This window comes from Pseudomonas sp. VE 267-6A, from assembly GCF_024126555.1.
Lineage (GTDB): Bacteria > Pseudomonadota > Gammaproteobacteria > Pseudomonadales > Pseudomonadaceae > Aquipseudomonas > Aquipseudomonas palmensis.
The window spans coordinates 1-56,820 of sequence record NZ_JAMYBY010000011.1; the positions used below are offsets into that span (position 1 = coordinate 1).

At 66.6% G+C, this 56,820-nt stretch carries 47 protein-coding genes and 1 tRNA gene (1 of these 48 only partly in view); 30 read left to right on the forward strand and 18 right to left on the reverse strand.

What is annotated here, in order from left to right; genetic code table 11:
- Nucleotides 1-181: 181 nt before the first annotated feature.
- From NJH59_RS14385 to NJH59_RS14405, 5 genes are all read right to left on the reverse strand, one after another.
- Nucleotides 182-1,606, reverse strand: coding sequence for an efflux transporter outer membrane subunit (locus NJH59_RS14385; protein ID WP_043864075.1), 1,425 nt, complete (start codon nt 1,604-1,606; stop codon nt 182-184).
- Nucleotides 1,603-4,782 carry an efflux RND transporter permease subunit gene (locus NJH59_RS14390; RefSeq protein WP_054914324.1) on the reverse strand — a complete coding sequence of 1,060 codons (3,180 nt, stop codon included), beginning with the start codon at nt 4,780-4,782 and terminating at the stop codon, nt 1,603-1,605. Before NJH59_RS14390 ends, NJH59_RS14385 begins: the two co-directional genes overlap by 4 nt.
- A 12-nt stretch (nt 4,783-4,794) precedes the next feature.
- A complete protein-coding gene (gene mexE / locus NJH59_RS14395; RefSeq protein ID WP_043864073.1) occupies nt 4,795-6,027 on the reverse strand; it encodes a multidrug efflux RND transporter periplasmic adaptor subunit MexE in 1,233 nt (410 codons plus the stop codon).
- 201 nt (nt 6,028-6,228) lie between these two features.
- Nucleotides 6,229-7,542, reverse strand: coding sequence for an MFS transporter (locus NJH59_RS14400; protein WP_043864072.1), 1,314 nt, complete (start codon nt 7,540-7,542; stop codon nt 6,229-6,231).
- 70 nt (nt 7,543-7,612) lie between these two features.
- The gene (locus NJH59_RS14405) at nt 7,613-8,923 is read right to left on the reverse strand and encodes an L-fuconate dehydratase (RefSeq protein ID WP_043864071.1); all 1,311 of its coding nucleotides are present in this window, start codon (nt 8,921-8,923) and stop codon (nt 7,613-7,615) included.
- A 101-nt stretch (nt 8,924-9,024) separates the two neighbouring features.
- Here NJH59_RS14405 and NJH59_RS14410 point away from each other — a divergent pair, with 101 nt between their 5' ends.
- The 8 genes from NJH59_RS14410 (at nt 9,025) to NJH59_RS14445 (ending at nt 18,562) form a co-directional block, all read left to right on the forward strand.
- Nucleotides 9,025-9,972, forward strand: coding sequence for a LysR substrate-binding domain-containing protein (locus tag NJH59_RS14410; protein WP_054914325.1), 948 nt, complete (start codon nt 9,025-9,027; stop codon nt 9,970-9,972).
- Between the two features lie 38 nt (nt 9,973-10,010).
- Complete coding sequence (locus NJH59_RS14415; RefSeq protein ID WP_043864069.1) at nt 10,011-10,982, forward strand: LysR family transcriptional regulator; 972 nt, start codon at nt 10,011-10,013, stop codon at nt 10,980-10,982.
- A gap of 158 nt (nt 10,983-11,140) precedes the next feature.
- The gene (locus tag NJH59_RS14420) at nt 11,141-12,691 is read left to right on the forward strand and encodes a UxaA family hydrolase (RefSeq protein WP_043864068.1); all 1,551 of its coding nucleotides are present in this window, start codon (nt 11,141-11,143) and stop codon (nt 12,689-12,691) included.
- Nucleotides 12,692-12,727: 36 nt separating this feature from the next.
- Nucleotides 12,728-14,314 (forward strand): aldehyde dehydrogenase (NADP(+)), encoded by a 1,587-nt coding sequence (locus NJH59_RS14425; RefSeq protein WP_253086911.1) that lies wholly within the window; start codon nt 12,728-12,730, stop codon nt 14,312-14,314.
- Nucleotides 14,307-15,365 carry an Ldh family oxidoreductase gene (locus NJH59_RS14430; RefSeq protein ID WP_253086912.1) on the forward strand — a complete coding sequence of 353 codons (1,059 nt, stop codon included), beginning with the start codon at nt 14,307-14,309 and terminating at the stop codon, nt 15,363-15,365. Before NJH59_RS14425 ends, NJH59_RS14430 begins: the two co-directional genes overlap by 8 nt.
- A 26-nt stretch (nt 15,366-15,391) precedes the next feature.
- Nucleotides 15,392-16,609 carry a fumarylacetoacetate hydrolase family protein gene (locus tag NJH59_RS14435; protein WP_123753253.1) on the forward strand — a complete coding sequence of 406 codons (1,218 nt, stop codon included), beginning with the start codon at nt 15,392-15,394 and terminating at the stop codon, nt 16,607-16,609.
- A gap of 86 nt (nt 16,610-16,695) precedes the next feature.
- Nucleotides 16,696-18,009, forward strand: a complete 1,314-nt coding sequence (locus NJH59_RS14440; RefSeq protein ID WP_054914329.1) for an MFS transporter — start codon at nt 16,696-16,698, stop codon at nt 18,007-18,009.
- A 172-nt stretch (nt 18,010-18,181) separates the two neighbouring features.
- A complete protein-coding gene (locus tag NJH59_RS14445; protein WP_043864065.1) occupies nt 18,182-18,562 on the forward strand; it encodes a hypothetical protein in 381 nt (126 codons plus the stop codon).
- Nucleotides 18,563-18,608: 46 nt separating this feature from the next.
- Here NJH59_RS14445 and NJH59_RS14450 read toward each other — a convergent pair whose 3' ends face one another.
- From NJH59_RS14450 to NJH59_RS14475, 6 genes are all read right to left on the reverse strand, one after another.
- Nucleotides 18,609-19,829, reverse strand: a complete 1,221-nt coding sequence (locus NJH59_RS14450) for a zinc-dependent alcohol dehydrogenase (RefSeq protein WP_058540342.1) — start codon at nt 19,827-19,829, stop codon at nt 18,609-18,611.
- Between the two features lie 74 nt (nt 19,830-19,903).
- Entirely contained in the window at nt 19,904-20,698 is a 795-nt protein-coding gene (locus NJH59_RS14455; protein ID WP_253086913.1) for a DUF3618 domain-containing protein, read from the reverse strand.
- Nucleotides 20,695-21,123 (reverse strand): phage holin family protein, encoded by a 429-nt coding sequence (locus NJH59_RS14460; protein WP_080922937.1) that lies wholly within the window; start codon nt 21,121-21,123, stop codon nt 20,695-20,697. Before NJH59_RS14460 ends, NJH59_RS14455 begins: the two co-directional genes overlap by 4 nt.
- On the reverse strand, nt 21,123-21,704 hold the full coding sequence (locus NJH59_RS14465; protein ID WP_253086914.1) for a hypothetical protein: 582 nt from the start codon (nt 21,702-21,704) through the stop codon (nt 21,123-21,125). Before NJH59_RS14465 ends, NJH59_RS14460 begins: the two co-directional genes overlap by 1 nt.
- Nucleotides 21,705-21,889: 185 nt before the next feature.
- A complete protein-coding gene (locus tag NJH59_RS14470) occupies nt 21,890-22,363 on the reverse strand; it encodes a hemerythrin domain-containing protein (protein WP_043864060.1) in 474 nt (157 codons plus the stop codon).
- Nucleotides 22,364-22,588: 225 nt separating this feature from the next.
- Nucleotides 22,589-24,379, reverse strand: coding sequence for a thiamine pyrophosphate-requiring protein (locus NJH59_RS14475; protein WP_054914333.1), 1,791 nt, complete (start codon nt 24,377-24,379; stop codon nt 22,589-22,591).
- 176 nt (nt 24,380-24,555) lie between these two features.
- Here NJH59_RS14475 and NJH59_RS14480 point away from each other — a divergent pair, with 176 nt between their 5' ends.
- Entirely contained in the window at nt 24,556-25,596 is a 1,041-nt protein-coding gene (locus NJH59_RS14480; protein WP_253086961.1) for a GlxA family transcriptional regulator, read from the forward strand.
- Nucleotides 25,597-25,720: 124 nt separating this feature from the next.
- Nucleotides 25,721-25,795 (forward strand) — tRNA-Gln (locus NJH59_RS14485).
- Nucleotides 25,796-25,950: 155 nt separating this feature from the next.
- Here the strand turns inward: NJH59_RS14485 and NJH59_RS14490 are convergent.
- Both NJH59_RS14490 and NJH59_RS14495 read right to left on the reverse strand, forming a co-directional pair.
- Nucleotides 25,951-27,180 (reverse strand): DUF3422 domain-containing protein, encoded by a 1,230-nt coding sequence (locus tag NJH59_RS14490; RefSeq protein ID WP_088514421.1) that lies wholly within the window; start codon nt 27,178-27,180, stop codon nt 25,951-25,953.
- A gap of 5 nt (nt 27,181-27,185) precedes the next feature.
- On the reverse strand, nt 27,186-27,788 hold the full coding sequence (locus tag NJH59_RS14495) for a TetR/AcrR family transcriptional regulator (protein ID WP_253086915.1): 603 nt from the start codon (nt 27,786-27,788) through the stop codon (nt 27,186-27,188).
- Nucleotides 27,789-27,885: 97 nt separating this feature from the next.
- Here NJH59_RS14495 and NJH59_RS14500 point away from each other — a divergent pair, with 97 nt between their 5' ends.
- From NJH59_RS14500 to NJH59_RS14540, 9 genes are all read left to right on the forward strand, one after another.
- Nucleotides 27,886-28,635 (forward strand): SDR family NAD(P)-dependent oxidoreductase, encoded by a 750-nt coding sequence (locus NJH59_RS14500; RefSeq protein ID WP_043864056.1) that lies wholly within the window; start codon nt 27,886-27,888, stop codon nt 28,633-28,635.
- Entirely contained in the window at nt 28,628-29,386 is a 759-nt protein-coding gene (locus tag NJH59_RS14505) for an SDR family oxidoreductase (protein ID WP_253086916.1), read from the forward strand. Before NJH59_RS14500 ends, NJH59_RS14505 begins: the two co-directional genes overlap by 8 nt.
- A gap of 135 nt (nt 29,387-29,521) precedes the next feature.
- A complete protein-coding gene (locus NJH59_RS14510; protein WP_253086917.1) occupies nt 29,522-31,597 on the forward strand; it encodes a hydantoinase/oxoprolinase family protein in 2,076 nt (691 codons plus the stop codon).
- A 40-nt stretch (nt 31,598-31,637) separates the two neighbouring features.
- Nucleotides 31,638-33,290, forward strand: a complete 1,653-nt coding sequence (locus NJH59_RS14515; protein ID WP_236171901.1) for a hydantoinase B/oxoprolinase family protein — start codon at nt 31,638-31,640, stop codon at nt 33,288-33,290.
- Between the two features lie 3 nt (nt 33,291-33,293).
- Nucleotides 33,294-34,496, forward strand: a complete 1,203-nt coding sequence (locus tag NJH59_RS14520; protein WP_043864052.1) for an aminotransferase class I/II-fold pyridoxal phosphate-dependent enzyme — start codon at nt 33,294-33,296, stop codon at nt 34,494-34,496.
- 33 nt (nt 34,497-34,529) lie between these two features.
- Entirely contained in the window at nt 34,530-35,342 is an 813-nt protein-coding gene (locus NJH59_RS14525) for an NAD(P)-dependent oxidoreductase (RefSeq protein WP_104572562.1), read from the forward strand.
- Nucleotides 35,343-35,375: 33 nt separating this feature from the next.
- Nucleotides 35,376-36,572 carry an FAD-binding oxidoreductase gene (locus NJH59_RS14530; protein ID WP_088514425.1) on the forward strand — a complete coding sequence of 399 codons (1,197 nt, stop codon included), beginning with the start codon at nt 35,376-35,378 and terminating at the stop codon, nt 36,570-36,572.
- A 27-nt stretch (nt 36,573-36,599) separates the two neighbouring features.
- Entirely contained in the window at nt 36,600-38,285 is a 1,686-nt protein-coding gene (locus NJH59_RS14535; protein ID WP_102063820.1) for a thiamine pyrophosphate-binding protein, read from the forward strand.
- 65 nt (nt 38,286-38,350) lie between these two features.
- Nucleotides 38,351-39,802 carry an NAD-dependent succinate-semialdehyde dehydrogenase gene (locus NJH59_RS14540; RefSeq protein WP_043864048.1) on the forward strand — a complete coding sequence of 484 codons (1,452 nt, stop codon included), beginning with the start codon at nt 38,351-38,353 and terminating at the stop codon, nt 39,800-39,802.
- Nucleotides 39,803-39,829: 27 nt separating this feature from the next.
- Here the strand turns inward: NJH59_RS14540 and NJH59_RS14545 are convergent, their stop codons facing one another.
- Nucleotides 39,830-40,555: a FadR/GntR family transcriptional regulator gene (locus tag NJH59_RS14545; protein WP_043864047.1), complete on the reverse strand. Its 726-nt coding sequence runs from the start codon at nt 40,553-40,555 to the stop codon at nt 39,830-39,832.
- 363 nt (nt 40,556-40,918) lie between these two features.
- On the opposite strand from NJH59_RS14545, the gene NJH59_RS14550 reads away from it, so the two are divergent.
- The 5 genes from NJH59_RS14550 (at nt 40,919) to NJH59_RS14570 (ending at nt 45,892) form a co-directional block, all read left to right on the forward strand.
- Nucleotides 40,919-42,067, forward strand: a complete 1,149-nt coding sequence (locus NJH59_RS14550) for a branched-chain amino acid ABC transporter substrate-binding protein (RefSeq protein WP_052504315.1) — start codon at nt 40,919-40,921, stop codon at nt 42,065-42,067.
- 143 nt (nt 42,068-42,210) lie between these two features.
- Nucleotides 42,211-43,149, forward strand: coding sequence for a branched-chain amino acid ABC transporter permease (locus tag NJH59_RS14555; protein WP_043864046.1), 939 nt, complete (start codon nt 42,211-42,213; stop codon nt 43,147-43,149).
- Between the two features lie 12 nt (nt 43,150-43,161).
- Nucleotides 43,162-44,403, forward strand: coding sequence for an ABC transporter ATP-binding protein (locus tag NJH59_RS14560; protein WP_043864045.1), 1,242 nt, complete (start codon nt 43,162-43,164; stop codon nt 44,401-44,403).
- Nucleotides 44,400-45,173 (forward strand): ABC transporter ATP-binding protein, encoded by a 774-nt coding sequence (locus tag NJH59_RS14565; protein ID WP_054914344.1) that lies wholly within the window; start codon nt 44,400-44,402, stop codon nt 45,171-45,173. The genes NJH59_RS14560 and NJH59_RS14565 overlap by 4 nt, the downstream gene beginning before the upstream one ends.
- 2 nt (nt 45,174-45,175) lie before the next feature.
- The gene (locus NJH59_RS14570; protein WP_043864043.1) at nt 45,176-45,892 is read left to right on the forward strand and encodes an ABC transporter ATP-binding protein; all 717 of its coding nucleotides are present in this window, start codon (nt 45,176-45,178) and stop codon (nt 45,890-45,892) included.
- A 7-nt stretch (nt 45,893-45,899) separates the two neighbouring features.
- On the opposite strand, the gene NJH59_RS14575 is transcribed toward NJH59_RS14570, so the two are convergent.
- Both NJH59_RS14575 and NJH59_RS14580 read right to left on the reverse strand, forming a co-directional pair.
- Entirely contained in the window at nt 45,900-46,574 is a 675-nt protein-coding gene (locus NJH59_RS14575) for an SOS response-associated peptidase (protein WP_078481144.1), read from the reverse strand.
- 92 nt (nt 46,575-46,666) lie between these two features.
- Nucleotides 46,667-47,851 (reverse strand): acyl-CoA dehydrogenase family protein, encoded by a 1,185-nt coding sequence (locus NJH59_RS14580; RefSeq protein WP_100632636.1) that lies wholly within the window; start codon nt 47,849-47,851, stop codon nt 46,667-46,669.
- A 255-nt stretch (nt 47,852-48,106) separates the two neighbouring features.
- Between NJH59_RS14580 and NJH59_RS14585 the strand changes: the two genes are divergently transcribed.
- Both NJH59_RS14585 and NJH59_RS14590 read left to right on the forward strand, forming a co-directional pair.
- Entirely contained in the window at nt 48,107-49,063 is a 957-nt protein-coding gene (locus NJH59_RS14585) for an ABC transporter substrate-binding protein (RefSeq protein WP_153002448.1), read from the forward strand.
- 14 nt (nt 49,064-49,077) lie between these two features.
- Nucleotides 49,078-50,040: an aliphatic sulfonate ABC transporter substrate-binding protein gene (locus NJH59_RS14590; protein WP_253086918.1), complete on the forward strand. Its 963-nt coding sequence runs from the start codon at nt 49,078-49,080 to the stop codon at nt 50,038-50,040.
- A 189-nt stretch (nt 50,041-50,229) separates the two neighbouring features.
- On the opposite strand, the gene NJH59_RS14595 is transcribed toward NJH59_RS14590, so the two are convergent.
- A complete protein-coding gene (locus NJH59_RS14595) occupies nt 50,230-51,813 on the reverse strand; it encodes a rhodanese-related sulfurtransferase (protein WP_253086919.1) in 1,584 nt (527 codons plus the stop codon).
- A complete protein-coding gene (locus tag NJH59_RS14600; RefSeq protein WP_123753128.1) occupies nt 51,810-52,418 on the reverse strand; it encodes a cysteine dioxygenase in 609 nt (202 codons plus the stop codon). The genes NJH59_RS14595 and NJH59_RS14600 overlap by 4 nt, the downstream gene beginning before the upstream one ends.
- A 253-nt stretch (nt 52,419-52,671) precedes the next feature.
- On the opposite strand from NJH59_RS14600, the gene NJH59_RS14605 reads away from it, so the two are divergent.
- From NJH59_RS14605 to NJH59_RS14620, 4 genes are all read left to right on the forward strand, one after another.
- Complete coding sequence (locus NJH59_RS14605; protein WP_116053709.1) at nt 52,672-53,754, forward strand: LLM class flavin-dependent oxidoreductase; 1,083 nt, start codon at nt 52,672-52,674, stop codon at nt 53,752-53,754.
- Between the two features lie 83 nt (nt 53,755-53,837).
- Nucleotides 53,838-54,338 carry a tripartite tricarboxylate transporter TctB family protein gene (locus NJH59_RS14610; RefSeq protein WP_235384379.1) on the forward strand — a complete coding sequence of 167 codons (501 nt, stop codon included), beginning with the start codon at nt 53,838-53,840 and terminating at the stop codon, nt 54,336-54,338.
- Nucleotides 54,339-54,348: 10 nt separating this feature from the next.
- Nucleotides 54,349-55,851, forward strand: coding sequence for a tripartite tricarboxylate transporter permease (locus NJH59_RS14615; RefSeq protein ID WP_043864035.1), 1,503 nt, complete (start codon nt 54,349-54,351; stop codon nt 55,849-55,851).
- A gap of 36 nt (nt 55,852-55,887) precedes the next feature.
- Nucleotides 55,888-56,820 carry the 5' portion of a tripartite tricarboxylate transporter substrate binding protein gene (locus NJH59_RS14620; protein ID WP_054914351.1) on the forward strand. Its footprint extends 42 nt past the window's final position, so only the first 933 of its 975 coding nucleotides appear in the window; the start codon lies at nt 55,888-55,890; its stop codon lies off the right edge, out of view.

Sequence of the window (56,820 nt, forward strand, 5' to 3'; positions counted from 1 at the left end):
GCCGGCTCCTACAGGTTTACCGTGACCTGTGTAGGAGCCGGCCTTGCCGGCGAAGGGGCCCGCTGCATTTCAAGGGCCAAGAAGGCCGATGTGCCGGCGAAGAGGCCCGCAAGGCCACAAAAAAAGCCCCGCCAATGGCGGGGCAAAGTGGTCGGTGCTAACCAACCAAAGGAGCTCTGAATCAGTTCGCCGCAGCCACGCTGTCGGTTTGCCAGCCACCACCGAGTGCCTTGTAGATCGCCACGATCCCGCGATACAGGTCCACCTCGCCCAACGCCTGCGCGTCCTCGGCAGTAAGCCGTTCACGCTCGGCATCCAGCAGCACCAGGTAATCCACCGTACCCTCGCGGTAACGAATCGACGCCAGGTCCGCGGCCTTGCGGCTCGCCTCGCTCTGGCGCAGCAGCGCCATCAGCCGTTGCTGACGCTTGGCGTAATCGCTGAACGCATTCTCCGACTCTTCCAACGCCAGCAGCACCTGCTGCTCATAGGTCGCCAACGCACCCTCGGCCTCGGCATTCGCGCCGCGCAGACGCGCCCGCACACTGCCCAGGTCGAACGCCGCCCAGGTGATGCTCGGGCCCAGTGCCCACGCCTGCGCCGCACTCGACCCCAACTGCGAACCACGCCCTGCGGTAAAGCCCAGGAAGCCGCTCAGGCTCACCCGCGGGAACAGGTCGGCCGTGGCCACCCCCACATTCGCCGTGGCCGCCGCCAGCTGGCGCTCGGCGCTGCGCACATCCGGGCGACGCTTGAGCAGTTCGCCCGGGTCGCCAATCGGCAGGGCCTTGGCAATCGCCGGCAACTGCGCCGGCGACAGGTCGACACTCAATGCATCCGGCCGCTGCCCCAGCAAGGTGGCGATGCGGTTGCGCGCACGCACCTGCTCGGCCTGCAGCTGCGGCACGCTGGCCTCTACCGCCGCCAGGCGCGCATCGGCGCGCACCACGTCCAGTTCGTTGCCAACCCCCGCATCACGCAGGGTTTCGGTAATGCCGCGCGAATCCTGCTGGGTCTTGAGGTTGGCCAGGGCTATCTTCTCGCGCAACTGCGCACCGCGCAGTTGTCCATAAGCATCAACCAGCTCGGCAATCAGGCTCACCTGCAATTGTTGCAGGTCGGCCTGGGCCGCGGCCTCCTGCGCCTCGCTGGCTTCCAGCTGGCGCTGAATGCGGCCGAACAGGTCAAGCTCCCAGGCCATGTCCAGGCCCAGGTCGTAGCGCTCGCTGTTGACCCGGCGGTCGGTCTGGCCAGGTATCTGACCCTTGCCCAGGTCGCTGCTGGCGCGGCTGGTGACGGTGGGCAGCGCATCGTTGCTCACATCGTCACGGATCGCCCGCGCCGCCTTCAGGCGCGCAAACGCCACGCGCAGCTCGCGGTTGTCGGCCAGCGACTGGCTCACCAGCTGGTTGAGGACCGGGTCGTCGAACTGACGCCACCAGATCGCATCGAAGCGGGTGCGGTCGAAGGCCGCCTTGGCCTCCTGCGCATCGGCCGCCGCCAGGTGCGCGGCGTCGGTGTGCGGGGCCTGGTAGTCCGGGCCGACCGCACAGGCGGCCAGGGCCAGTACCAGCAGGCTCGGTGCCCACAGTTTCAAGTGGTTCATGCCTGGTTCTCCAGCTGCAGCTGGCGGGCCGCCTTGCGGGCCTCGCTGCGCTCTACATAACGACGGATCAACACAAAGAACACCGGGGTCAGCAACAGGCCGAAAATCGTCACCCCGATCATCCCGGAGAACACCGCCACGCCCATGGCATGGCGCATTTCGGCGCCGGCCCCGGAGGAGAACACCAGCGGCACCACACCCATGATGAAGGCGAACGAGGTCATCAGGATCGGGCGCAGCCGCAGCCGGCAGGCTTCCAGCACCGCAGCCAGCGGGTCGAGCCCTTCGGCCTGCTTGTCCTTGGCGAACTCGACGATAAGAATCGCGTTCTTGCACGCCAGCCCCACCAGTACGATCAGGCCGATCTGGGTGAAGATGTTGTTGTCGCCACCGGACAGGATCACCCCGGTAATGGCCGACAGCAGGGTCATCGGCACGATCAGGATCACCGCCAGCGGCAGGCTCCAGCTCTCGTACTGGGCAGCCAGTACCAGGAACGCCAGCAGCACGCACAGCGGGAACACGAACAGCGCGGTGTTGCCGGCCAGGATCTGCTGATAGGTCAGCTCGGTCCATTCGAAGGTCATGCCGTTGGGCAGCTCTTCCTTGAGCAGTTTTGCCATGGCCTGTTCGGCCTGGCCGGAGCTGTAGCCGGGTGCTGCGCCACCGTTGATCTCGGCGGTGATGAAGCCGTTGTAGTGCATCACGCGGTCCGGCCCGGAGGTGTCGCTGACCTTGATGAAGGTCGCCAGCGGGATCATCTCGCCCTGGTTGTTGCGCACCTTGAGCTGGCCGATCTGCTCGGCATCCAAGCGGAACTGCTGCTCGGCCTGCACGTTGACCTGGTAGGTACGGCCAAAGCGGTTGAAGTCGTTGGCGTACAGCGAGCCCAGGTAGATCTGCAGGGTGTCGAAGATATCGTTGATTGCCACACCGTGGGTCTTGGCCTTCTCACGGTCGATGGCGGCATCCACCTGCGGCACATTCACCTGGTAGCTGGTGAACAGCCCGGCCAGCTCCGGCACGTTGTGGCTCTTGGCGATGATGTTCTGGGTTTCCTTGTACAGCGCCTCGTAGCCCAGGTTGCCACGGTCTTCGATCTGCAGGCGGAAACCGCCGATGGTACCCAGCCCCTGAACCGGCGGTGGCGGGAAGATCGCGATGTAGGCTTCCTGGATGTCGGCGTACTGCGCGTTCAACGTGGCGGCAATCGCCGCGGCCGACTGGCTGGGGTCCTTGCGCTGGTCGAACGACTTGAGTGCGACGAACACGATGCCGCTGTTGGGGCTGTTGGTGAACCCGTTGATCGACAGGCCCGGGAAGGCGATGGAGTCGGCCACACCCGGTTGCTTGAGGGCGAACTCGCTCATCTTCTTGATGACCGATTCGGTGCGGTCAAGGCTGGCCGCATCCGGCAGTTGCGCGAAGGCCACCAGGTACTGCTTGTCCTGGGCGGGCACGAAACCGGTCGGGGTGGCGGCAAAGCCCATCCAGGTCAGCACCATCAGCCCGGCGTACACGAACAGGGCGATGCCGCTGCTGCGGATCACGCGGCCCACGGTGCCCACGTAGCCATGGCTGGCACGCTCGAAGAAGCGGTTGAACGGCTTGAACAGCCAGCCGCCGAGCAGGCGGTCGAGCAGTTTCGAGAAGCGGTCCTTGGGGGCGTGATGGCCCTTGAGCAACACCGCAGCCAGCGCCGGCGACAGGGTCAGCGAGTTGAACGCCGAGATCACCGTGGAAATCGCGATGGTCAAGGCGAACTGCTTGTAGAACTGCCCGGTCAGGCCGGAGATGAACGCCGCCGGGATGAACACCGCGCACAGCACCAGCGCGGTGGCGATGATCGGCCCGGTCACTTCGCTCATGGCGCGCTTGGTCGCCTCCAGCGGGTTGAGCCCCAGCTCGATGTTGCGCTCCACGTTCTCCACCACCACGATGGCGTCGTCCACCACGATACCGATGGCCAGCACCAGCCCGAACAGCGACAGCGCGTTGAGCGAGAAGCCGAACAGGTGCATCACCGCAAAGGTGCCGATCAGCGAGACCGGTACCGCCACCAGCGGGATGATCGAGGCGCGCCAGGTCTGCAGGAACAGGATCACCACCAGCACCACCAGGATCAGCGCCTCGAACAGGGTGTGCACCACCGCTTCGATCGAGCCGCGCACGAACACGGTGGGGTCATAGACGATGCTGTAGTCCATGCCCTCGGGGAAGTCCTTCTTCAGCTCGGCCATCTTGGCGCGTACTTCGTCGGAGATCTCGATGGCGTTGGAGCCAGGGCGCTGGAAGATCGGGATTGCCACCGCCGGCTGATTGTTGAGCAGCGAACGCAGGGCGTACTGGCTGGAGCCCAGCTCCACCCGGGCGATGTCCTTGAGGCGGGTGATTTCACCGTCGGCGCCGGAGCGGATGATGATGTTCTCGAATTCCTCTTCGCTCACCAGGCGGCCCTGGGTGTTGACCGACAGCTGGAAGCTGGTGGCCCCGGGGGCGGGCGGCGAACCGAGCTGGCCGGCGGCCACCTGGCGGTTCTGCTCGCGAATGGCAGCCACCACGTCGCTGGCAGTCAGGTTGCGCGAGGCGGTCTTGTTCGGGTCCAGCCACACGCGCAGCGAGTAGTCGCCCATGCCGAACAGCTGCACGTCACCCACGCCACCCAGGCGAGCCAGCTCGTCCTTGATGTTGAGGATCGCGTAGTTGGACAGGTAGAGCATGTCGTAGCGGTTGTCCGGCGAGGTCAGGTGCACCACCATGGTCAGGTCGGGCGAGGCCTTGTCGACGGTGATACCGATACGCGTGACTTCCTCGGGCAGCTTGGGCTGGGTGCGGGTCACACGGTTCTGCACCTGCACCTGCGCGTTGTCCAGGTCGGTGCCCAGGGCGAAGGTGATGGTCAGGGTGATCTTGCCGTCGGCGGTGGACTGCGAGGACATGTACAGCATGTTCTCGACACCGGTGATGGCCTGCTCGAGCGGCGCCGCCACGGTTTCGCCGATCACCTTGGGGTTGGCACCGGGGAAGTTGGCGCGCACCACCACGGTGGGCGGTACCACCTCGGGGTATTCGCTGATCGGCAGCTGGAACAGCGAGATGCTGCCGGCGATCAGGATCAGCAGCGACAGCACGGCGGCGAAGATCGGCCGGGTAATGAAGAACTGGGAAAAATTCATCGGTCTGGTCCCTTAACCGCGTGGTGCCGCGGCACTGGCGAGCTTGACCGTGACCGGCTTGCTCGGGGTGCTGGCTTCCAGGGCCTGGCGTTGCTGGGCGAGGGCGGCGAGGGTGGTGTCGCTGGCCATCGGGGTTTCTTCAGGGCTGACCGGCGAGCCAGGGCGTACACGCTGCAGGCCCTTGACCACGATGCGGTCTTCCTTGCTCAGGCCGCTGCGCACGATACGCAGGCCTTCGAGTTTGGGGCCCAGCTCCACGGCGCGGTAATCGGCCTTGTTGTCCTTGTCCATCACCAGCACGAACTTCTTGCCCAGGTCGGTGCCCACGGCCTCGTCGTTGATCAGCACGGCCGAATAGGTGGCGCTGCCGACCAGTTTCAGGCGCGCGTACAGCCCGGGGGTGAACTGGCCGTCGCTGTTGTCGAACACCGCGCGACCGCGAATGGTGCCGGTCTTGGGGTTGACCTGGTTGTCGACGAAGTTCATCTGGCCCAGGTGCGGGTTGCCGGTTTCGTTGGACAGGCCCAGGTACACCGGGGTGCTCTGGCCGCGCTGGCCGTCGCGGGCCAGCTGGGTGTACTTGAGGTACACGCGCTCGTCGGCGTCGAAGTAGGCGTAGACCTTGTCGGTGGACACCACGCTGGTGAGCGCGGTGACATCGGCGGTGACGATGTTGCCGGCGGTGAACTCGGCGCGGCTGACACGCCCGCTGATGGGCGCGGTAACGCGGGTGAAGCTCAGGTTCAGCCTGGCCAGGTCCAGTTGCGCCTGGATCGCGGCCACCCCGGCGCGGGCTTCGGCGGCGGCACTGGTGCGCGACTCGGCGAGTTCGGCGGAAATCGCATTGCTGCTGCGCAGGCGCTCGCCGCGCTGGGCTTCGGTCTGGCTGCGGGTGGCGGTGGCGCGGGCTTGTTGCAGTTGGGCTTCAAGTTGGCGTACCTGAGCCTGGAACGGGCGCGGATCGATCTGGAACAGCAGGTCGCCTTTCTTGACCTGGGCACCTTCGGTGAAGGCTACCTGGTCGATCTGGCCGGACACGCGCGGGCGTACTTCGACGGTTTCGGGGGCTTCGAGGCGGCCGGTGAACTCGTCCCATTCGTTGATGGGCTGCTCCAGCACCTTGGCCACCGTGACTTTCGGCGCACCGGGCGCTTGCGGGGCCTCCGGGGTACGACCACAGGCACTCATCACCACCAGTGCCAGGGCAGCAAGGGGATAGCGCAAGGGTTTGAGTGAGTGTTCCATGGATAGATCCGCCAATGTATTGAGAGTGGGCGGATTCTGCGATTTGTAACTATTAACAACGAATCGAATGGGGCGAAGGTAACTATCATTCGGAATGATATGAACACCATCGCGGGTCAAGCCCGCTCCTACACGGACCGCGATGATCCTTGTGGGAGCGGGCTTGACCCGCGATGCAGGCAGCGCCGATTCGAGATGGGCTCAGGCCTGAGCCTTCTCCTCCTGCCCCTGACGCAACCGCGTGCTGATCAGCGCCGCCAGCACCAGCAGGCCGGCGATCACCCACAGCCCGTTGCGCGTGCTGCCGGTGGTCTGCTCGATCAACCCCATCACCGACGGCCCGACGAACCCGCCGAACAGCCCGCACATGGTCACGAACGCCAGCCCCGCCGCCAGTGCACTGCCGCTCAGGCGGCTGGACGGGAACACGAAGATGATCGATTGCACCACGAACAGCATCAGCGCCGTCAGCGAAAAGCCCACCAGCCCGATGAACGAGTTGGAGAACGAGGCAATCACCAGCCCCGCCGCCATGGTCAGCAAGCCGAAGAACATGATCATCCGGCAGCGGGTGGGGGTGGTGGCCAGGCGCGGGAAGGTCGCGGCGCCAATGGCGGCGGCAATCCACGGTACCGAGGTCAGCAGGCCGATCTGGAACGGCGACAGGTTGCCGTAGGTGCCGATGATGCCCGGCAGAAAGAAGATCACCGTGTAGATGGTTATCTGGTGCACGAAGTACACCGCGATCGCCAGCCAGATCTGCTTGTCGCGAAACATCTGGCTCAGGCGGGTCTGTGGCGGCGCGGCGGCTTTTTCGGCGCTCAGGCGCTGCTCGATATCGCGCTTGTCGGCCTCCGACAGCCATTTGGCCGAGGCCGGCCCGTCAGGCAGTTTCTTCCACACCACATACGCCAGCGCCACCGCCGGCAGGCCTTCGATCACGAACAGCCACTGCCAGCCATGCCAGCCCAGCAAGCCGTCCATCTGCAGCAACGCACCGCCCAGCGGCCCGCTGAGGATGTTGGCCAGGCACACGCCCAGCAGAAAGTAACCGGTGGCGCGTGCCCGCTGTTCGCGGTCGAACCAGTAGGTCAGGTACAGCATCACCCCCGGGAACAGCCCGGCCTCGGCCACGCCCAGCAGCAGGCGCATGATGTAGAACGAGGTCTCGCCCTGCACGAACGCCATGCCCGCCGACAGCAGGCCCCAGGTGATCATGATGCGGGTGATCCAGAAACGTGCGCCCACCCGGTGCATGATCAGGTTGCTTGGCACCTCGGCCAGCGCGTAGGTCAGAAAGAACAGCCCGGCACCCAGGCCGTAGGCAGCGGCCGACAGCCCAAGGTCGATGCCCATGCTGGCCTTGGCCAGGGCAATGTTGGTGCGGTCCAGAAAGCTCATCACGTAGACGATGACCAGCAGCGGCAGCAGTTTGCGCAGCAGCAGGCTGTTCAGGCGTTGTTCGGCAGGCACGGCGGGCGCGGCCGCCGCTGTCGCGGTATTGAGGATTGTCATTATTGTTAACCCCGGTATTGATGGTGCGGCCCGCCGACGCGCAGGGCGCGGCGGCGGGCTTGGGTGTCGATCAGGTGCGGGCGATGTCCAGCCACACCGGGCCGTTCGGGTACTGGTAGCGCTCCAGGGTGTCGGCGTGCATCTCGATGCTGTAGCCGGGGCGCAGTGGTGGCATGTAGCGGCCGCGGCGGATCACCACCGGGTCGATGAAGTGCTCGTGCAGGTGGTCGACGTATTCCAGCACGCGGTTGTGCAGCGAGGCCGAAACGCCGATGTAGTCGAACAGCGCGATATTCTGCACGTATTCGCACAAACCCACACCCCCGCCATGCGGGCACACCGGCACGTCGTACTTGGCCGCCATCAGCAGCACGATCAGCACCTCGTTCAGCCCGCCCAGGCGCGCCGCGTCGAGCTGGCAGAAGTCCAGCGCACCGGCCTGGAACATCTGCTTGAACATCACCCGGTTGTGGCAGTGCTCGCCGGTGGCCACGCCGATCGGCGCGATGCGCTGGCGAATGGTGGCATGGCCGAGGATGTCGTCGGGGCTGGTCGGCTCCTCGATCCACAGCGGTGCGAAGGCGGCCAGGCGGCGCATGTTCTCGATCGATTCGTCCACGCCCCACACCTGGTTGGCGTCCATCATCAGGGTGCGTTCCCAGCCCAGCTCGTCACGCAGGATGCCGGCGCGGCGAATGTCGTCTTCCAGGTTGGCGCCGATCTTCTGCTTCACGTGGGTCCAGCCATCGGCCACGGCTTCGCGGGTCAGCTGGCGCATCTTCTCTTCGCTGTAGCCCAGCCAGCCCGGCGCGGTGGTGTAGCCCGGGTAGCCTTCGCGCAGCATCTGCGCCTCGCGCTCGGCCTTGCCCGGCGCATTGCGGCGCAGCAGGGCGATGGCTTCCTCGGGGGTGATCACGTCGGTGACGTAGCTGAAGTCCAGGCAGCGCACCAGTTGCTCGGGGCTCATGTCGGCCAGCAGCTTCCACACCGGTTTTTCTTCGTGCTTGGCCCACAGGTCCCACACGGCATTGATGATGGCCGCGGTGGCGAGGTGGATCACGCCTTTTTCCGGGCCCAGCCAGCGCAGCTGGCTGTCGCCCACGGTGAAGTTGTGCCAGAAGGCGCCCATGTCGGCGGTGATCTCTTCCAGGGTCAGGCCCACCACCATCGGTGCCAGCGACTGGATCGCGGCCACGCAGATCTCGTTGCCGCGGCCGATGGTGAAGGTCAGGCCGTGGCCTTCCAGGGGGCTGTCGGTGTGCAGCACCACGTAGGACGCCGAATAGTCCGGTGCGCTGTTCATCGCGTCGGAGCCGTCGAGCGACAGCGAGGTAGGGAAACGGATATCGCGAACGCTCAGGTGGGTAATTCGAATGCTCATGGCGGGCTCTTGTTCTCGGTGACCACTTGGAGACCCGACTGTAGGTTGCCGAGCGATACGTGCATAATCGCGGTTTCCTAACCAGGGATACCGAATTCGATATGTCTGCGAGCCCTGAAGCCGATCCGCTGCTGCCACGCAGCCTTGGCGCGCTGAAAATTTCCAGCCGCCAGATCACCTTGCTCAACGCCCTGGGCGAGTTCGGCAACCTGCGCCGCGCCGCAGCGGCGATGCACACCACCCAACCGGCGGCGAGCCTGCTGTTGCAGCAGTTGGAGGAGCGCCTGGGCGTACGCCTGTTCGAGCGCCTGCCCCGGGGCATGCAGCCCACCCTGTATGGCGAGGTGATGATCCGCTATGCCCAGGGCGCGCTGCACGAGTTCGAGCACGCCCAGGCGCAGATCGCCGAACTGGCCCGCGGTGCCATGGGCCTGGTGCGGGTGGGCACGGTGATGGGCCCGGTGCCGCGCCTGCTGACCGGCGCGGTGCTGGCCTACAAGCGCGACCACCCCAAGGTGCGCATCAGCATCGAGGTGGGCACCAGCGACACCTTGCTGCCGGCGCTGCTGCGCGGCGACTTCGACGTGGTGCTCGGGCGCCTGCCCGACCAGGGTGACAGCCAGGACCTGGACATCGAGCTGTTCGACATCGGCGAGCAGATGCGCGTGATCGCCAGGGCAGGGCACCCGCTGGCCGGCGCCGCGGCGCTGCAACTGGCCGACCTGGTCAGCCTCACCTGGATCCTGCACCCGCTCGGCAGCCCCATGCGCCGGCGCGTGGAAAGCGCGCTGCAGGCCGGCGGCATGGTGCAGTCGCTGGACATCGTCGAGACCGCCTCGATCCTGGCCACCACCGCCATGCTCGAAGCCTCCGATATGATCGCGGTGGTGCCCAACGACGTGGCCGAGCATTATGCGCGCTATGGCATGGTCGCCATCCTGCCGGTGGAGCTGCCCATCAGCATGGTCAACCTGGGCCTGCTGACCCTGCGTTCGCGCCCACGCTCGGTGGCGCTGAACACCCTGCTGCATTACCTGCGGGCGCAATGACATGACCTGCGCCGCCATCTTCAGGAGGCACTGAGCCGATGCCCTCGGACATTACCCATTCCAGCTTCTGCAACTGGGTGCGCTTCAAGCACCTGGTGCTGATCGACACCCTGGCGCGCACGCGCAACATGCACGCCACCGCCTCGCGCATGAACCTCAGCCAGCCGGCCCTGAGCAAGATGCTGCGCGACCTCGAGGAGCAGTTCGGCTTTGCCCTGTTCGAACGCCTGCCGCGCAGCATGCCGCCCACCGAGCTGGGCGAGTACGTGGTGCGCTATGCGCAGAACGCGCTGGCCGACTCGCACACCTTCGTCGACCAGGTCAATCGCCTGCGCAAGGGCGGGCACGGCTTCATCAAGGTGGGCGGCATCTTCGCCGCCACCTCGGTGGTGCTGCCCCAGGCCATTGCCGCGATCAAGGCGCGCAGCCCGCTGCTGTCGATAGAAGTGGTGGAGCAGTCCAGCGACTACCTGCTGGCGATGCTCGAACAGAACAAGCTCGACCTGATGATCGGGCGCTTCACCGAACCGCGCTTCGCCCAGTTGTTCGACTTCCAGGCACTGGAGCCGGAGCCCTTCTGCCTGGTGGTCAACAGCAGCCACCCGCTCAACCAGCTCGAGATCACGCCGCTGGAGGCCCTGGGCGACTGGCCGTGGGTGCTGTACCCGGTCGGCACGCCGATCCGCGACCGCCTGGAGCGGGCGTTTCGCGCTGCCAACATCGCCACCCCCGCCGACAGCGTGGATACCATCTCGATGCCGATGTTCCTGCAACTGCTGCAGTCGGGGCCGATGATCGCCATGCTGCCGCGCTCGATGGTGGCGGCGCAGCTGGCCAGCGGTCAGTTTCGCGAGCTGCAGACCCCGCTGCACCTGGCACCGCTGGAGTACGGCATCATCACCCGCAAGGACCAGCCGCTGACCGGCTCGGCGCAGGTGTTCGCCGATATCCTGCTGGACTTCGCCCGCCAGCGCCGTCAAGCCGAGGGTCATAAAACGATCTATAAATGAAACGAGAATTCGCACTTCGATAACCCAGGGTTATCGCTTGATCGGATCATCTCATTGGGAATACGCCGGCCGGCTCCTTACAGTTGGTGCAGATTCGCCCGCACAAGACGGGCGTGATGCCATAACAAGAAGCTTGCCGTAGCGCCCTGAGAGGTCCCATGCACCTGATTGCCAGAACCCGCAGCAGCGAAGACCCTGCGGTCATCCGCCTCAACCCGCTGGACAACGTGCTGATTGCCCGCCAGGTGCTGCCCGAGGGCCTGCACCTGGACGCCGAGGCGGTCACCGTGCGCCAGTCGATCCCTTCGGGGCACAAGGTGGCCAGCCAGCGCGTGGAGCAGGGCGAGGCGCTGCGCCGCTATGGCCAGATCATCGGTTTTGCCTCGCAGCCCATCGAGGCCGGCGAACACGTGCATGTGCACAACGTGGAGATGGGCGACTTCGCCCGTGACTACGCCTTTGGCGAAGACGCCCACAGCGTGCCGGCCAGGGAAGCCTTCTTCGAAGGCATCGTGCGTGCCGACGGGCGGGTGGCCACCCGCAACTACGTGGGCATCCTGACCTCGGTGAACTGCTCGGCGACCGTTGCCCGTGCCGTGGCCGACCATTTTCGCCGCGATATCCACCCCGAGGCGCTGGCCGACTACCCCAACGTCGATGGCGTGGTGGCCCTGACCCACGGTGCCGGTTGCGCGGTCGACCCCAGCGGCGAAGCCCTGGGCCTGCTGCGCCGCACCCTGGGCGGCTATGCCGTGCACCCCAACTTCGCCGCCGTGCTGATCATCGGCCTGGGCTGCGAGACCAACCAGATCGAAAGCCTGATGCAGACCCAGGGGCTGACCGCCGGCGCCCAGTTGCGCGCGTTCACCATCCAGGGCATTGGCGGCACCTCCAAGACCATCGCCGCCGGTATCGAGCAGGTCAAGGCGCTGCTGGCCGACGCCAACCAGGTGCGCCGCGAGCCGGTCAGCGCCCGGCACCTGATCGTGGGCCTGCAATGCGGCGGTTCCGACGGCTATTCGGGCATCACCGCCAACCCCGCGCTGGGCAATGCGGTAGACCGCCTGGTGGCTGCGGGCGGCACCGCGATCCTGTCCGAAACCCCGGAAATCTACGGTGCCGAGCACCTGCTGACGCGCCGTGCGGTCAGCCGCGAAGTGGGCGAGAAGCTGATCGCGCGCATCCACTGGTGGGAAGACTACTGCCAGCGCATGAACGCCGAGCTCAACAACAACCCCTCGGCCGGCAACAAGGCCGGCGGCCTCACCACCATTCTCGAAAAATCCCTGGGCGCCGTGGCCAAGGCCGGCTCCAGCAACCTGGTGGACGTGTACCAGTACGCCGAGGCCGTGCGCGCCAAGGGGCTGGTGTTCATGGACACCCCCGGCTACGACCCGGTGTCGGCCACCGGCCAGGTCGCCGGCGGCGCCAACCTGATCGCCTTCACCACCGGTCGCGGTTCGGCCTACGGCTGCGCCCCGGCGCCGTCGATCAAGCTGGCCACCAACAACCGGGTGTTCGAGCACCAGGAAGAAGACATGGACGTGAACTGCGGCGGCATTGCCGACGGTTCCACCAGCATTGAAGAACGCGGCGCCTACATCTTCGAACAGATGCTGCGCATCGCATCGGGCCAGCGCAGCAAGAGCGAGCAACACGGCTACGGGCAGAACGAGTTCGTGCCGTGGCAGATCGGCGCCGTGACCTGATTGACCTTTCCGCACCCTTACAGAGGCGAAATGCACATGAGCTTTTCCGGACACAACTTCATCGCAGGCCAGCGCAGCGCCCTGGGCGACACCCTGGTCTACAGCGTCGACGCCCACACCGGCGAACGCCTGCCGGGCGGTTTCCACCAGGCCACCCTGGACGAAGTCGACAGCGCCGTTGCCGGTGCCAGCGCGGCCTTCCCGTTGTTTCGCAGCCTGCCGGCCGTGCGCCGGGCCGAATTTCTCGACGCCATTGCCGATGAACTCGACGCCCTGGGCGAGGACTTCGTGGCGCTGACCTGCCGCGAAACCGCGCTGCCAAGCGCACGCATCCAGGGGGAGCGCGGTCGCACCAGCGGCCAGATGCGCCTGTTCGCCAAGGTGCTGCGCCGTGGCGACTTCTACGGTGCGCGCATCGACCAGGCGCTGCCCGAGCGCACGCCGCTGCCACGTCCGGACCTGCGCCAGTACCGCATCGGCGTGGGCCCGGTGGCGGTGTTCGGCGCTAGCAACTTCCCGCTGGCATTCTCCACCGCTGGCGGCGACACCGCCGCAGCGCTGGCGGCCGGTTGCCCGGTGGTGTTCAAGGCCCACAGTGGCCACATGGCCACTGCCGAGCGCGTGGCTGAGGCGCTGCTGCGTGCGGCCGACAAAACCGGCATGCCGGCCGGCGTGTTCAACATGATCTTCGGTGGCGGGGTGGGCGAGGCGCTGGTCAAGCACCCCGGCATCCAGGCCGTGGGCTTCACCGGTTCGCTCAAGGGCGGCCGTGCCCTGTGCGACATGGCGGCGGCGCGGCCGCAGCCGATCCCGGTATTTGCCGAGATGTCGAGCATCAACCCGGTACTGGCGCTGCCGCAGGCACTGGCCAGCCGTGGTGCGCAGATGGCCAGGGAACTGGCCGCCTCGGTGGTGCAGGGCTGTGGCCAGTTCTGTACCAACCCGGGCCTGGTGCTGGGCATCCGCTCGCCGGCCTTCACCACCTTCATCGAGCAACTGGGCGGCCACCTGGCCGAACAGGCGCCGCAGACCATGCTCAACGCCGGCACCCTGGCCAGCTATGGCAAGGGCCTGCAGGCACTGCTGGCGCACCCCGGCATCCAGCACCTGAGCGGCCAGGCACAAGCCGGCAACCAGGCCCAGGCGCAGCTGTTCGGCGCCGATGTCAGCCTGCTGCTGGAACACGACGAACTGCTGCAGGAAGAGGTGTTCGGCCCCTGCACCATCGTGATCCAGGTGGCCGACGACGCCGAGCTGCTGCGCGCCGTCAGCGCCCTGCGTGGCCAGCTCACCGCCACGCTGCTGGCCGACGGTGACGACCTGCCGGCCTTCGCCCAGCTGTTCGGCGTGCTCGAAGACAAGGTCGGCCGCGTGCTGGTCAACGGCTACCCCACCGGTGTGGAGGTGTGTGACGCGATGGTGCACGGCGGCCCGTACCCGGCCACCTCCGATGCCCGCGGCACCTCGGTCGGCACCCTGGCCATCGACCGCTTCCTGCGCCCGGTGTGCTACCAGAACGTGCCCGACGCGCTGCTGCCGGACGCCCTCAAGGACGCCAACCCGCTGGGTATCCAGCGCCTGGTCGATGGCCAGTACAGTCGCCAGGGCCTGAGCGATGTCTGAAGCCCGGCGCTACGACACGGCCACGCTGACCCGGTTCGTCGAACAGTTGTTCGAGGGTGCCGGGGCCGACGCCGAGGTGGCCCGGGTGGTGACCCGCGTGCTGCTCGAGGGCGAGCTGCTGGGGCACCGCACCCACGGCCTGAACCTGGTCAGCCGCTATGTCGATGGCGTACAGCGCGGTGAGGTCAAGGCACGTGCCGCCGACCTCGAACACCTGCAGGGCAGCGGCATCGCCACGCTGTTCGACGGCCACTACGTGCTCGGGCCGTACTGCGTGGAGCGTGCCCTGGCATGCGCCGCGCAGGGTGCCCAGGCGCAGGGTATCGGCATCTCGGTGGTGCGCCGTGCCTCGCACATCGGCTGCCTGGCGTCCTACCTCAAGCCCTACACCGACCGTGGCCTGGTGGCCCTGCTGTATTCCTCCGACCCGTCGGTGGGGCTGGTGTGCGCCCAGGGCGGCATCGACCCGATCTACACCCCCAACCCGATTGCCGCGGGTATTCCGACCCAGGGCGAGCCGATCCTGCTGGATGTGAGCATGTCCAGCGTCACCCTGGGCCTGGTGGGCCAGTGCCGCGATGCCGGCACCACCTTGCCTCACGCCGTGCTGATGAGTAACGACGGCACGCCGAGCAACGACCCGCGCGACTTCTTCACCACGCCCCAGGGCAGCCTGCTGCCATTGGGCGGGCAGGCCTTCGGGCACAAGGGCTTTGCCCTGGCCCTGCTGGTCGAGGCGCTGACCTCGGGCCTGGCCGGGCACGGGCGCAAGGACGCGCCGCAGCAGTGGGGCGCCTCGGCCACCGCAGTGGTGATCGACCCGCGCTTCTTCGGCGGGCTTGAGGCCTTTACCGCCGAGAGCAGCTTCCTTGGCCAGTTGGTGCTGGCCAGCCGTCCGCTCGACCCGCAGCGCCCGGTGCGCCTGCCGGGCCAGGCCGGGCTGAAACTGCGCGAGCAGGCGTTGCGCGAGGGCCTGGGCCTGTCGCCGGCGGTGCTCGATGCGCTGAACCAGACCGCTGCGCAGTTGCAACTTGCGCCGCTTTCGCAATGACCGACCACCACAACAAGAGTGCACACATGACCAACCAGAACCAGGCGCACGCGCCTCTCGCACTGAGCAACGATCTCGCCGTGTTCGCCACCGGCAGCTGGGTAGGGCGGGTGTGGCTGCCCGAGCAGGGCCCGGCCGTGGTGCTGGTCAGGGCCGGCGCGGTGCATGACATCAGTGCCCATGTGGCCACCGTCTCGGCCCTGCTCGAACAACCCGACCCGGCCGCCTACCTGCGCGCACTGCCGCTGGGCGAGGCGTTGATCGAGCTGCCCGCTCTGCTGGCCAACAGCGACCCGCAGCAGCGCGATGCGCGCCTGCCATGGTTGCTGGCCCCCATCGACCTGCAGGCGGTCAAGGCCGCCGGCGTGACCTTCGCCGCCAGTCTGCTGGAGCGTGTGGTCGAAGAGCAGGCCAAGGGCGACCCGGCCAAGGCCGACGCGATTCGCGACACCCTGGTCAGCCGCATCGGCGCCGACCTGTCGCGTATCGTGCCCGGCTCGGCCCAGGCCGAAGAACTGCGCGTGCTGCTGGTGGAGCAGGGCATGTGGTCGCAGTACCTGGAAGTGGGCATCGGCCCGGACGCCGAAGTGTTCACCAAGGCCCAGCCGTTGTCGGCGGTCGGCCACGGCGCCGATATCGGCCTGCACCCCAAGTCCAGCTGGAACAACCCCGAGCCCGAGGTGGTGCTGGCGGTGTCGAGCAACGGCACCATCCACGGCGCCATGCTGGGCAACGACGTGAACCTGCGCGACTTCGAGGGGCGCAGCGCGCTGCTGCTGTCCAAGGCCAAGGACAACAACGCCTCGACCGCCCTCGGCCCGCTGCTGCGCCTGTTCGACGAGACCTTCAGCCTGGAGGACGTGCGCGCCGCCGAAGTCGACCTGCGCGTCGAAGGCCGGGATGGCTTCGTGCTGCAGGGGCGCAGCTCGATGCGCCAGATCAGCCGCGACCCGGTCGACCTGGTGCAGCAGACCCTCAACGAGAACCACCAGTACCCCGACGGCCTGGTGCTGTTTCTGGGTACGCTGTTCGCGCCCAAGCAGGACCGTGACCAGCCCGGTAGCGGTTTCACCCACAAGCTGGGCGATGTGGTCACCATCAGCAACCCGCTGCTGGGCAGCCTGTGCAACCGCGTGACCACCAGCGACCAGGCGCCACAATGGGCATTCGGCCTGCGTGCGCTGATCGAAAGCCTGAGCCGTCGTGGCTTGCTGGAGGTGGCAGTGACTGCACGCCAGCCCTGAGCGGGCGTGCGTATTCCAGGGATGACGTGTGGATGAAGGATCGCCTCGGCGTTTGACGCTGCAACAACAATAATAAAGGCCATCAGATGAACGCACTGAAGAAGTACCAACGCATCACCGTCGTGTTTCTGCTGTTGATCGGCATCGTCAACTACCTGGACCGCAGCGCGCTGTCGATTGCCAACACCTCGATCCAGCGCGACATGCTCATCAGCCCTTCGCAGATGGGCATCCTGCTGTCGGCCTTCTCCGTGGCCTATGCCTTTGCGCAGTTGCCACTGGGCCTGATCATCGACCGCCTGGGCAGCAAGATCGCCCTGGGCGCCTCGTTGCTGGCCTGGTCGGTGGCGCAGTCGCTGTGCGGGCTGGTCAACAGCTTTGGCGGCTTCATGGGCCTGCGGGTGCTGCTGGGGATCGGCGAGGCGCCGATGTTCCCCTCGGCGGCCAAGGCGCTGTCGGAATGGTTCGACGCCAACGAGAGGGGCACGCCGACCGGCATCGTGTGGTCGTCGACCTGCCTGGGGCCGTGCCTGGCGCCACCGTTGCTGACGCTGTTCATGGTCAACTTCGGTTGGCGCGGGATGTTCATCATCACCGGCGTGATCGGCATCGTGCTGGCGCTGTGCTGGTTGACGTTCTACAAGAGCAAGGCCAGGTACCTGGCCGAACTGGCGGCGCAGGGCCAGGCGCTGCCAAGCGAACAGCCGGCGCCGCGGGCTGACGCGGTGCAGGCGCCCAAGGCGTCGTACTTTGCCGGCTGGCTCGACCTGTTCAAGCATCGCAGCACCTGGGGCGCGGTGCTGGGCTTCATGGGCGTGATCTACATGCTGTGGCTGCACCTGACCTGGCTGCCGGGCTACTTCGAGCGCGAGCATGGGCTGAACCTGTACGACACCGCGTGGGTGGTATCGCTGGCCTATGGTTTCGGCGCGGTGGGCACCATCGTGGCGGGGCGGTTCTGCGACCTGCTGGTACGGCGTGGCATGAGCGTGCTGGCCAGCCGCAAGTTCAGCGTGATCACCGGGCTGGTGCTGGCGGCGCTGTTCACCTTGCCGCTGTCGTATGTGAGCGGGTTGACCGGGTGCGTGATACTGCTGTGCCTGGCGCTGTTCAGCATCAACATGGCCAGTGCCACGGCGTGGATGATCGTCAACACCATCGTCGACAGCCCGCGGGTGGCCTCGTTTGGTTCGATCCAGAACTTTGGCGGCTACATTGCAGGGTCCGTGGCGCCGATCGTGACCGGGTTCAGCATCCAGTATTCGGGCTCGTTCAATACCGCGTTCATGATCAGTGCGGTGGTGGCGCTGTGCTCGGCGCTGGCGTACTTCCTGTTGCTCAAGGCGCCGATCGGCGGGGCGGATGAGCCGGCGGGGCAGATGGCCGGGGCTACCCAGTAGGACAGGTGGCGAGCGCTTCGCGCTCGTTCACTGGCGTGCCAGCGAAGAGGCCGGTGGTCTTCGCTCCTCTGCCATTCATCCACCCAATCGCACCCTGGCGCACGCGCGCCCTCAAACCCCCTGAATGGCCCGTGACACGGGCCCGCATTCAACCGGATCGAGGGTGAGCACCATGCCCCAGGGAAGCAAAGCCAAGTACACCGCCGAGCAGAAACGCAAGGCGCAGCACATCGAAGAAAGCTACGAGCAAAAAGGCACGCCCAAAGCCGAGGCCGAGGCGCGTGCCTGGGCCACGGTGAACAAGCAGTCTGGCGGGGGCGAGAAAAAGGGCGGCTCAGGTCGCAGCACCCCGGCCGGCGAAAAGCACGCCGCTGCCTCCGACTCGGCCAAACGCGCCGCCAGCACCCGCGCCGGCCACGCGCGCACCTCCACCACCTCGTTGGCCAGCCAGACCAAGCAAAGCCTGCTCAAGGAGGCGCGCAGCAAGGACATCAAGGGGCGCTCGAGCATGACCAAGGCGCAGCTGATCGAAGCGCTGCACGCCCACCACTGAACCCGCCCGACGCTGACCGGCGAGGCTGCCGGCCAGCGTCACGGGCTCAGGCCACCACGCCGTCGTCGACGATGGCCATCGGCAACTCGATGCTGCTGTCGCCAGGCGTGAGGATGACCTTGCGGCACTCCTGCTCCTTCTTGTCGAAGATCCTGTAGCCCTCGGCCGCCTGCTCCAGCGACAGGCGGTGGGTGATGATGGTTTCCGGCGTGAGCGCGCCGGTTTCGATGTAGCCCAGCAGTTCGGGCAGGTAGCGCTGCACGTGGGTCTGGCCCATGCGAAAGGTCAGGCCCTTGTCGAACGCATCGCCGAACAGGAAGCCGTGGATGAACCCCGAATACACCCCCGGTACACTGACCACACCGCCGCGCCGGGCTGCCGCGATGCACTGGCGCAAGGCCTTGCCGCTGCTGCCCTCGAGCTTGAGCGCGGCCAGCACGGTTTCGGTGGTGCTGCCCTTGGCCTCGAAGCCCACCGCATCGACCACACCATCCACCCCGCGCATGCCCGGGGTCTGGCGGATGATGGTATCGGCCGGGTCGTCGTCATCGTCGAAATTGATCGGGATCACGCCATACGCCTGCTGCGCATAGGCCAGCCGGTAGGGGTGGTGGTCGACCATGAAGATGCGTTCGGCGCCGAGCATCCGCGCCACCGCCGCGCACAGCAGCCCGACCGGCCCCGCGCCGTAGATGGCGAGGCTCGAACCCTGGCCGATCTCGGTGTTCTTCACCGCCTGGAAGGCCGTGGGCAGGATGTCGGACAGAAACAGCACCTTCTCGTCGCTCAGCGTGCCCGGCACGCGGAACGGACCGGTGTTGGCCTTGGGTACGCGCACGTACTCGGCCTGGCCGCCGGGTACGCCACCGTACAGGTGGCTGTAGCCGAACAGCGCTGCGCCAGAGGGGATGAGCTTCTTGTTGAGGATCGCCCCGCGCCCGGTATTGGTGGTCTCGCACGCGGCGAACAGGTCCTGCTGGCAGAAGAAACAGCTGCCGCAGGCAATCACGAACGGGATCACCACGCGATCGCCCGGCTGCACCGCGGTCACCCCGGTGCCGACTTCCTCGACCACGCCCATGAACTCGTGACCGAAGATATCGCCGTCTTCGACCGCCGGGATCTTGCCGCGGTACAGGTGCAGGTCCGAGCCGCAGATGGCGGTGGCGGTCACCCGCAGGATCAGGTCGTCGGGTTCTTCCAGAATGGGGTCGATTACGGTATCGACCCTGACGTCGTGGGCGCCGTGGTAGGTGAGTGCTCTCATGGTCTCTCCAGCTTCGCGTAGGTAGGTGCAACACAGAGGGGCGCGCCCCGGCGCACAGGGCGCCGGGGCGACACTCAGGGCCTGAAGCCCAGCCCGTCGGACAGGTCGGCAGGCCCCTCGCGGGGGGCCTGCGCGGCAGCTGCCGGCGCGCTGGCGTCGGCGTTGTGCACGGCCTGGGTGGCGTCGGCGTACAGCGCCTTGCCGGTGCGGGTCACCTTGTCGGCCAGGGCATCGCGGGTTTCGCCCATCAGTTCGTCCTCCTTGCGCGTGCCGGGCAATGCCGCGCCCAGGGCCGCGCCGAGGGCGATGCCGATGGCGGCCAGCACCAGCGGCTGGTCCTTGAGCAGGTGGTCGAACTGGCCCTTGAGCTGCGCGGCCTGGGCCTGCACCCGGTCGCTGGCGTGGTGCGCGGCCTGGCGCACCTTGTCGGCCGAGCTGCCCAGGCTGTCGCCGGCGTCGCGCGCCTTGTCGTGGGCCACGTCCGAGGCGTGGTGCAGGTGCTCGCCGGCCTGGGCCATGGCGCCCTTGATGCCGCTGGCAGCGTCGCCCAGCGTGTCGGCCAGGCCGCTGCCGCCAAAGGTCGGGGAGCCGGGTGAGAAGGGGCGGTTCTGGTTCAGTGCCAGCCACGCCAGGCCCACGCCGGTGAGCACGGTGGGCACCGGGTTGTTCTTCAGGGTGGTGCCCAGGTTCTGGAAGAACTCGCCGCCGTTGCCCTTGAAGTACGCCATGCCCTGGTCGATCAGCTGGCCGGGGGTGAGGCGGTGTTCCAGCGAGTCCACCAGGTGGCTGATGCTGGCGCGCTTGGCGTCGATCTCCTGCTCCAGGGTTTCCGGGCTCTTTTGCGATTCGGCTTCGAATGAGGTGCTCATGAGACTTTCCTCTTCAGTGCGTCCTTGTCCTGTTGCAGGGCATGCAGGGTGCGGTCAGGGGTGAGGTTGGACGGGTCGAACTGCTTCTTGCCGGCCTGCAGCATCACGAAGCCGATGACCAGGGTCACCGCGCCCACGATCAGCGCCGCCAGCCAGGGCGCGACAACGTAGGCCAGGCCGTACACCGCCGCCATCAGCAGGATGATCAGGCCCGCCAGCAGCACCATGGCGCCGCCGGCCACGGCGGCTGTACCGGCCTTGAGGGTGGTCAGGCTGCGTTGCAGTTCGGCCTTGGCCAGTGCCAGCTCCTTGGTGAACAGCTCGGGCACTTCACGGGTGAGCTGGCGCAGCAGGCTGCCGATGCTGGTGTTGTCGTGCTCGCCCGGTGGCGCGGGGGGCAGGGTATCGAGTGGGTCGCGTTCCATCACACACCTCCCTTGAAGCTGTCCTGGGTGTTGGGGCCATCGGCCAGGGTGCGGCCCAGCGGGTCGGCGGGCACGGGGTTGTCGCGCAGCGGCGGTACCGAGCTCTGGTAGGGCGTGCTGGCGCCGTAGGCCTGCGTGGGGGGGGCCGACGCGGTCGGGTGGCTGCTGCTGGCGCGCAGGAAGCGCGACAGGCCAAAGCCGATGGCGACGCTGCCGGCCAGGAACAGCGTGGGGTTGTCGCGGGCCAGTTGCGCGCCCTTGTGCACCAGGTCCTCGATGCTGTTGTCGCGGACCTGGTCGGCAAAATCGCCCAGCCCGCTGGCCAGTTGCGCCATGTACTGGGCCAGCCCGAGGGAATCCTTGCCTTCAAGGGCCGAGGCTGCCGACTGGGCGCCTTCGACCAGCGAGTCGAGCTGTTCGGCGGCCAGGTCGCGATACTGCTCGTACTGTCTGGCGCCGTGTTCCCTGGCGTCGTCGAGCAATGCCCCGGCGTCTTCGGCCAGGGTGTGCAGGTGTTCCTGCGGGGTGCCCTGGGGCGACTGCGAGGCGTCGCCGTGGGCCGACTGATCAGTCCCGTTCATTGTGGTTCTCCCTTACGTTCGGATAAACGCCGGGCACACTGCGCTGATTGCCAAGCACTGTTTTACGGACTCTCAGGCGGATGACGATGGACGTGGCGGCAGAGTTCAAGGCAAGTGACAGGTGACTGCCAAGGGCACGACCAAAGGTGGGGCGGGCCCGCCCGGCGGCGGGCCTGGGGAAGGGATCAGTGGCTGGTGGTGTTCTTGAGGGCCTTCATGTAGTTGGCCTTGAACGCCTGCATCTGTTCGCCAAGGGCCTCGAGTTCGGCCTTTTTCAGCAGCTTGCGGGCCTGCGGGAACATCTCGGACTCTTCTTCCTCGATGTGGTGTTCGAGCAGCTCCTTCACCACCTTGACGCGGCCGGTGAACTCCGGGGTCGACGGGTCGGTGGTCTTGAGGTCGGGCAGCACCAGGGAGTCGACGGTGCGGTGCTCTTCCTTGGCCTCGTAGTACATCACGTCCTGTTCCTTGCCGCCGGCCTGCTTGAACGCCGGGTAGAGGATCTGCTCCTCGATCTCGGTGTGCACGGTGATTTCCATCTCCAGTTCGGCAAGCAGCTGGGTGCGCGTCTTGACGCCGCGCTCGGTGGATGCGCTCAGTTTTGCCAACAGGGCCTTTACGCGCTTGTGATCGGCTTCGAGCAGTTCAATGGCATTCATGGTGATCTCCGGTGGCGGGTACGGTGGCGTGTTCGCCTCGGTAGTCGTTGCATCAACGGTGCCAGCCTGCACCGCTGGAAAAACCTCGTTGAATCAACGGCGTCGCCCGCGCATGGGCAGCGTCAGGCTTGCAAATTGCCCGAAACGGCCACCGGATCATGCAGTTTGGATGAAGGCACACTGCCCACGCCCACGCCGCCTCAGCGAAGCGGCGTGGGCATGCAATCAGCGCTTGCGCTTGGGCAGCACCGCGCTGAGCACCTGCTTGGCGGTCTGGGTGATCACGCCGGCTTCGTCGGGGTCGCCCTTGAGCAGGGTGGTGGCGAAGTTCTTCGCCTGTTGCACGGTGATGTGCGGCGGCAGGGGCGCCACGTTGGGGTCGGTCTTGAACTCGATCAGCACCGGGCAGTCGCTGGCCAGGGCCTGCTCCCAGGCGGCGGCAACGTCTTCTTCACGCTCGACGAAAATGCCCTTGAGCCCGATGGAGATGGCAAACAGGTGGTAGGGCACGTCGGGAATGTTCTGCGACGCCTCGAACTTGGGGTCGCCCTCCATTACCCGCTGCTCCCAGGTGACCTGGTTGAGGTCCTCGTTGTTGAACACCGCGCAGATCCAGTTCGGGGTCTGCCACTGACGCCAGTACTTGGCCACGGTGATCAGCTCGGCCATGTTGTTCATCTGCATGGCGCCGTCGCCCACCAGCGCGATCACCGGGCGCTCGGGGTGGGCGAACTTGGCCGCGATGGCGTAGGGCACGGCCGCACCCATCGAGGCCAGGCCGCCGGACAGCGAGCACTGCATGCCGCGGCGGATCTTCAGGTCGCGGGCGTACCAGTTGGCGCACGAACCCGAGTCGCTGGTGATGATGGCCTGGTCGGGCAGGCGAGGGGACAGCTCGTGCACCACCCGCTGCGGGTTGATCGGGTTGGCGCTGACCAGTGCGCGTTTTTCCAGGGTCTTGTCCCAGCGGGCGCGCCAGCCTTCGACCTTCTTGCGCCAGCTGCGGCTGGTCTTGCTGTCGAGCAGCGGCAGCAGGGCGCTCAGGGTTTCGGCCGCATCGCCCACCAGGTTGACCTCCATCGGGTAGCGCAGGCTGAGCATGTCGGGCTGGATGTCGATCTGCACCGCGCGGGCCTGGCCCTCCTTGGGCAGAAACTCGGCGTAGGGGAAGCCCGAGCCGATCATCAGCAGGGTGTCGCACTCCTGCATCAGCTTGTAGCTGGGCTCGGTGCCGAGCAGGCCGATGGCGCCGGTGACCCAGGGCAGTTCGTCGGGCAGGGCGGCCTTGCCCAGCAGCGCCTTGGCCACGCCGGCGCCAAGTTTTTCGGCCACGGCGATGACCTCGTCGGTGGCGTTCAGCGCGCCCGCACCAACCAGCACGGCGACCTTCTTGCCCGCATTGAGGATGTCGGCGGCGCGCTGCAGGTCGGCCTCGTAGGGCACCACCCTGGGCTTGCTGTAGCCGACGCCCGAATGCAGGGTGCCGTGGGCACGGGCGGGTTCTTTATAGGGCAGATCCTGCAGGTCGTTGGGCAGGATCACCGCCGTGACGCGGCGCTCGCCCACCGCCGTGCGCACGGCACGGTCGATCAGGTGGCGTACCTGGGAGGGTTCGGAGGCCTGCTGCACGAAGGCGCCGGCCACGTCCTTGAACATCGACAACAGGTCCAGTTCCTGCTGGTAATGGCCGCCCAGCGCGGTGCGGGCCTGCTGGCCGACGATGGCGAGCACCGGCATGTGGTCCATGCGCGCATCGTAGAGGCCGGTGAGCAGGTGCGAGGCGCCGGGGCCGGAGGTGGCGATGCACACCCCCAGCTCGCCGGTGAACTTGGCATGGGCTGCGGCCATGAACGCGGCCATTTCCTCGTGCCGCGCCTGGATGAATTCGATCTTGCCCCGGGCCCGGTCGAGCGCGCCGAACACGCCGTTGATGCCATCGCCGGGGTAGCCGTAGATACGTCGCACGCCCCATTGATACAGCCGCTCAACCAGGAAGTCGCCCACTGTCGTCGTCATTCGATCCCTCACGTTTACAAGTGATAGTCAGAGGTCTGGACCGGGCGCGCGCGCAGAAAGTTTCAACTGTCGAGCGTGGCGACGACTATCGCGGCGGGGGCATTTGAAGGCATATTGCCGTGCCACCCGGCGTGCGCTGCACGCTTTACCAGAACAACCAGAAGAGGCAGAACGTGGTGCAACGGCGGCAGTTCAGCGGTGCCCTGCAGGGCTCGAACCTGCGTTTTGTAGGCGGGCAGGGTCACGGCAGCGGGCCCCGGGCGCGGGTGGGCTTTGTGCTGCTCGAACATTTTTCGTTGCCGGCCTTCACCCAGGCGCTCGATACCCTGGTCACCGCCAACCTGATCCAGGCCGATGCCTTCGCCACCACCACCTTCAGCCTTGACGGTGCCTCGGTGGTCAGCGACCTGGGGCTGGTGATCTGCCCGGATGCCCCGCTGGGGCTGAAGACGCTCGAAGGCCTGGACCTGCTGGTGGTGTGTGGTGGCCTGCGCACCGTGCTGCGCCCGCTGCCGGAGCTGGCGCTGTTGCTGCAACGGGCTGCGCAGGTGGGGGTGGCGTTGGCGGGGCTGTGGAATGGTGCCTGGTTTCTGGCCCAGGCCGGCCTGCTCGATGGCTACCAGTGTGCGGTGCACCCGGAAAACCGTGCGGCGCTGGCCGAGCTGGCCAGGCATAGCCAGGTGACAGGGGAGAGCTACACGGTGGACCGAGACCGCCTGACGGCGGGCAGCCCGGCGGGGGCGTTCAACATGGTGCTGGAATGGATCGGCCAGCGTCATGGGCGTGGCCTGGTGGATGCCGTGGTCGATATCCTGGCCTACGAGGCCTCGCGCTTTCGCCGGGTGCAGCCGACCGTGCACCAGAACATGAGTGCGCCGCTGCGCGAGGCGATCAAGCTGATGGGGGCCAACCTTGAAGAGCCGCTGAGCCAGGTGCAGTTGGCGCAGTATGTGGGGTTGTCCCGGCGTCAGATCGAGCGGCTGTTCCAGTCGCAGCTGGGGACCACGCCGGTCCGTTACTACCTGGAGTTGCGCATTACCGAGAGTCGCCGGTTGTTGCAGCACTCGGACCTGGCATTGATCGATGTGGCCCTGGCGTGCGGCTTTGTTTCGCCCAGCCATTTCAGCAAGTGCTACACCTCTTTTTATGGGTACGGCCCGTCGAAGGAGACGCGATTTGGCTGCGTGAACGGGCCGCAAAAGCCGGATATGCCGTAAGCCATGCGGTAACCACCTGTTTTTTGGTTATTTTTTATCGTTGGGGGCTTCCCTGGCGAAGCGAAAGTTGGTACATTTCCGCTCATTCCTGCCGAGGCCTTTCATGGGCTTCCAGTTGCATCACAGGGGCGTCGCCAAGCGGTAAGGCAGCAGGTTTTGATCCTGCCATGCGTTGGTTCGAATCCAGCCGCCCCTGCCATTTTTTCTCGTATCAACCTTCCCCAACTATCAAAAGCTGCTTGATTGCGATCGGCTTCCGTTCGTGTTGCGTTTCGCTGCCGGGCCAGCGGCGCCAAGGCATGCAGGCCATGGCGCTCGGTTTAAGCAATGCAGGTTCAAGCGCTGGCCGCAGGGCTAGTGATCGTTGTGCTTGACCTTGCGCACCCGCACCAGAATCAACCCCAGCACGCCGATGGCCAGCGGCGCCATGCCCAGCAGTGCGTCCCGTGCGCTGACCTGCAGCCCCATCACCGTCAGGCCTGAATAGATCAGCTTGAACAGGTTGAGCAGGTAGTAGGTGATGGCGATGATCGACAACCCTTCCACTGCGCGCTGGATCTTGATCTGGGTGTCGGCGCGGGTGCTCAGGCTCTTGAGGATCTCCGCGTTCTGCTCCTCCATTTCCACCTGCACCCGTGCCTGCAGCAGGTCGCCCAGGTTGGCCACGCTCTTGGCCAGCTGGTCCAGGCGCTGTTCGGTCACCGCGCAGTAGCGCACCGTGGGCTTGAAGCGCCGTTCGATGAAGATACCCAACCGCTGGCAATCGCCCAGGTGGCTTTCGCGCAGCTCGCCCAGGCGCTCGAACACCAGTTGCGCATAGGCTTGGGTGGCGCTGAAGCGGTGGCGGGTCTTCGCGGCGCTGCGCACCATCTGCGCCGACAGCCCGGCAATGTCGCCCAGCAGTGCCTTGGCGTTGCCCGGCTGCGGGTCGGCGTTGCGCTCGGACAGGCTCACCAGGGTTCTGTCGTAGGCATTGAGCTCCACGCTCAGGGCCTTGGCGGTGTCCAGCGACAGCGAGGCCATCATGCGGTAGGTCTCGATCTCCAGCAGGCGCCGGATCATGCGACCCTGGCGGTAGGCATTGAGGCGCCTGTTGACGAACAGGAAGCGGTTGGTGCCGTCCTCGCCCAGGCGAAAATCGCTCCATACCCGCGCATCGCCCCCGCCAATGCACGAGCCGCACGGGTCCTTGAAACCGTAGCGCGACAGCTCGCCGGCAAATGCCGCGTCGTTGTGCACCATGATCTGCACGGCATTGATCAGGTACGGCAAAAAGGCATCGACCCTGTCCATCAGCAGCGCGGGCAGGGGCTGCCAGTCCGGCGTCTGCTCGGTGGTGGTGACCACCAGGGTGAGGGTGACGAACTCGGCGTGCCGTTCCCATTTCAGGGCGTGGCCTTGCAGTCGGGTGATGCCCTGCACGGCGCCGGGGCTCACCGGCTCCGGGCAGCACTGCTGCAGCAGCGCCTCGCAGCGTGCGTCGTCGCTGAGAAAGGCCAGGTGGTAGACGTGGGCGGGCTCGTCGAAGTACAGCGAGGGGCGGGCGTGCAGCTCGTTGTGCAAGGTCTTGCGCTGTGGGTGCATGTAGATCAGGCCATGTTGGAATTGTTCTTGGCGCTTTCGATGATGCCCGTGACGAAGGTGATCAGGGCCTGGGTCAGGCCCTGTTCGCTGACCTGCACCCCGCGCCACTGCGCGTGCCCGTACAGCATGCCGATGACGGCATGGGTGACGAGGCCGATCGCGCCTCCCTGGCGCCCGTCGCGTGCACACTCGCTAGCAATGATGCCGCTCAGGATCGACGCATGGCTGCGGTTGAGCGCGTCGATCTGCAACTGCTGGTCGTGGGACAGGTTGACGTACTCGCGAGTCACCAATTGCACGCGATGGGCGTGCGCCAGGTTGAACCGCACAAACGCCTGGACGAAGCGCTGCAGGCGTTCTTCGGGGGTTCTGGCGCCTTTCATGCAGCGTTTTGTGTCGAACACCAGGTCGGCCAGGGTCGACTCGATCAGCTCGAACAACAGGCACTGCTTGTTCTCGATGTGGTGGTACAGCGAGCCGGCACGCAGGCCCAGATGGCTGGCCAGGTCGCGCAGGCCGATGGCCTGGTAGCCGCGGGTGGCGAACAGTTCGGTGGCCGCGTCGAGCAGGCGGTCCCGGGGCGAGCAGGCAGTAGCGGCAGCGGGCATGGCGCAGTCCTGTATGGGCATCGAGCGGGGCAAATTCGGTTTGACCAAATGTAAGACAACAGGCATCTTACGTAAAGACTAATGCGTGGAGGTGGTTATGGAAGGTCAGACGGTCGTAATCGTTGGCGGGGCTTCGGGTTTGGGCCTGGAGACCGCCAGGTTGATGGTCAAGCGTGGGGCACGAAAAATCGGCTTGATCGATCGCAATGAGCAGTTGATGGCCGAGGCGGCAAGCACCTTGCGCGCCCTGGATTGCGAGGTGGCCACCGCGGCGGCGGACATTTCGCGCCAGGCCAGCGCCCATGCAGCCTTCGGGCAGGTCGTCGAGGCGCTGGGGCGGGTGCACTGCCTGGTCAACAGCGCGGCAATCTACCCGCGCCAGGACATCTTCGAGATCACCGACGAAGAGTGGGACCTGGAAAACGCGGTCAACATCAAGGGCACCTACCACATGATGGTCGCCGCCGTGCGCCACATGCAGGGCTTCGTCGCGGCGCCGCAGGTGACCGGGCGCATCGTCAACGTGACCTCGGTGGACGCCTTCAAGGCGCACCCGCAGAACGCCCACTATGCCGCCACCAAGGCGGCGGTGGTGAGCCTGACCAAATCCTTCGCCCAGGCCTGTGCCAAGGACCAGATCCTGGTCAACTCGGTGGCGCCGGCCGGCTTTGCCACCGAGCGCGCCCGCCAGCTGGGTTTTCTCGGCGAGCTGGCCGCCGCCAACCCGCTGGGCCGCGCGGCGGAACCTGCAGAGATCGCCGAATGGATCGTGATGATGGGCAGCAGCCGCAACAGCTATGCCACGGGTGAGAACGTGATTGTCAGCGGGGGTTACATCTATGCCTGAAGCAACCGCATTACCGGCGTCCTACCGATGTGCACTGGTGACCGGTGCCACCAGCGGCATCGGCAAGGCCATCGTGCTGGCCCTGCGCGATGCCGGCCTGCAGGTGATTGCCGTGGGCCGCAGCCGTGAGGCGCTGCAGGCGTTGGGCCAGGAGCAGGGCGTGGTGACGGTGGAGGCCGACGTGCGCCAGGCCGACGCCTTTGCCCAGGTGCTGAGCCAGTACCCGGTGGACGTGCTGGTCAACAATGCCGGGGTGCTGTCGAGCCGAGCCGCGTTCCAGGACATGGACCCGGCCGAGATCGACACCATGCTCGACATCAACCTCAAGGCGCCCCTGCACCTGACCCGTCAGGTGCTGCCGGGCATGGTGCAGCGCGGCCATGGCCACCTGTTCTTCATCGGCTCGAGTGCCGGGCGTGCGCCGCACCCCGGGGCGGCGGTGTATGGTTCGTCGAAGGCCGGCATCAGCCTGTTCTGCGACGCGCTGCGCTGCGATCTGCTGGGCAGCGGGGTGCGGGTGACCGAAATCGCCCCGGGTCGCGTGCAGACCCAGCTGTACCGCACTGCCATGGGCATGCAGGCCGCGGGCAGCGAGCTGTATGACGGCTACGCCTCGATCATGCCCGAGGACATCGCCCAGCTGCTGCTGGCGGCCTTGCGCCTGCCCGAGCAGGTGGACGTTTCGCGTCTGAAGGTGTTCCCCACGGCCCAGGCCGTGGGCGGCGCGCGGATGGTCAAGACGCTCGGCTGAGGCAGGCGGTGCCGGTGCGGGCGAGGGTGGAAAAGCGTGGTGTTAGAGCTTGACCACCTGTAAGACAACATATAACTTACATTAAGCCCGCCAACCAGTCGGGTGTGACAAGCACAAGAATTCAGGGGAACGACGATGACTGCTACAGCATGCCGAGTCGGCGTGGACATAGGTGGGACCTTTACGGATATCGCGCTGGATGTCGGCGGGGTGTTGCACTCGACCAAGATTCTGACGGACTACGCATTGCCCGAGCGTGCGATCCTCACGGGTGTGCAGGCGGTCGTCGACGCGGCAGGCCTGAAGCTGTCTGATATCGAGCAGCTGATCCACGGCACCACCCTGGCCACCAACGCCCTGATCGAGCGCCGCGGCGCGCGCACTGCGTTCATCACCACCGAAGGTTTTCGCGACACGCTGGAGATGCGCACCGAAAACCGCTTCGAGCAGTACGACATCAACATTGCCCTGCCACCGCCGCTGATCGAGCGCGAGCACCGCTACACCCTGCGCGAGCGCCTGGACGTACGCGGCAACGTGCTGATCGCCCCGCAACAGGCCGATACCGACGCGCTGGTGCAGCGCATCGGCGAGGGCGACTACCAGAGCGTGGCCATCGGCCTGATCCACAGCTACATCAATGGTGCCCACGAGCGCCTGTTGCGCGACGCCCTGCAGGCACGCCTGCCACACCTGTCGATTTCGATCTCCAGCGAAGTCTCGCCGCAGATGCGCGAGTTCGAACGCTTCAACACCGTGTGCGCCAACGCCTACGTCAAACCCCTGATCAAGTCGTACCTGGACCGCCTGGTGGTCACCCTCAAGGCCGCCGGCGCCGATTGCCCGGTGTTCATGATCCATTCCGGCGGCGGCATCATCTCGGTGCAGAGCGCCGCCGAGTTTCCGGTGCGCCTGGTGGAGTCGGGCCCGGCGGGCGGGGCGATCTTCGCCGCCGACATTGCGCGCAAATACGCGCTCGACGCGGTGGTGTCGTTCGACATGGGCGGCACCACTGCCAAGATCTGCCTGATCGAGAACCAGGTGCCCAAGACCGCCAAGACCTTCGAAGTGGCGCGCACCTACCGCTTCAAGAAGGGCAGCGGCATGCCGATTTCCATCCCGGTGGTGGAGATGGTCGAGATCGGCGCCGGCGGCGGTTCCATCGCCAGCATCGACAGCATGCGCCAGATTCGTGTGGGCCCGCACAGCGCGGCGTCCGAGCCGGGCCCGGCCTGCTATGACCGCGGTGGCCTTGAGCCGACCATCACCGATGCCAACCTGCTGCTGGGCCGCCTGGATGCCGACAATTTTGCCGGCGGCGCGCTGCGCCTGTCGGTCGACAACGCCGCCGGCGCGGTGGACCGGGTGATCGGCCAGCCGCTGGGCATGGACCCGCGCACCGCCGCCTTCGGCATCTGCGAAGTGGTCGACGAGAACATGGCCAACGCCGGCCGGGTGCACGCGGTGGAGAGCGGCAAGGACATTGCCGACTACACCATGATCACCTTTGGTGGCGGTGGCCCGCTGCACGCTGCGCGTCTGTGCGAAAAGATGGGTGTGTCGCGCTTTCTGGTGCCGGCCGGCGCCGGGGTAGGGTCGGCCATCGGTTTTCTGCGTGCGCCGTTCGGCTATGAAGCGGTACGCAGCGCCTTCGTGCGCCTGGCCGAGTTCGAGGCGGGGCAGGTCAATGCACTGATTGACGACATGAAGGCCGAGGCCCTGGGCTTCCTGCGCCAGGGCATGCCCGAGGGCGAGCCGGAGATGGAGTGCACCGCGTTCATGCGCTACGTCGGCCAGGGCTGGGAGATCCCCGTGAGCCTGCCGTTCAAGGCTTTCAGCAACAGCGACACGGCGCAGTTCAAGACGCTGTTCGAGGCGGCCTACACGGTGTTCTTCGGTCGCCCGATCGAAGGCCCGGACGTGGAGATCGTCAGCTGGTCGGTCAAGGCCAGTTCGCCCTTGCCGCCCGTGGCGCTGGCCAGCCAGGTCAAGGCCTCGCACCGCGCCCACGAAGTGGCGCGTCGCCAGGTGTTCGACGTGGTCGCCGGCGGTTTCGTCGATGCCGGCATCTACCAGCGCGAAGCGCTGCAGGTCGGTGCGCGCATCGATGGCCCGGCGATCATCGCCGAGCGCGAAACCTCGACCTTCGTGTCGTCCTCGTTCACCGCCACGGTTCAGCCCGACGGCTGCCTGCTGGTCGTCCGGCGCTAAGCCGCATTCGTTTGGAAGGCGATAACCCATGAGCGAAACAATGATCGATATTCAAATGCAGGTGATGTGGAACCGCCTGGTGTCGGTGGTCGAAGAACAGGCCCTGACCCTGATCCGCACCGCGTTCTCCACCAGCGTGCGCGAAGCCGGCGACCTCTCGGCCGGGGTGTTCGACCGCGCCGGCAACATGCTGGCCCAGGCCGTCACCGGCACCCCCGGCCACGTCAACACCATGGCCGAGGCGGTGGTGCACTTCATCAACGACATCGGCCCGGACAACATCTTCGAAGGCGACGTGTACGTCACCAACGACCCGTGGAAGGGCACCGGGCACCTGCACGACATCACCATCGTCTCGCCCTCGTTCTACAAGGGCCGGCTGATCGGCTACTTCGCCAGTACCGCCCACGTGGTGGACATCGGCGGGCGCGGTTTCGGCCCGGATGCCCGCGAGGTGTACGAGGAAGGCCTGTTCATCCCGATCATGAAGCTGTTCGAACGCGGCCAGGTGAACCGCGACCTGATCAACATCCTGCGCAACAACGTGCGCGAGAACGACCGCGTGGTCGGCGACTTCTACGCACTGTCGGCCTGCAACGAGACCGGGCACAAACGCCTGCTGAGCATGCTCGACGAGTTTGCCCTGGACGACCTGGAGCACATCGGCGGGTTCATCCTGGAGCACAGCCGCCGCGCCACCCTGGAATGCTTCAAGTCGCTGCCCCATGGCACCTACCACAACAGCATGACCCTGGACGGCTACGACGTGCCGGTGACGCTGGCGGTGACCCTGACGGTGGGCCCGGACGGCATTCTCACCGACTTCAGCGGCACCTCGGGCATGAGCCAGTTCGGCATCAACGTGCCGCTGGGCTACGCCAAGGCCTATGCCTGCTACGGGCTCAAGTGCATCGTGGCGCCGGAGATCCCCAACAACAGCGCCTCGCTGGAGCCTTTTGCGGTCACTGCGCCCGAAGGCTGCATTCTCAATGCCAAGCACCCGGCGCCGGTATCGGTACGCCATGTACTGGGCCACTTCGTGCCCGACCTGGTGCTGGGTGCGCTGCACAAGTGCCTGCCCGGCCAGGTGCCGGCCGAGGGCGCCAGCGCACTGTGGAACCTTCACCTGAGCGTGCGCCCGCTGGACAGCAACCCGACCGGGCGCAACGCCGAGATGCTGATGTTCAACAGCGGCGGCATGGGCGCGCGCTCCGGCATGGACGGCCTGAGCGCCACCGCGTTCCCCAGCGGCGTGCACACCATGCCGGTGGAAGCCACCGAACAGGCCGGCCCGGTGGTGGTGTGGCGCAAGGAACTGCGCGAAGGCTCTGGCGGTGCCGGCCTGCTGCGCGGCGGCCTGGGCCAGGAAATCGAGGTGTCGGCCGCCGAAGGCTACAGCTTCCGCTTCAGCGCCATGTTCGACCGCATCCAGTACCCGGCGCGTGGGCTCGAGGGGGGCAAGGAGGGGGCCCAGGGCTACGTGGGCCTGGACGACGGCACCCTGCTGCGCGGCAAGGGCCAGCAGTTCGTGCCGGCCGATCGGCGCCTGGTGCTGCGCCTGCCGGGTGGCGGCGGTTACGGCGACCCGCGCCAGCGGCCACGCCACGAGGTGGCGCGCGACCTGCGCTTTGGCTACATCAGTGCCAGCCAGGCACGCGACGACTACGCCTTCGAACCCGGCCAGGAGGGCTGACCCATGGACTTTCAGAGTGCCCGTGTGCGGGCGGTGAAAAGCTCGCCGAGCATGGCGGTATCGGTGCTGGCCAAGCAGATGCTGGCCAAGGGCGAGCCGGTGATCAACCTGAGCCTGGGCGAACCGGACTTCAACACCCCGGCCCACGTGATCGAGGCCGCGCACCAGGCGATGCTCGAGGGCAACAACCACTACACCGCGCCCAATGGCCTGGAGGTGCTGCGCCAGGCCATCGTCGACAAGTTCGAGCGGGAAAACGGCCTGCGCTACGCACTGGACGAAATCTGCGTGGGCAATGGCGCCAAGCAGCTGCTGTTCAATGCGTTTCTCGCCACCCTGGAGCAGGGCGATGAAGTGCTCACGCCAGCGCCGTACTGGGTGTCGTACACCGACATGGCGATGCTCAACGGCGGCGTGCCGAAGGTGGTGCCGTGCGGCGCCGAACACGGCTTCAAGCTGGATGCCGCGCGCCTTGAGGCCGCCATCACCCCGCGTACCCGCTGGCTGATGCTGAACTCGCCGAACAACCCCTGCGGGGCGATCTACAGCCGTGAAGAGTTCGCGGCCCTGGGCGCCGTGCTGGAGCGCCACCCCCGGGTGCTGGTGATCTCCGACGAGATCTACGAGCACATCGTGCTGGGCAGGCAGCCGTTCGTGTCGTTCGTCAGCGCCTGCCCGCACCTGCGCGAGCGCACCCTGCTGATCAACGGCGTGTCCAAGGCCTACGCCATGACCGGCTACCGCCTGGGCTATGCGGCCGGGCCACGCGAGCTGATCGTGGCAATGAACAAGACCCAGTCGCAGACCACCACCTGCCCGTCGACCATTTCGCAACTGGCGGCTGCTGCGGCGCTCAACGGCCCGCAGGATTTCGTGCGCCAGGCCAATCGCGAGTACCAGGCCCGAGGAGCGCTGGTGGTCGAGGGCCTGGCGGCCATCGAGGGGCTGAGCCTGCAGATGCCCGAGGGCGCGTTCTATGCCTTCCCGCAGTGCGCCGCGTTCATCGGCAGGCGTACGCCGGACGGGCAGGTGATCGAAACCGACGCCGACCTTGCCAGCTACCTGCTGCGGGTGGGCAAGGTGGCCACGGTGCCGGGCTCGGCCTTTGGCCTCGAACCCTACATTCGCCTGTCGTTCGCCACCTCGCGCCAGGAGCTGGAGCAGGCCCTGGGGCAGCTGCGCGATGCGTTCGCGGCGCTGGCCTAGTAACGACAAACCGACTTTCACGAGGTTTCAAGCATGAGCAAGCCGTTCAAACGTTTGTTGATCACCGGTGCAGCCGGCCGCCTGGGCAGCGTGTTGCGCAAGCACATGCAGGCCTTTGCCGACGAGCTGCGCCTGACCGATATCGCCGACATGGGCAGCGCCGCGCCGCACGAAGAGCTGGTGCGCTGCGACTTGGGCAACCTGGCCGATGTGCTGCCGCTGGCCGAGGGCGTGGATGCCATCATCCATGCCGGCGGCGTGCCGGTGGAGGACACCTTCGCGGCGATCCTCAACGGCAACATCGTGGGCACCTACAACATCTATGAAGCGGCGCGCCAGCATGGCGTCAAGCGCGTGATCTACACCAGCTCCAACCACGCCATCGGCTTCTATGACCGCACCGAAACCATCGACGCCAGCGCAGCGCACCGCCCCGACAGCCTGTACGGGGTGAGCAAGTGCTTTGCCGAGGACCTGGGCCGCTACTACTGGGACAAGTTCGCCATCGAGTCGGTGAACCTGCGCATCGGCTCCTCGTTCCCCGAGCCGCTGGACCGGCGCATGCTCGCCACCTGGCTGTCGTTCGCCGACTTCGCGCAGCTGTGCGAGCGCTCGCTGCTGGCGCCACGGGTCGGCCACATGATCGTGTACGGCATGTCCGACAACCGCGAAACCCTGTGGGACAACCGCCTGGCGTCCTCCCTCGGCTACGTGCCCACGGACAGCGCCGACGACTACCGCGAGAAGGTCCTGGCCGAGCACCCGCCGCTGGACCCGAACGAGCCGGCAGCGCGCTACCACGGCGGCAACTTCGCCGGCGCCGGCCACTTCGAAGACCCGAAATGACCTTTTCCGAGCACTTTTGAAGAGACCCCAGCCATGGCTTCGACAGCAACAAAGCAGTATTACGATGTGGTGATCGTCGGCGGTGCGGTGAATGGCAGCGCCACCGCGTACTTTCTGGCCAGCAACCCGGACTTCACCGGCTCGGTGCTGGTGGTGGAGCGCGACTGGACCTATGCCCAATCGGCCACGGCGTTGTCCAGCAGCTCTATCCGGGTGCAGTTCTCCAACCCGATCAACATCCAGATCTCGCGCTTTGGCGCGCAGTTCATCCGCGACTTCCCCGAACTGATGGCGGTCAATGGCGACAGGCCCGACCTGGCCTTCAAGGAGAACGGCTACCTGTTCCTGGCCGACCAGAAGGGCTTCGACGTGCTCAAGCGTCTGCACCAGACCCAGCTGGACAACGGTGCCGACGTCACGTTGCTGGACACCGAGGCGCTGATCCGCCGCTTCCCGTGGGTCAACCCCGACAGCCTGGCCGGCGGCACCTATGGCGAGAGGGACGAGGGCTGGTTCGACAACTACGGGATCATGAACGGCTTTCGCAGAAAGGCCCGCAGCCTGGGCGTGGAGTATGTCGAGAACGAAGTGGTCCAGGTGCTGCGCGAGGGTGATGTGATCACCGGTGTGCGCCTGGGCGATGGCCAGTTGATCGGCTGTGGCCAACTGGTCAACACTGCCGGCACCCGTGGACGCCAGGTGGCGCGCCTGGCCGGGCTGGACATTCCGGTGGAGGCGCGGCGCCGTTCGCTGTTCGTGTTCGACTGCCATACGCCGCTGCCCGGCACCGTGCCGCTGACCATCGACCCCACCGGGGTGTTCTTCCGCCCCGAAGGCCACCTGTACCTGGGCGGCACCTACCCACGCCACGACCCGGAGGTGGATTTCAGCGACTTCGACGTGATGCACGACGAATTCGAGGAAGAGGTGTGGCCGGTGCTGGCCGAGCGTGTGCCGGCGTTCGAGGCGATCAAGGTGGTCAACTCCTGGGCCGGGCACTACGACTTCTGCGTGCTCGACCACAACGCCATCGTCGGCCCCCATGACCAGGTGCGCAACTTCCTGTTCTGCAACGGTTTCAGTGGCCACGGCCTGCAGCAGGCACCGGCCATCGGCCGCGGCCTGAGCGAGCTGATCATCTACGGGGGCTACCGCACCCTGGACCTGAGTGCCCTGAGTTATCAACGGGTGATCGAGAACCGTCCTTTCCTGGAAGACTCGGTCATCTGACCGCGCCGCCTGATGGAGAACAACAAGATGAACACTGACAACAACGGGCTGCGCACGGGCGGGCAGGTGCTGGTCGATGCCTTGCGCATCAACGGCGTGGAACGCGCGTTCTGCGTGCCCGGCGAGAGCTACCTGGCGGTGCTCGATGCCTTGCACGATGCCAGGGACGACATCGAGCTGATCGTGTGCCGCCAGGAGGGCGGCGCCGCCTACATGGCCGAAGCCTACGGCAAGCTCACCGGCAAGCCGGGTATCTGCTTCGTCACCCGCGGGCCGGGGGCGACCAATGCCTCGGTCGGCGTGCACACCGCCTTCCAGGACTCCACGCCGATGATCCTGTTCATCGGCCAGGTGGCCCGCGACCAGGTGGAGCGCGAAGCCTTCCAGGAGATCGACTACCGCCGCATGTTCGGCCAGATGGCCAAGTGGGTGGTGGAGGTCGACGATGCCGCGCGCCTGCCCGAGCTGCTCAGCCAGGCGTTCCACCGCGCCACCAACGGCCGCCCCGGCCCGGTGGTGGTGGCGCTGCCCGAAGACATGCTGACGGATCGGGTGGCAGTGGCCGATGCCGGCCCGGCCCGGCGGATCGAAGCGGCGGCGGCATCTGCCGACCTGCAGCGCCTGCAGGCTCTGCTGGGCGAGGCACAGCGCCCGTTGGTGGTGCTGGGCGGTGGCGGCTGGACCGCCGCGGCGGTGGCCGATGCGCGGCGCTTCATCCAGGCCCAGAACCTGCCTGTGGCGGCTTCGTTCCGCTGCCAGGACCTGTTCGACAACACCTTGCCCCAGTACGCCGGCGACCTGGGCCTTGCCGCCGGCCCCGAGCTGGTGGAGGCGGTGAAAAGCAGTGACCTGCTGCTGGTGATCGGTGCACGCCTGGGCGAGATGAGCACCGGCGGCTATGCCCTGGTGGACATTCCGGTGCCCAGGCAGGCGCTGGTGCACATTCACCCCGGCATCGAGGAACTGGGCCGGGTGTACCAGCCGACCCTGGCGATCAACGCCGGCATGCCGACCATCGCCGCGCAACTGGCGGCGCTGGCGCCGGTCAAGCCGCAGGCATTCGCCGAGTGGGTACAGCGCCTGAACAGCGGCTACCGGGCCAACTTCGAATGCCCGCGTTCGCCCGGTGCGGTGCAGATGAGCGAGGTGATCGCCTGGCTCAACCAGCACCTGGCCGCCGACAGCATCATCACCTGCGGTGCCGGCAACTACACCGGCTGGGTGCACCGCGGCTACCAGCACCAGGCGTTTCGCACCTTGCTGGGGCCCACCAACGGCTCGATGGGCTATGGCGTGCCGGCGGCGATTGCGGCCAAGCTCACCGCGCCGCAGCGCAGCGTGGTGGCGTTCGCCGGTGATGGCTGCTTTCTGATGAACGGCCAGGAGCTGGCCACTGCCGCGCACTATGACGCACGGGTCATCGTGGTGGTGGTGAACAACGGCATGTACGGCACCATCCGCATGCACCAGGAGCGCAGCTACCCGGGGCGGGTGTCGGGTACCGACCTGCACAACCCCGACTTCGCCGCGCTGGCACGGGCCTATGGCCTGCATGCCGAAACGGTGAGCGCCACCGAGCAGTTCGCGGGTGCGTTCGAGCGTTGCGAGGCGTCGGGCAAGCCGGCGCTGATCGAGGTGCAGATCGACCCCGAGGCGCTGACCCCGCGCATGACCCTCAGCCAGATCCGCGAAAAGGCCCTGGCGTCGCGTTGACCCTCCAGGCGGGGGCAGGGTCTGCCTCCCGCCGTTTCCCCCTATTCCCCTGCGAGCCCATCAGCATGAACCTTGCCGATCCTGATCTGCTGCGTGAACGTTGCTATATCGATGGAACCTGGGTGGGCGCCGACAGCGCCCGCAGCATTGACGTGACCAACCCGGCCACCGGCCAGCGCCTGGGTGGCGTGCCGCGCATGGGCGCCGACGAAACCCGCCGCGCCGTGCTCGCCGCCCAGGCGGCGCTGCCGGCCTGGCGCGCCCTCACCGCGAAGGAACGCGCCAGCCGCTTGCAGGCGTGGTTTCGCGAAATTCTCCTGCACCAGGAAGACCTGGCGCGCATCATGACCGCCGAGCAGGGCAAGCCCCTGGCCGAGGCCCGTGGCGAGATCGCCTTCGCCGCAGCCTATGTGGAGTTCTATGCCGAGGAGGGCAAGCGCCTGTATGGCGACGTGATCCCCTCGCCGCAGGCTGACCGGCGCCTGCTGGTGACCAAGGAGCCGATTGGCGTATGCGCGGCGATCACGCCGTGGAACTTCCCGGCGGCGATGATCACGCGCAAGGCCGCCCCGGCCCTGGCGGCCGGCTGCACGCTGGTGCTCAAGCCCGCCTCGCAGACCCCGTTCAGCGCCCTGGCGCTGTGCGTGCTGGCCGAACGCGCGGGCATACCGCGTGGCGTGCTCAACGTAGTGACCGGCGACTCGGCCGCCATCGGTGGCGAACTGACCGCCAACCCGGTGGTGCGCAAGCTGTCGTTCACCGGCTCCACGCCCATCGGCATCCAGTTGCTGCAGCAGAGCGCGGCCACGGTGAAGAAGGTGACCCTGGAGCTGGGCGGCAACGCGCCCTTCATCGTGTTCGACGACGCGGACCTTGAGGCGGCGGTGGAGGGCGCACTGGTGGCCAAGTTCCGCAACAGCGGGCAGACCTGCGTGTGCGCCAATCGCTTCTACATCCAGGACGGCATCTACGAGCGCTTTGTCGAGCGCTTTGCCCAGCGGGTCGGCGAGCTGGTGGTGGGCGAGGGCAGCCAGGCCGGCACCACCGTCGGCCCGCTGATCGATGCCAAGGCCGTGGCCGGGGTCGAGGCGATGGTGAGCGACGCACTGGAGGGCGGTGCGCGACTGGTCGCCGGTGGCCGGCGCCACCCCCTTGGCGAGGCGTTCTACCAGCCCACCGTGCTGGCCGAGGTGACACCGGACATGCGCGTGGCCCGCGAGGAGATTTTCGGGCCGGTGGCGCCGCTGTTTCGCTTTCACAGCGAAGAACAGGTCATCGCCCAGGCCAATGCCACCGAGTTCGGCCTGGCCTGCTACCTGTATGCACGGGATGTGGGGCGGATCTGGCGGGTCTCGGAGGCCCTGGAGTACGGCATGGTCGGCGTCAATGTCGGCGTGCTGGCCACCGAGGTCGCACCGTTTGGCGGTGTGAAGTCATCGGGGCTGGGGCGCGAAGGCTCGCGCTACGGGATCGAGGATTACCTCGAGATCAAGTACGTGTGCCTGGGCCTGGGCTGACCCGCGAGGGCAGGGCGACAGCGCCGCTCAGTCGCCGCTGTCGACCAGGCGCTGGTAACGCGACAGGCTTTCTTCCAGGTGCTTGCGCACCGCCGAACGGGCGGCGTTGACGTCGCCCATGCTGATGGCCGAGAGAATCGCGCCGTGTTCGCGGCCGATCTTCTTGATGTGCGCCAGGCGGTTCTTGCCGGTGGACTGGCCGTGCTTGAGGTTGAGGTCGAAGATGATGTCCGGGCCCAGGGCTTCGAGCAGCTGCGGGAAGTGCGGGTTGTTGGTGGCGCGGGCAATCGCCAGGTGGAACTCGAAGTCGGCACGGGCCTCTTCCTCGAGGTTGGAGCCGTCCAGCGCGTTGAAGCGGTCGAAGGCCTCGGTGATCTGCGCCACGCTGGTGGGGCTGCGGCGCTCGGCGGCACGCGCGACCGACTCGGTCTCGATGCCCAGGCGCAGTTCCAGCACGTGGGCGGCGGCGCGCACGTCATCGACTGCGGTGCTCAGGGCAAAGCCCAGGCGCTTGACGTCCTGCTCGACCACGAATACGCCTACACCCTGGCGGGCGATCAGCCGACCGCCCAGACGCAACGAGGCCACGGCCTCGCGAATCACAGGGCGGCTGACGCCGAATTCCTTGCACAGCTCCTGTTCGGACGGAAGCTTCTGCCCCGGCCCGTATGTGCCATTGTCGATCCGGTTGGACAGCTCGTGGATCACTGTCTCCGCCAGATTGGCCCTGCGCGTTCCAAACGACGCATTCATAGTTGTGTAGCTCCTGAAACTGATGTGCTCATCACGATGGATTGAATGGTTGAACAGGTTGGCGCATCCGTCAAACGCGATCTGCGTCGATTTCACCCGACCCGCTAAAAACCCGAAGTAGCGGCGAAAATGTAGCCATATGTTATCAAACAACTGACTTGTTATGGTGCAAGCGCCTGATTCTACTGCAATCCCATGCCTCGTTAAGGTGCATGGATCAAGGCGTGCGTGGCTTTTGTCAGCATTTTCATTTTCCTCAAGCATACACCCATTGACAGTTGCCTGCTGACTGTTATCTTACAAGTGCGCCGGCGAGGTTGGCCAGGCGTGTGCAGTTCGTCCAATGATTACTGGGAGCTGAGAATGAATAAGAACAACCGGGGTTTGACCGCCCTTGCTGCACTGATGGCAACACTGATAGGGGCTGGCACGGCGAACGCGGCGGACACCCAGCTGGTACGGATCGGCTTTGCCGGCCCGCTGACCGGGCCCTCTGCACACCAGGGGCTGGATGTGGAACATGGCGTGAGCATCGCCATCGAAGAGGCCAACCAGCAGCAGTTGAAGCTGGGCGACAAGGTGGCCCAGTTCAAGCTGGTGTCCGAGGACGATGTGGCCGACCCGCGTACCGGTACCGCCGTGGCGCAACGCCTGGTGGATTCGAAGGTGGCGGTGGTGATCGGGCACTACAACTCGGGCACCAGCATCCCGGCCTCGAAGATCTACGCCGATGCCGGCATCCCGCAGATCTCGCCGTCGGCGACCAACCCGGCGCTGACCCGCCAGGGCATCAAGACCGTGTTTCGCGTGGTCAACGACGACGCCACCCTCGGCCGCTATGCCGGCAACTACCTGGTCAAGACCCTGCAGGCCCAGCGCATCGCGATCTTCGACGACCGCACCGCCTACGGCCAGGGCCTGGCCGACGAAGTGACCAAGGCGGTCAAGGCCGCTGGTGGCAACGTGGTGGTACGCGAATACACCAACGACAAGTCCACCGACTTCAATGCCATCCTCACCACCGCCAAGTCGCAGAAGGTCGATGCGGTGTTCTTCGCCGCCCTCGACTACCAGGCCGCCCCCATGGCCAAGCAGATGAAGAACCTGGGCCTGAAGGCCAGGTTCATGAACATCGGCAACCTGCCCAACGACGAGTTCAAGAAGATGGCCGGCAGCGCCGCCGAGGGCGTGTACGCCTGGAACTACGGCACCCCGTTGCTGGAGATGCCCAAGGGCGCGGCGTTCGAGCAGAAGCTCAAGGCCAAGTTCGGCACGGGCGTGGTGCAGTCCTCGCCTGCGGCGTACGACGCCACCTGGGCGGCGATCACCGCCATGGTCAAGGCGCAGTCGGCCGACCCTGCCGTGTACCTGCCGGTACTCAAGAGCGAAAGCTACGAGGGCGTCACCGGCACCATCGCATTCGATGAATTCGGCAACCTGAAAAGCCCGGCCGCCACGGTGTTCCAGTTTGCCGACGGCGGCTGGAAAACCCTCTCGGTCGAGCGCGACTGAGCCGTTGCTCTACCTCGAATAACAAGCGGGCCGCCCGGCTCGCAACAATAAGAAGCGTTCATTTCTGACCTGCCAGGCATGCCGCCGCGTCGCTGTTGCCAGCGCACGCGGTGAGCGACAACGCAGTTTTGAGGATTCAGCTCGTGGAAGGCAATTTCGATATCTTGTTGCAGCAGGTCCTCAACGGCCTGGTGCTGGGCAGCATCTATGCCCTGGTAGCCCTGGGCTACACCATGGTCTACGGCATCATCGGCCTGATCAACTTCGCCCACGGCGAGGTGGTGATGGTGGGCGCCATGGTGACCATCTCGGTGCTGAGCATGCTCGCGGGCATGGGCTTTGCGCCCGGCATCCTGACCCTGCTGCTGGCGATCATGGTGGCGGCGGCGGTGTGCATGCTGATGGCCCAGGGCATGGAGAAGTTCGCCTACCGGCCCTTGCGCAAGGCCCCGCGCCTGACCCCGCTGATCCTCGCGATCGGCATCTCGATCGCTTTGCAGAACCTGGCGATGATGATCTGGGGGCGTGGCTACAAGACCTTCCCCGAAGTGGTCGAAACCCGCCCGATCGAGGTGTTCGGCGCCACCGTCACCAACGTGCAGATGAGCATCATGATCATTTCGGTGGTGATCATGCTGGGGCTGTGGCTGCTGGTCGACAAGACCCGCCTGGGCAAGGCCATGCGCGCCACCGCGCAGAACCAGGAAGTGGCAGGGCTGATGGGCATCAACATCAACCGGGTGATTTCCGCGACCTTCCTGATCGGTGCCGGGCTTGGCGCCATCGCCGGGGTGATGCGCGCGGTCAACTACGGCCAGGCCGACGCCTACATGGGCCTGCTGCTGGGGCTCAAGGCCTTCTCGGCGGCGGTGCTGGGCGGCATCGGCAACCTGTTCGGGGCCATGGCCGGCGGGCTGCTGCTGGGCCTGATCGAGTCGCTGGCCGCCGGCTACACCGGCCACCTCACCGGGGGCTTCCTGGGCGCCAACTACCAGGACATCTTCGCGTTCGCCGTGCTCATTCTGGTGCTGCTGTTCCGGCCCAACGGCCTGATGGGCGAACGCCAGGCCGACCGGGCCTAGGAGGCAACGCACATGAAAAACCAAACCGCACAGTACCTGCTGCTGATCCTGGCGTTCGTGGCCTTGCCCTTCGTCGTCGACAGCATTCCGTTTCTGGGGCCCACCTGGGTACGCATCCTCGGCTTTGCCATGCTCTACGTGCTGCTGGCACTGGGCCTGAACATCGTGATCGGCTACGCCGGCCTGCTCGACATGGGCTACATCGGCTTCTATGCCATCGGCGCCTACCTGTACGCCTTGCTGGCCTCGCCGCACCTGAACATGGCCGGGCTGGTGGACGGCGTGCTGAACTGGCCGCTGTGGGTGATCATCCCGCTGGCAGCGATTGCCGCGGCCATCTGCGGGGTGCTGATCGGCGCCCCGGTGCTCAAGCTGCGCGGCGACTACCTGGCCATCGTGACCCTGGGCTTTGGCGAGATCATCCGCATCTTCATGAACAACCTCGACCAGCCGGTGAACATCACCAACGGACCGCAGGGCATCAGCAACATCGCACCCTTGCACATCGACGGCGGGGCCTGGTCGCATGCCGCAGGGCAGGCGCCCGAGGCGCTGCTGTCGCTGCAGACCTCATGGAGCCTGTTCGGGCTCAAGGTCACCCCGGTGATCAGCTACTACCTGTTCTTCCTGGTGGTGGTGATCTTCGCCATCGTGCTGTCCAAGCGCCTCGAAGTCTCGCGCATCGGGCGGGCCTGGATGGCCCTGCGCGAGGACGAGGTGGCGGCCGAGGCCATGGGCCTGAACAAGCGCAACCTCAAGCTGCTGGCATTTGCCATGGGCGCGACCTTTGGCGGGGTATCCGGGGTGCTGTTTTCCAGCTACCAGGGCTTCGTCAGCCCCGAGTCATTCACCCTGATGGAGTCGATCATGGTGCTGGCGATGGTGGTGCTCGGCGGCATGGGCTCTATTCGCGGCGTGGTGCTGGGGGCGTTGATCCTGTCGGTGATGCCCGAGGTGTTCCGCGACCTGGTCAACTGGATACAGCCGTTCGTGATGGACAACGTGACCTTCGTCAGCCGCGAGGTGCTGCGCAACGTGCTGGATGCCTCGACCCTGCGCATGCTGGTGTTCGGCCTGGCGCTGATTCTGGTGATGCGCTACCGGCCCGAGGGCCTGTGGCCGTCCAACCGGCGCCGCGCCGAGCTGCATGACGGCGACCCCGAGCCCACCCCGGCGGCGACCGCGCTGAGCACCACGGTGCCCGCGAGCACGCCGGCCTTCGATCACCCGGCCCAACAGGCGGACAAGGTATGAGCGACGTATTACTGGAGCTGCGTTCGGTCAGCAAGTTCTTTGGCGGCCTGCAGGCCCTGCACGGCATCGACCTGTCGATCCGGCGCGGCGAGATCCGCGGCCTGCTGGGCCCCAACGGCGCGGGCAAGACCACCCTGTTCAACGTGCTTACCGGGCTGTACCGGGCCGAAGAGGGCAAGGTCGAATTCGACGGCAAGCCGCTGAATATCAGCAAGCCGCACAAGGTGGTGGAGGCGGGTATCTCGCGCACCTTCCAGAACATCCGGCTGTTCCACAACATGACCGCGCTGGAAAACGTGATGATCGGTCGCCATGTACGCACCCGCTGCGGGGTGTTCGGGGCCGTGTTCCGCACCCCGGCCTGCGTGCGCGAAGAGCGCGAGATTCGCCAGGCTGCGCGGCACTGGCTGGCCTACGTGGGCATCGGGCACCTGGCCGGGGAGCTGGCCAAGAACCTCTCCTACGGCGACCAGCGGCGTCTGGAAATTGCCCGCTCGCTGGCCACCGAACCCTTGCTGATTGCCCTGGACGAACCGGCGGCCGGCATGAACGCTTCCGAGACCGAAGGCCTGCGCCAGCTGATGTGCAAGATGAAGGCCGACGGCAAGACGGTGCTGCTGATCGAGCATGACGTGAAGCTGGTGATGGGCTTGTGCGATCACGTCACCGTGCTGGAATTCGGCAGGAAGATCGCCGATGGCCTGCCGGCCGATGTGCAAAGGGACCCTCGGGTAATCGAGGCCTATCTGGGTTCGGAGGCGGTGGCCTGAACATGAAGAACATTCTTGAAGTACGCGACCTGCAGGTGGCCTACGGGGCCATCCAGGCGATCAAGGGCATCGACCTGCACATCCGCGAGGGCGAAATGGTCGCGTTGATCGGCGCCAACGGCGCCGGCAAGACCACCACCCTCAAGACCCTGGCCGGCCTGCTCAGCCCGGTGGCCGGGCAGATCACCTTCGATGGCAAGGCGCATGCGGCGATCAAGAGCTACGACCTGATCCGCCAGGGCCTGGCGCTGGTGCCGGAAGGCCGCGGGATCTTCCCCAAGCTGACGGTGTACGAGAACCTGGAGATGGGCGCGTTCTCGCGAACCGACGGCAAGGACGCGATCCAGGCCGATATCGAACGCATGTTCGGCATCTTCCCGCGGCTCAAGGAGCGCGCCTTTCAGCTGGCCGGCACCATGTCGGGCGGCGAGCAGCAGATGCTGGCGATTTCCCGGGCATTGATGGGCAGGCCCAAGCTGCTGTTGCTCGACGAGCCGTCGATGGGCCTGGCGCCGATCATCGTGCAGAAGATCTTCGAAACCATCGTCGAGGTGGTCAAGGGTGGCGTGACCCTGCTGCTGGTGGAGCAGAACGCCAGGCTTGCCTTGCAGACCTGCCAGCGCGCCTATGTGATCGATGGCGGGCGCATCGCGCTGGAAGGCCAGGCCAGCGACCTGCTGCACAACGAGCAGGTGCAGAAGGCGTACCTGGGCGAGTAGGCGCCGTTCAGGGGTGCCGGCGCTGCACCAGGGCCGGGCCCTGGTTGCGACTGTTGCCCACGGCGCTGTCCACGGGGTACCACTCGAACACCTGGGCGGGCTCGGCGAGGTCCAGCAGCAGCTGTTCGGCGTATGCCTTGGAGGTGGCGGGGTCCAGCCAGTGGCGTGCCGCATCTGCAGCCAGCACCACCGGGCGCCGGTCATGCACATCCAGCAGGCCGCCCTGGCTGTCGGCCGTGATGATCACGCAGCCGTCCTGTTCGCCGGGTGGGTCGCCCAGCTGGCCGATGGCCGCGCACAGGGCAGGGCGTCCATCGCGGCGGCGGATCAGGTAGGGCTGCTTCTTAGGCCCGCCTTCATCGACCCATTCGAACCAGTTGTCGACCGGCACGATCAGCCGGTGCGGCCAGATGGCGCGAAAGAACGGGCCGTGGGCCACCTTCTCGACGCGGGCATTGATCGGTGCCGGCTTGTCCTGCGCCCAGTGTGGCCGCCAGCCCCAGCGCAGCAGGTCGGCGTGCAGGGTGTCATGCTGCACGCCGAGTACCGCCAGCTGGGTGGTGGGGGCCACGTTGTAGTGCCCAAGCGGCGCATCGCCCACGCGGTTGACCAGTGGGTTGGGCATGCTCAGGGCGTCCACGAACTCGTGGATGCCGTGGTACTGGCTCAGTCGTCCGCACATGTGCACCTCCGCCGGCAGGCCTGTTTGAGCATAGGCCGATTTGGTGGGCGGCGGTGCGTGGCCGGTCGGCCGCTGTCAGCCGGGGGCGAGGGTCACGGCGCTTCCTGGCTCAGCGCCGAGCGCCCGGCACTGTGGAACACCACGTCATCCTGCGGGGTGTGGATGCGGCTGCACAGCACGTTGCGGTAGTGCCGCTCCAGCGGGTTGTGCCGCGAAAGCCCTGGGTTGCCGCTGGCCTCGATGGCCAGCTCCACGGCCTGGATGGCGTTGTGCGTGACCAGTTGCTTGAGCTGCCCGGCGTGCTGCGCGGTGACCTGGCCGCTGGCCGCGGAGTCGAGCAGGTTGCGGTTGGCGAACAGCAGGGTATCGATGCGCCCGACCCGCTCCTGAAAGCGCGGCAGGCTGGCCAGCGGCTGGCCGAGGTTGGACGGCACCCGCTCGCGCAGGAAGCTCACCAGCCAGTCGCGTGCGGCCTGGGCCACGCCGTCGTAGAGGCTGGCCAGCAGCACCGCCATCCACAGCTGAGCTTCGCCATCGAGCTCGGCGCGCGGTGCGCTGGCCGGGCTGACGGCCACGGCATGCTCCAGCGGCAGCAGCACATCGTCGAACTCGACGCGGTGGCTGCAGGTGGCACGCATGCCCAGGTGATCCCACTCATCGACGATGCGGATGCCGGGGCTGTCCTTGTGCACCAGAAAGCCACCCACCAGCGGGTCGGCATCGTCGCTGCGCGCCCACACCAGGTACCAGCTCAGGCCGTGGCTGCCGGTGGAGTAGAGCTTGGTGCCGGACAGGCGCCAGCCTTCGGCGGTACGCCGCGCGAGGGTCGCGGGCAGGCCGCCACGGGCCGGGGTGCCCAGCTCGGGTTCGACCCTGAAGGCATTGATCAGCGCGCCGTGCTCCACCGCTTCGCGGGCCAGGCGCTGGCGCAGCGACAGCGGCCAGCGCTGGTCGTCCTGCAGGCGCACGTGCTGCAGGTACTGCATGACCAGAATCAGTGCGGTGGAGGGCTCGCCCTTGGCCACGGCGGCCACCACCTTGCGCGCGGTGGCGAGGTCGGCACCGGCACCCCCCAGCTCGCGCGGCACGGTGAGCGCGAGCAGGCCATGGCGTTGCAGCAGGGCAAAGTTGGCGGCGGGGAAGGCACCGCTGCGGTCCACCTCGGCGGCGCTGGCGGCCAGCTCGCGGGTCAGGGTAAACAGCAGTGGGTCCAGGTCGGCGAGGGCAGGGGCCGACTCGATCGAACGGTACGGCGCGGCAATAGAAGACAGGCTCATCAGGCACTCATCGCAGAAAATCCAGGGAGCACCCGGGGGTGCCGTCGTCCCGCCCCGAGTTGTGTGTGCAGATCGGCGGGCTTATGACCGTATGCGTTAAATTTTCTGATGTAAAATTCTTTATGGTTATAAGCTAATGGCGATAATTAAACGTTATTTGCATATTAGGATATTCATAAAATGCACTTCACTGATTTATGACGAGCCGGTAGAGTCGCTCTACAATCGCCTTCAGGAGTGCACTGCATGCCACCCATTTCACGACTTCTCGCCCTCGCTGGCGCCTTGCTGCTGGCCGGGCAGGTGCTGGCCGAACCGCGTATCGAACTGCGCATCGGCGACCAGAAGGGCAACATGCGTGCCCAGCTGGAGGCCGCCGACGGGCTGCGCGACCTGCCGTATGACATCAAGTGGGCGGAGTTTCCGGCTGCCGCGCCGCTGGCCGAGGCGCTCAATGCCGGCGCGGTGGACGCCGGCATCATCGGTGATGCGCCGCTGCTGTTCGCCCTGGCGTCCGGCGCGCAGGTCAAGGCGATTGCCGTGGACAAGTCCGACGCCTATGGCACAGCCGTGCTGGTGGACCCCGGGTCGGCGCTGCACGCGGCGGCCGACCTCAAGGGCAAGCGCATCGCCACCGGGCGCGGCTCGATTGGCCATTACGTGGCGCTCAAGGCGCTGGCCAGCGCGGGGCTGAGCGAGAAGGACGTCGAGTTCCGCTTCCTTGGCCCGGTGGATGCCAGGATGGCCCTGGCCAACGGTTCGGTGGATGCCTGGGCGACGTGGGAGCCCTACACCGCGCTGGCCGAAACCACCGGCCAGGGCCGGGTGCTGGTCAATGGTCGCGGCTTGTCCAGTGGCAACAGCTTTCTGGCGGCGACCGACAAGGCGTTGGCCGACCCGGCCCGGCGCGCGGCGCTGCAGGACTACCTGGCGCGCCTGGCCAAGGCCCAGGTGTGGGCCAACCAGAACCTGGACAGCTACTCCAAGACCCTGGCGCAGATCATCGGCTTCCCGCAGGACGCGGCCCGGCTGCAGTTCGAGCGTCGCCAGTTGCGCTGGCAGGTCGTGGACGCCGGCACCATCGCCGAGCAGCAGGAAACCGCCGACTTCTACCAGGCCCACGGCCTGATTGCCCAACGTCTGGACGTGGCGCCGACCTTTGCCGGCGGCTTCGTGCTGCCCGCCAGCGTCGCCGTGACCCAGGCCCACTGACAGGAGCTGACCCCATGCAACCGTTCAAACGTCTGCGACAACTGGCCATCGGCGCGCTGCTTGGCGCCAGCCTGATCGGTAGCGCCAGCGCGGGGCAAACCCTGCGCATCGGTTACCAGAAATCCTCGACGCTGCTGATTCTGCTCAAGGCCCAGGGTACGTTGGAGCAGCAGCTGGCGCAGCAGGGCATACAGGTCAGCTGGCATGAGTTCGCCAGCGGCCTGCCGCTGCTGGAGGCCCTGAACCTGGGCAATGTCGATGTGTCGGCGGATGTGGCCGACACCGTGCCGGTGTTCGCCCAGGCGGCGGGGGCGCGGCTGACCTATTTTGCCCGCGAGACGCCATCGCCACTGGCCCAGGCCATTCTGGTGCCGGCGGATTCGCCGCTGCACAGCCTGGCGGACCTCAAGGGCAAGAAGGTGGCGGTGACCAAGGCCGCGGGGAGCCATTACCTGTTGATACAGGCCCTGGCCAGGGCCGGGTTGACCTTCAGCGATATCCAGCCGGCCTACCTGATCCCGGCCGATGGCCGTGCGGCGTTCGAGAACCGCAAGGTCGATGCCTGGGTCACCTGGGACCCGTTCGTGGCCAGCGCCCAGCGCCAGCAGCATGCGCGGGTGCTGAGCGACGGGCAGGGGCTGGCCAGTTACCAGCGTTACTACCTGGCGGGCAGCGATTACGCCAAGGCGCATCCGCAGGTGCTTGAAACCGTGTTCGGTGCGTTGCAGAAGGCAGGGCAGTGGACCAAGGCCAACCCCACGCAGGCGGCGCAGGTGCTGGGGCCGTTGTGGGGCAACCTGGATGTGGCCACGGTGGAGCAGGCCAATGCGCGGCGCAGTTACGACGTGCAGTTGGTGAAGCCGGAGCATCTGGCCGAACAGCAGCAGATTGCCGATGTGTTCTTTGCCCAGGGCCTGTTGCCGCGCAAGGTGGATGCGGCGGCGGTGTCGTTGTTCCAGCCAGTGGCAGGGCGCTGATTGCGGCTCGGCGGGTGAGGGCTGCCTGATCCACGGTGGGTTCAGGTTGTACGAGCGCTTCGCGCTCGATTCGCCGGCAAGGCCGGCGCCTCCTGTGCTTGTGCCCGAAGGGCGCAGGAGCGGGCCTTGCCCGCACCTGCGTATGCGGCCTGTCGGCCAGGGGCAGACCATACGGTCTGCTCAGGAGGTTCAGATCACCCGGAACCCATGGGTGCCATCACGCCCCAGCTGCGCCACCAACCCGAACTCCCAATCCAGGTACCCCTGCATCGCCTCACGCGGGTTGTCGGTGCCTTCATACGGCCGGCGGTAACGGTCGCTGCGCGGCACCGCCAGGTGCGTCTCGCCCGACTCCAGCGGCCGCCCCTCGGCAATCCAGCGGCCCGTACCACCCTCCAGCACGAACACCGGCACTCGGGTCAGGCGTTGCAGGTCCTGCGCCGCGAACCGCGCCAGCAAGCTGCTGCCGCAGGTCAGCACGTAACGTCCCGCCACCGGCAAGCGCTCCAGTGCCTGCTCCAGCTGTGCCCTGATCGCCCAGTGCGCGCCCGGTATGTGCCGCTGCACGTAATTGGCACTGGTGGTGAAGTCGAGCAGCACCGTGTCGGCGTCGGCCTGCCACTGCACCAACTGCTCGGGGTCGATGGTCGAAGGCTGCGGCAACGCCGGCAACGGCGGCTGCCAATCACCCGTTTCGCTGAAGTCGCCTGCGCCCAAGCCATCGAGCACCGCCACCTCCCAGCCCATCTGCGCCAACCACGACGCACTCATGTTGGCACGCACGCCATCGTCATCGATCAGCACGATGCGCGCCCCGCGCACACTGGCCACATGGTCGGTTTCCTGCACCAGCTGACCACCTGGCGTCGAGCGGCTGCCTGGCAGGTGGCCCCGGGCAAATTCCTCGGGGGTGCGCACATCGAACACATAAGTACTGCGATCGGCCTGGGCGCGCCACGCCGCCAGCGTCTGGCTGTCCGCACGCACGACGCCGGCCTTGTCGGCCACGGCGCGGGCCTGTTCGGCGGCGCGCTGCCGGTTGGCCGGGCTCACGTCGCCGAAGCGCCGCGATTGGCCATGGGCCAGGGTCTGCCCCGCCAATGTCCAGCCAATGGTGCCGTTGCGCAAAGCCGATACCGGGTTGGGAATGCCGGCGTTGACCAGCGACTGGGTGCCGATGATGCTGCGGGTGCGCCCGGCGCAATTGACGATCACGCGGGTGGCCGGGTTCGGTGCCAGCTCGGCCACCCGCAGCACCAGTTCGGCACCTGGCACGCTGATGCCGCCCGGAATGCTCATGGTCTGGTACTCATCGAAGCGACGCGCATCCAGCACCACCACGTCGGCCTTTTCGTTCAGCAGCGCGTGCACTTCTTCGGCCGCCAGCGAAGGGGTGTGGCGCTGGCTTTCCACCAGTTCGCCAAACGCCTTGCTCGGTACGTTCACATCCTGGAACAGCTCGCCGCCGGCCTCGCGCCAGCCGGCCAGGCCGCCTTCGAGCAGGGCCACGTCGCTGTAGCCAAGTCGACCCAGGCGCTGGAGCGCAATCTGCGCCAGGCCCTCGCCATCGTCATACACGGTGATCGGTGTATCGCGCCGGGGCACTCGCGCGTAGATTTCGATTTCAAGCCTGGACAGCGGGATGTTGGCCGCGAACAGCGGATGTTCCACGGCGAAGGGCGCTTCTTCGCGCACATCGATCAGGGCCAGTTCATGCCTGGCCAGCAAGTGCTGGCGCAGGTGGGCGTAGGTGCGGGTGGTCGGGGTGCTCATGGCGCAAGGTTCTCTTTTGACAGGTCCCACAGATTGGGCAGTTGGGTGTTGGAATAACCGGAAATGAAGGGTTTCTCGCTGCCGTCGGCCAGGTACACGGCACGCCTGACCGCGCCGATGTTGGCGCCGTACACGTGGATGCTGATCGACACCTGGTCGTCGAAGGCATTGCTGACCTGATGGATGTCGCCGATGCGCGGCGACACCGCCTCGACCTGGCCGCGCTCGAGGCGCACCGGGCTGCCGGACGGCAGCAGCGCGCCGTGCTCGTTGCGGGCAAAACCCTGGGCGTATTCGGCGCCGCGCAGCATGCCGATCAGGCCCCATACCCGGTGGTCGTGGACCGGCGTGGTCTGCCCCGGCCCCCACACGAAGCTGACGATGGAGAAGCGCTGGCGCGAATCGCAGTGCAGCAGGTACTGCTGATAGCGTTCGGGGCTGGGCTGGGCCAGCTCTGGCGGCAGCCAGTCGTCATGGGCCACCAGTTGCTGCAACAGGCGCTGGCCATCATCGAGAAGGGCCGCTTCATCGGTTTCTCGGTCGAGCAGGCTGGCCAGTTCGTCGATGAACTGACGCAAGCGGTCCAGGCGAAGGGGGTCGGTCATGGTCGGGGCTCTGGCTACGGTTTCGAATCACCCTAGCAACCGCCTGATGATTCTCAAAATTCAAATTGAGCATAAGCTAATATGCGTAAAGTGAATTTTAAAGCTGTTTCGATATAAATCATTTTTTATATTAGGTTATGCCTAAAATGAATTTCACAAGGGGTGGCGGGCTCGGTAGCTTATAAGCGTTCGTTTTGAAGAAAGAACCTTCTATAACCAATAAGCTTTCTTCGCCCTCTTCAAGGAGCCCCCCATGAGCGTTCAATTCATCGGCATGATCGGCCACCGCCTGTCTTCGGAGACCCTCGATCCGGCTGGCCCGATCTTCGACAAGGCGTACATCACCCGTTTTGCCCAGGTGCACGAGCAGGCAGGCTTCGACCGGATTCTGGTGGGCTACTGGTCGGATCAGCCCGACGGCTTTCTGGTCACGGCCCTGGCCGGGCTGGCGGCGCCGCGTATCGGCTTTCTGCTGGCGCATCGCCCCGGCTTCGTGGCGCCGACCCTGGCCGCGCGCAAGCTGGCAACCCTCGATCACCTGCTCGACGGACGCCTGGCGCTGCACGTGATCAGTGGCGGCAATGACGGCGAGCAACGCAAGGACGGCGACTACCTCGACCACGACCAGCGTTATGCGCGCAGCGACGAGTTTCTGGAGGTGGTGCGCAAGGTCTGGACCGAAGACACCCCCTTCGATCATCACGGCACCTTCTACCAGGCGCAGAACGCCTTCTCCGCCATCAAGCCTGTGCAAAAGCCGCACCTGCCGGTGTTTTTCGGTGGTTCTTCGGCGGCGGCCCTGGAAGTGGCCGGCAAGCATGCCGATGTGTTCGCGCTGTGGGGCGAGTCGCTGGAGCAGACCCGCGAAACCATTCAGGCAGTACGTGCCCAGGCGGCCTTGCACGGGCGGCAGGTGCAGTTCAGCGTGTCGTTCCGGCCCATCATCGCCGATACCGAAGCTGCGGCCTGGGCCAAGGCCGATGCCATTCTCGATACCGCTCGCCAGCGCCTGGAGCGCGCCGGCCCGGTGGTGGCCAACAAGCCGCAGAGCGTCGGTGCGCAGCGCCTGCTGGACACCGTGGCGCAAGGCGAGCGCGTGGATGAGCGCCTGTGGACCGGTATGGCCGCACTGGTTGGCGGTGGGCACAACTCCACCGCGCTGGTGGGAACCCCCGAGCAGGTGGCCGATGCCTTGCTGGCGTACTACGAGCTGGGCGTGACCACCTTTCTGATTCGCGGGTTCGACCCGATCAACGACGCCGCCGACTACGGCCGCGAGCTGATCCCGCTGACCCACGCCAAGGTCGCGGCGCGCCAGGCACAACGCAGCGCCTGAACGGCGCAGCAACCCCAACCCCACCCCGAGACCGCACGCGCGGATCGCCCTGCCTTGTGCCGTACCGGCACCTGGAGACCTGCGTGCGAGATGCTCTGCAACGGGCCGCCACTGCGCGCCCGCATTCCCTGACCCTGAACCTCGATGCCCGCGAAGTGCTGGCCGGCTGCCTGTTCCTGGGCTTCGGCCTGACCGGGCTGCTGGTGGGCAGCGCCTATGCCAGCGGCACGGCGATGCGCATGGGCGCAGGCTACTTTCCCTGGCTGGTGAGCCTGGCCCTGTGCGGGCTGGGCGTGGCCTTGCTGGTGCGCGGCCTGTGGCTGGGCCGCGAGAAGGTCACGCTGGACGGGCTGTTCATCGTCCGCCCGGCGCTGGCCATCAGTGCCAGCGTGGTGGCGTTCGCGCTGCTGCTGCCCAGCCTTGGCCTGGCGCTGGCGACCCTGTGCATGACGCTGCTCAGCGGCCTGGGCCGGCACAAGGCGCACCTGGGCGAACTGCTGGCGGTGGGCAGCGCGCTGGGGCTGTTCAGCGTGCTGGTGTTCGGCTACGGGCTGGGCCTGAACCTGCCGGCCTGGCCTGTCTGAGGAGCGACCCATGGAGCTGTTGGCACACCTGGGTATCGGCCTTGAAGCCGCCTTCACCCTGAACAACCTGCTGTACTGCCTGATCGGTGTGACCCTGGGCACGCTGGTGGGGGTGCTGCCCGGCCTGGGGCCGGTGGCCACCATCGCCATGCTGCTGCCGATCACCTACGGCCTGAGCCCGGCGGCGGCATTGATCATGCTGTCGGGCATCTATTACGGCGCCCAGTACGGCGGCTCGACCACGGCGATCCTGGTCAACCTGCCGGGCGAGTCGTCCTCGGTGGTGACCTGCCTGGACGGCCATGCCATGGCACGCAAGGGCCGGGCCGGGGCGGCCCTGGCCATTGCCGCGATCGGTTCGTTCATCGCCGGCAGCCTGTCGATCCTGCTGCTGGCCGCTGCTGCCGCACCGCTGGCCGAGGTGGCGCTGAAGTTCGGCCCGGCCGAGTACTTCTCGCTGATGCTGCTGGGCCTGGTGGCCGCCGTGGTGCTGGCCCAGGGCGACGTGCTCAAGGCCGTGGCCATGACCCTGTTGGGGCTGCTGCTGGGCCTGGTGGGCACCGACGTGAATTCCGGGGTGGAGCGCTTTACCTTCGGCCTGCCCCAGTTGAGCGACGGCATCAGTTTCGTGGTGATCTCGATGGGCATCTTCGGCATCGCCGAAATCATCGCCAACCTGGAGCGCAGCCGCGGCCAGCCGCCCCAGGTGGCGCGGGTCGGCAGCCTGATGCCGACCCGCGAAGACTACCGGCGCAGCTGGAAGCCGATGCTGCGCGGCACCGGCCTGGGCGCGGTGCTGGGCGTGCTGCCGGGGGGCGGGGCGATGCTGGGCGCGTTTGCCTCGTACATGGTCGAAAAGCGTATCGCCAGGCACCCCGAGCGCTTCGGCCAGGGCGCCATCGAGGGCGTGGCCGGGCCGGAGTCTGCCAACAACGCCGGGGCGCAGACCTCGTTCATCCCGATGCTGGTGCTGGGCCTGCCTTCCAACGCGGTGATGGCGCTGATGGCCGGGGCCATGATGATCCACGGCATCGTGCCGGGCCCGCAGGTGATCGACGAGCGCCCCGAGCTGTTCTGGGGGCTGATCGTGAGCATGTGGATCGGCAACCTGTTGCTGCTGGTGCTCAACCTGCCGCTGGTGGGGATCTGGGTGCGGCTGCTGTCGGTGCCGTACCGCCTGCTGTACCCGTCGATCCTGCTGTTCTGCTGCATTGGCGTGTACAGCGTCAACAACAGCCTGTTCGACGTGCTGCTCACGGTGGCGTTCGGGTTGCTGGGCTACCTGTTCATCAAGCTGCGCTGCGAGCCGGCGCCACTGCTTCTGGGTTATCTGCTCGGCCCGTTGATGGAGGAGAACCTGCGCCGGGCGATGCTGCTGTCGCGGGGCGACCCCACGGTGTTCGTCACCCGGCCATTGAGCCTGACCCTGTTGATTCTGTGCGTGCTGGCGGTGGGGCTGATGCTCATCCCGCGGGTGCGCGCCACGCGCCATGTGGCCTTCAGTGAAGACTGAGGGCTGCTTCAACCCTGACTGTTCCAGGACCTTTGCATGAAAATCATCCTACCGCTCAAGTTTGCCCTGGCCGCACTGGCCCTGGGCGTTGCCGCACTGGCCCAGGCCGATGCCTACCCGAGCCGCGCCGTGACCCTGGTGGTGCCGTTCCCGCCGGGCGGCGCTGCCGATACCGTGGGGCGCTACTACGCCGAGCAGTTGTCGGCCTCGCTGGGCCAGCCGGTGGTGGTCGACAACAAGCCCGGTGCCGGCACCGCAATCGCCGCCGAGGCGGTGGCCAAGGCCAAACCCGATGGCTACACGCTGTCGCTTGCCACCGCCGGGCAGCTGACCATACTGCCCAACCTGCAGAAGGGCCTGCGCTACGACCCGCTGCAGGACTTCACGCCCGTGGCGGTGCTGGCCTCGGTGCCCAACGTGGTGGCCGTACCGGCTGCCAGCAAGGTCGACACGCTGCAGGCGCTGATCGACCAGGCCAAGGCGCGCCCGGGCGCGTTGAGCTATTCGTCGTGCGGCAACGGCACCCTGTGCCACCTGTCCGGGGAGTTGCTGAAGAACCTGGCGGGCATCGACCTGCTGCACGTGCCGTACAAGGGCAGTGCGCCGGCGGTCACGGCGGTGCTGGGCGGCGAGGTGGATGTGGCGGTGGATACCCTCACCGTGCTGGCCCCGCAGATCCAGGCCGGCAAGCTCAAGGGGCTGGTGCTCAGCAGCGCGCAGCGCTCGCCGTTGCTGCCAGGGGTGCCGAGTGCCAGCGAGGCAGGCCTGCCGGGGTTCGAGGCATCGGGCTGGTTCGGCCTGGTGCTGCCCAAGGGCGCTTCGCCGCAGCTGGTCGAGCAGTTGAGCGCGGCGATTGCCGCGATTGCCCAGGCGCCGCAGACCGCCGAGCGGTTCGCGCAGAACGGGATCAGCGTCGAGCACAGTACCCCGGCGGGGTTTGCCAAGCTGATCGCCGATGACGGCGCACGG

What these genes read in the sequence shown, in the direction of transcription:
- NJH59_RS14385 (WP_043864075.1), bottom strand. Translation starts at nt 1,606, where the DNA reads ATGAACCACTTGAAACTGTGGGCACCGAGCCTGCTGGTACTGGCCCTG.
- NJH59_RS14390 (WP_054914324.1), bottom strand. Translation starts at nt 4,782, where the DNA reads ATGAATTTTTCCCAGTTCTTCATTACCCGGCCGATCTTCGCCGCCGTG.
- mexE (WP_043864073.1), bottom strand. Translation starts at nt 6,027, where the DNA reads ATGGAACACTCACTCAAACCCTTGCGCTATCCCCTTGCTGCCCTGGCA.
- NJH59_RS14400 (WP_043864072.1), bottom strand. Translation starts at nt 7,542, where the DNA reads ATGACAATCCTCAATACCGCGACAGCGGCGGCCGCGCCCGCCGTGCCT.
- NJH59_RS14405 (WP_043864071.1), bottom strand. Translation starts at nt 8,923, where the DNA reads ATGAGCATTCGAATTACCCACCTGAGCGTTCGCGATATCCGTTTCCCT.
- NJH59_RS14410 (WP_054914325.1), top strand. Translation starts at nt 9,025, where the DNA reads ATGTCTGCGAGCCCTGAAGCCGATCCGCTGCTGCCACGCAGCCTTGGC.
- NJH59_RS14415 (WP_043864069.1), top strand. Translation starts at nt 10,011, where the DNA reads ATGCCCTCGGACATTACCCATTCCAGCTTCTGCAACTGGGTGCGCTTC.
- NJH59_RS14420 (WP_043864068.1), top strand. Translation starts at nt 11,141, where the DNA reads ATGCACCTGATTGCCAGAACCCGCAGCAGCGAAGACCCTGCGGTCATC.
- NJH59_RS14425 (WP_253086911.1), top strand. Translation starts at nt 12,728, where the DNA reads ATGAGCTTTTCCGGACACAACTTCATCGCAGGCCAGCGCAGCGCCCTG.
- NJH59_RS14430 (WP_253086912.1), top strand. Translation starts at nt 14,307, where the DNA reads ATGTCTGAAGCCCGGCGCTACGACACGGCCACGCTGACCCGGTTCGTC.
- NJH59_RS14435 (WP_123753253.1), top strand. Translation starts at nt 15,392, where the DNA reads ATGACCAACCAGAACCAGGCGCACGCGCCTCTCGCACTGAGCAACGAT.
- NJH59_RS14440 (WP_054914329.1), top strand. Translation starts at nt 16,696, where the DNA reads ATGAACGCACTGAAGAAGTACCAACGCATCACCGTCGTGTTTCTGCTG.
- NJH59_RS14445 (WP_043864065.1), top strand. Translation starts at nt 18,182, where the DNA reads ATGCCCCAGGGAAGCAAAGCCAAGTACACCGCCGAGCAGAAACGCAAG.
- NJH59_RS14450 (WP_058540342.1), bottom strand. Translation starts at nt 19,829, where the DNA reads ATGAGAGCACTCACCTACCACGGCGCCCACGACGTCAGGGTCGATACC.
- NJH59_RS14455 (WP_253086913.1), bottom strand. Translation starts at nt 20,698, where the DNA reads ATGAGCACCTCATTCGAAGCCGAATCGCAAAAGAGCCCGGAAACCCTG.
- NJH59_RS14460 (WP_080922937.1), bottom strand. Translation starts at nt 21,123, where the DNA reads ATGGAACGCGACCCACTCGATACCCTGCCCCCCGCGCCACCGGGCGAG.
- NJH59_RS14465 (WP_253086914.1), bottom strand. Translation starts at nt 21,704, where the DNA reads ATGAACGGGACTGATCAGTCGGCCCACGGCGACGCCTCGCAGTCGCCC.
- NJH59_RS14470 (WP_043864060.1), bottom strand. Translation starts at nt 22,363, where the DNA reads ATGAATGCCATTGAACTGCTCGAAGCCGATCACAAGCGCGTAAAGGCC.
- NJH59_RS14475 (WP_054914333.1), bottom strand. Translation starts at nt 24,379, where the DNA reads ATGACGACGACAGTGGGCGACTTCCTGGTTGAGCGGCTGTATCAATGG.
- NJH59_RS14490 (WP_088514421.1), bottom strand. Translation starts at nt 27,180, where the DNA reads ATGCACCCACAGCGCAAGACCTTGCACAACGAGCTGCACGCCCGCCCC.
- NJH59_RS14495 (WP_253086915.1), bottom strand. Translation starts at nt 27,788, where the DNA reads ATGCCCGCTGCCGCTACTGCCTGCTCGCCCCGGGACCGCCTGCTCGAC.
- NJH59_RS14500 (WP_043864056.1), top strand. Translation starts at nt 27,886, where the DNA reads ATGGAAGGTCAGACGGTCGTAATCGTTGGCGGGGCTTCGGGTTTGGGC.
- NJH59_RS14505 (WP_253086916.1), top strand. Translation starts at nt 28,628, where the DNA reads ATGCCTGAAGCAACCGCATTACCGGCGTCCTACCGATGTGCACTGGTG.
- NJH59_RS14510 (WP_253086917.1), top strand. Translation starts at nt 29,522, where the DNA reads ATGACTGCTACAGCATGCCGAGTCGGCGTGGACATAGGTGGGACCTTT.
- NJH59_RS14515 (WP_236171901.1), top strand. Translation starts at nt 31,638, where the DNA reads ATGATCGATATTCAAATGCAGGTGATGTGGAACCGCCTGGTGTCGGTG.
- NJH59_RS14520 (WP_043864052.1), top strand. Translation starts at nt 33,294, where the DNA reads ATGGACTTTCAGAGTGCCCGTGTGCGGGCGGTGAAAAGCTCGCCGAGC.
- NJH59_RS14525 (WP_104572562.1), top strand. Translation starts at nt 34,530, where the DNA reads ATGAGCAAGCCGTTCAAACGTTTGTTGATCACCGGTGCAGCCGGCCGC.
- NJH59_RS14530 (WP_088514425.1), top strand. Translation starts at nt 35,376, where the DNA reads ATGGCTTCGACAGCAACAAAGCAGTATTACGATGTGGTGATCGTCGGC.
- NJH59_RS14535 (WP_102063820.1), top strand. Translation starts at nt 36,600, where the DNA reads ATGAACACTGACAACAACGGGCTGCGCACGGGCGGGCAGGTGCTGGTC.
- NJH59_RS14540 (WP_043864048.1), top strand. Translation starts at nt 38,351, where the DNA reads ATGAACCTTGCCGATCCTGATCTGCTGCGTGAACGTTGCTATATCGAT.
- NJH59_RS14545 (WP_043864047.1), bottom strand. Translation starts at nt 40,555, where the DNA reads ATGAATGCGTCGTTTGGAACGCGCAGGGCCAATCTGGCGGAGACAGTG.
- NJH59_RS14550 (WP_052504315.1), top strand. Translation starts at nt 40,919, where the DNA reads ATGAATAAGAACAACCGGGGTTTGACCGCCCTTGCTGCACTGATGGCA.
- NJH59_RS14560 (WP_043864045.1), top strand. Translation starts at nt 43,162, where the DNA reads ATGAAAAACCAAACCGCACAGTACCTGCTGCTGATCCTGGCGTTCGTG.
- NJH59_RS14565 (WP_054914344.1), top strand. Translation starts at nt 44,400, where the DNA reads ATGAGCGACGTATTACTGGAGCTGCGTTCGGTCAGCAAGTTCTTTGGC.
- NJH59_RS14570 (WP_043864043.1), top strand. Translation starts at nt 45,176, where the DNA reads ATGAAGAACATTCTTGAAGTACGCGACCTGCAGGTGGCCTACGGGGCC.
- NJH59_RS14575 (WP_078481144.1), bottom strand. Translation starts at nt 46,574, where the DNA reads ATGTGCGGACGACTGAGCCAGTACCACGGCATCCACGAGTTCGTGGAC.
- NJH59_RS14580 (WP_100632636.1), bottom strand. Translation starts at nt 47,851, where the DNA reads ATGAGCCTGTCTTCTATTGCCGCGCCGTACCGTTCGATCGAGTCGGCC.
- NJH59_RS14590 (WP_253086918.1), top strand. Translation starts at nt 49,078, where the DNA reads ATGCAACCGTTCAAACGTCTGCGACAACTGGCCATCGGCGCGCTGCTT.
- NJH59_RS14595 (WP_253086919.1), bottom strand. Translation starts at nt 51,813, where the DNA reads ATGAGCACCCCGACCACCCGCACCTACGCCCACCTGCGCCAGCACTTG.
- NJH59_RS14600 (WP_123753128.1), bottom strand. Translation starts at nt 52,418, where the DNA reads ATGACCGACCCCCTTCGCCTGGACCGCTTGCGTCAGTTCATCGACGAA.
- NJH59_RS14605 (WP_116053709.1), top strand. Translation starts at nt 52,672, where the DNA reads ATGAGCGTTCAATTCATCGGCATGATCGGCCACCGCCTGTCTTCGGAG.
- NJH59_RS14615 (WP_043864035.1), top strand. Translation starts at nt 54,349, where the DNA reads ATGGAGCTGTTGGCACACCTGGGTATCGGCCTTGAAGCCGCCTTCACC.